Source organism: Burkholderia sp. BE17 (genome assembly GCF_009362305.1).
Lineage (GTDB): Bacteria > Pseudomonadota > Gammaproteobacteria > Burkholderiales > Burkholderiaceae > Burkholderia > Burkholderia pyrrocinia_C.
Map to the genome: position 1 here is coordinate 57,672 of NZ_WHNU01000025.1, position 56,930 is coordinate 114,601.

A 56,930-nucleotide genomic window follows, 5' to 3' on the forward strand; every position below is an offset into this window, starting at 1 on the left:
TCCGGTAGTGCATCTTGAACGCGTGACGCTTCAGCGACGTCTGGAACTGCTCGTAGCGATCGTTCGCGAAACGCACCGGGCGGCCGTCCGCGTACAGCGCGCAGACGAGCCCGTAGAACGGCACGTTGAAGTGATCCTTCGAACCGTAGCCGACCGTGTAGCACGGATGCACGAACAGCTTCTTCACCGGGAAGCGGCATTTCGCGACCATCGCGGCCGCGCTCTCGGCCACTTCGAGCGGCGACTGTGTCGGCACGACGAGGTGCAGCGACTGCGTCGCGGCGTCGTACCAGCAGTTCGCGTTGTCGGGTTCGAGCGCGGCCGTATCGACCGACTGCGTGTTGTACTCGCGATCGAACACGAGCCAGTCGGCCGTCGGGTGGTCGAGCTCGGCGGCGATCTGCGCCGCGAGGAACATGCCCTGCTCGTCGAGCTTGCCGTGCTCCTTGCCGTCCGGCCATACCGGCAGGTGCTTGCGCATCATGCTCGGGAAGATCGGCGCGTCCTTCAGGCTCGAATAGACATCGTCGTCGTAGGCCGTCTTGCCGCCCACGCGCACATAGCGGAAGGTGCCCCACGGATCGCGCTCGAGCGGGCCCGTGACCGCGCCGTAACGGATCACGTCGTCGCGGAACTTGAGCGCGTTCTTCGCGAAGCGGAAGCGCGCGAAGTCGTGATAGATCAGGATCGCGACCGCATGGCCGAGATACGCGGGCGTCTTGCCGGCCGGCAACAGCATGTCGTCGCCGTAGAACGCCGGGAACGCGACGCCGTCGCGCGCGAGATCGTCGGCCGTGACCACGCGGTCCGGTTTCAGGTCGTCGCCGAGCAGCGACAGGTCGAAGCCTTCGTAGGTGCGGTCGGCCTGCGTGACGCGCAGGATCAGCGCATGCGACTGCTGCTGCGGCCAGTGCGGCATGTCGGCCGCGCGGACGTCGCGGGCGAACACTTTCGAGCCCGTGACCTTCGCGATGCCGTCGATGCGGAATTGGGGGATGCCGGTGACGCTATCCCATTTGACGGGGGTGAGGAGCTTTTCTTCGAAGAGCGCCGCGAATGCGCGGCTGCCCAGCGGCGCGACATACACCGCGACGCCCGCCAGCACGCTGGCTTTCAGAAAACCCCGCCGTGACAGGCCGTGGTTTTTCATTGGGGGAACCTCCTGATGCGGCTCGGACGGCGATCGGGTGTCGCGGCGTTCGGAGCGGCGCGCATTCTGGCATTGTTTTCGATATATCGCCTATAGTATTTCCCGCATGAAATACTTATTGAATTTCTTATAACGGGATTCGGCCGGGCTGCGGCGCGTGGTCGCGGGGTGCGATCGGTCCGCCGTTTGCGTGCGTTGGCGTGCATTTATGCCGCTCATCGGCTTCGCTCCGCATCGACAGCGCCCGGCAGCCGAGCGCGCACGCATCGCGTGCCGGTCTCCGGTCGGCCGCCGCACATCGTTCCCGCACATCGTTCCGTTCGCAACGATGCGGCCTCCGCCCCGTCGAATGCACAAGGCGTTCGCAGGTGTGGTCGACGACCGGCGGCCGACTCGGTATCCGGTGCTAGCGACGTGCCGCTGCCATGCGTCCGGGCACCCCGCGCTGCCCGTGTTTCATGGTAATGTCGCGCGTATCCGGCTTGCCGGCGCTTCCGCCACGTGCCGTGCGTGCGCCGCCAGCCATCGCGACTCGTGTCGAGGTCAAAAACCATGGCAGTCAGGGCATCCATCCTGAACTCCGTTCTCGCCACACCCTCCTCCGGCAACCACCATGTCACGGCGGCGTTGCGCCCGTCGATGCTGGTCACGCTGTTCGAAGATATTCGCCCGATGGCGATGTCCGGACTCGCGAGCGGCTTCGTCGCGGCCGTCGCGCTGATCCGGCTGCAGCAGCTCTGGTGTCTCGTGTGGCTCATCACCGACATCAGCCTGCTCGCCGCCCGGCTCGCCATCGCGCATGCGTACACGGTGCGCCGCGACGCCGGCGACGACCGCGCCGAATACTGGGCGAGGCGCTATGCGCCCGTGTCGCTCACGGCATGCTTCGTGCTCGGCCTCGGCGTGATGGGTTGCGTGGACGCCGTCGACGTCGAGCTCGGCACGCTGTCGGTGATGGTCGCGGGCGGCGTGTTCGGCGGAATCGCGTCGCGCAATTCGGCGCTGCCGCGGCTCGCGATGACGCAGGTCACGCTCGGCGTGCTGCCGATCGGCATCGGCGCGCTGCTGGCCCACCGGCCTGGCGCGTGGCTGCTGCTGCCGCCGCTCGCGATCTATCTCGCGGCCATGCGCACCGTCGTCCAGCGCCACTACCGCGTGCTCGTCGCGCTGATCGCCGCGCGCCAGCGCAACGCCGAACTCGTCGCACGCTTCGACGCCGCCCTCACCTACATGCCGCATGGCCTGTGCATGATCGACAGCGAGACTCGCGTGATCGTCGCGAACCGCCGTACCGCGCAGCTGTTCGGCTCGCCGCGCGAGATCATGCTCGATACGCCGCTGGCCCACGTCGTCGCGGCGCTCGGCGCGAACGCCATGTGCGATCCCGGCGGCGCCGGTCTCGCCGCGCAGTGCGACGTCTGGCTGACCCGCGACGAGCCGGAGCCGTTCGACATCGTGCTCGCCGACGGCCGCCAGCTCGAACTGACGCGCCACCGCGTGCCGGACGGCAACGCAGTGGTCATCGTCGAGGACGTCACCACGCGGCGCCAGACCGAGCAGCACATCAGGCATCTCGCGCGGCACGACGCGCTGACGGGTTTGCCGAACCGCCACGAACTGCATGCCCAGCTCAAGCGGATGCTCGCGCAGCGGCCGCGCATGCCCGGCCCGTCGCTCGCCGTCATGTATCTCGACCTCGACGGCTTCAAGGCGATCAACGACCGCTTCGGCCATCAGGCCGGCGACGACGTGCTCACTCAGGTCGCCGAGCGGCTCGGCAAGACGCTGCCGCCCGGCGAGCTTGCGGCGCGCATCGGCGGCGACGAATTCGTCGTCGCGATCGACGACACGACGATGCAAGCGTGCTCGCTCCTCGCCGCGCGCATCATCCGGCAGATCTCGGCACCGTACACGTTGTCGATGGGCAAGATCGTCAACCTCGGGATCAGCATCGGCATCGCGCTCGACGACGGTCACGGCTCTCCCGACGAACTGATCCGCCAGGCAGACAGCGCGCTGTACGACGCGAAATCGGCCGGCAAGGGCATCTACCGCTTCTATTCGAACGGCAGCCGGCGCGTGGCGCCGGCCACCGCGAGCTGACCTCCTGACGGCACGCCCGGCCCGTTCATCGTCGTTTCCACTACCGGCCGCATCCTCCCGGCGATTCAATTCCGAAACGCGTCGCGTGTTCGCACGTCGCGGCGCGCGCTCGCGTGTCACGTGACGTGTTCCGTAACATCGCCCTTCGCCACCCGTTACGTTGACCGCAGAAGCCTGCACGATCGATGCAGCGGGCACCATTTCGCGGTTGGCATTCTTATTGCTTCTTGATGGGGAAAGAACATCTCAGGGAGCCCAACATGAATACCGTCGAAGTCCTCGCCCGAACCGAAACGATCGACGAACAAACCGTGATCGACGGCGCGTCCCTGATCCGGCGGCTCGTTTTCGAGCGCCGCACGCCCGCCCGCGAAGCCGCGTGCGTCGACAATCCGCCGCTGACGCTGTATGGCGCGTTTCGCCAGGGCGTCACCGATTACGGCGCGCGGCGCGCGAATCCGTATCGCGCCGGCAGCCGTTTCTGGGCGCTGTGGGAAGAAGGACGTATCGAAGCTGAAACATCGGGCCGGTAAGCCGGCCGCGCGCGCCGGCCCTGTCGCGGCAAGGGTTTGGCGCGAAACCTGACGATCGCATGCCGCCGCCATGCGTTCACCGGTGCAACATCGCGCGCGGTCTCGCGTATCGGAACTTCGACTCGCCATGCGCATCCGCGCGCATCCCGGTTGACGGCGGTCGGCGTTGCGCGTTCCCCGCGCGCCGCGCGGCGGTCGTTTCCCGATAAGATGGCAGATTCCGTTCATCGAACGATGCCGCCATGACCGCACCTTCCTCACAGCGAAACCCCATCCACTGCGAAATCGATCTCGACGCGCCAGGCAAGCACGCGGGCTACCTGCGTCTGCCGCATTCCGTGCACCGCTCGGCGTACGGCTGGCTGCCGATCCCGATCGCGTCGATCCGCAACGGCGACGGCCCGGTCGCGCTCGTGATGGCCGGCAACCACGGCGACGAGTACGAAGGCCAGATCATCGTGTCGCAGCTGATGCGCGAGATCGAACCCGAGATGGTCAGCGGGCAGCTGATCCTGCTGCCGATGGCGAACTTCCCCGCGGCAGATGCGGGCCTGCGCGTGTCGCCGCTCGACGAAGGCAACCTGAACCGCAGTTTCCCCGGCGATCCGACCGGCACGCCGACGCAGATGATCGCCCACTACATCGAGCATGCGCTGCTGTCGCGTGCGCAGTACCTGGTCGACCTGCACTCGGGCGGCAGCTCGCTGCTGTACCAGGGCGGCAACATGCTCGCGATCGATCCGCTCGACGCGGACGAAGCCGCGAAGCTCAACGGGCTGCTGGTCGCGTTCGGCTTGCCGAATGCGCTGCTGCACGCGCCGAACCCGGTGCATTCGGCGTCGGCCGCGCGCCGGCAAGGCGCGATCTCGATCGTGACCGAACTCGGCGGCGCGGGCATGGCCGATCCTTCGCTGATCCGGCTCGGCCGCCACGGGCTGCTGCACTACCTCGGTTATATCGGCCTGCTGCGCGGCGCGCTCGTGCCCGACGCGCCGCCGACCGTCACGCGCTTCTTGCGCGTCGACGGCGACCGCCACTTCGTCTATGCGTACGAACGCGGGCTGTATGAGCCGCTCGTCGAACTCGGCGACCAGGTGAAGGCCGGACAACCGGCCGCGTGGGTGCATTTCCCCGATACGCCGTTGCGCGAACCGATGCTGCACCGGTTCAACGGCGACGGCGAAGTGGTGTGCAAGCGCGTGCCCGCGCAGGTGCGACGCGGCGATTGCCTGTTTCAACTGGCGGAGTTGTCGGCTGCGCCGAGCGTCGGCCAATGAGTCGGATCGTATCGTTCAGGAAACCACGAATATGAAATGTCCTACCTCCGGTAGCGCGCACCTGATCCGTGACACGCGCGACATTCCGTACACCTGCCAAGGTCACTCCACCGTCATACCGCGCATAACGGGCGACTTCTGCCCGGCATGCGAGGAATCCGTGCTGGACATCGAAAATGCAAGCCGCCTCGGCGAAGCGATGACACGGTTCTCAACACAGATACAAGGTCAGGCGACGTAGCCGCGCGTCGTCCGTCGCCCCGCACTCATCAAACGGGCGCTTCTGCACGGAGCGCCTCTTTCGCGCTCGCCCCACCCCACTCCCGCTGCAAGCCTTCTGACGCCTGCCGCGAAATCCTTATCGAAATTGCTTCGTTCGCCTTTGCCGGCCGCGCCGCTAACGTGTTCGAAACGGCGGCGGCCCGTCGCATGCGTCGCAGGATGCGCACCGGCCGCCGTCATCACGACAACCGCGCCGCGATAACGGAACAGACCGGACGGGCCATATGCCCACACCCCGAAAGGAACGTCCGCATCGCGCGCCCTTCGCGATGCCCATGGCCACGACCGACCGCATCATCGACACGTCGCCGCTCGACGTCCGCGCGCAGCCGCTGATCGACGCGCTGATCGACGAGTATTCGACCCGTTACAACGCGTACCGCCCCGACAGCCGCGCGGCCGCACGCGACGAACTCGCGCGCTACCCGGCCGAACTGTTCGCGCCGCCCGAAGGCGCCTTCGTGCTGCTGCTGCGCGACGGCGAAACGATCGGCGGCGGCGCGTTCAAGCGCTACGACGCGCAGACCGCCGAGCTCAAACGCATCTGGACCCGCACGGACCTGCGCCGTCAGGGCCTCGCGCGGCTCATCGTCGAAGCGCTCGAACTGCGCGCCGCGCAGCAGGGCTATCGCCGCCTGTACCTGACCACCGGTTTTCGCCAGCCCGAAGCGTGGGCGCTGTACGACCGCACCGGCTATACGCGGCTGTTCGATTCGTCGATCGACCCCGAAGCGTATTTCCACCTGCGGTTCGGCAAGGATCTCGCCGATCCGTCGCGCACGTCGACGCTCGCCGACCTGTGGGCGCTGTTGCCCGAGCCGGCGCTGCCGCGCTGAGCCCACCGCTCCACCCGACTCCGCTCCGTACACACAACAACAGGACGTTTTCATGCAACGAGCCGTACCGCTTTCTTCCCGTGCCATCCGCACGCTGGCCGCCACGCTGATCGGCCTGACCGCATTCGCCGCGGCCGCCGCGACGTTCGACCTGAGCCCCGAGCAGCGCGGTCGCCCGCGCGGCGCGGCCGATGCGGCCGTCGAACGCGCGGTGCCCGCGACGTTCAAGTTCGCCGAGCCCGGCACGCTGACGATCGGCATCGCGCCGAGCCTGCCGCCGATCAGCTCGTATGCGACCGACGCGCGCACGGTGGTCGGCTTCGACGCCGATGTCGGCCAGCTCGTGTCCGACAGCCTCGGCCGCAAGCTGAAGATCGTCGCGCTCGCGTGGGCCGACTGGCCGCTCGCGCTCGAATCCGGGAAAGTCGACGCGGTGATCTCGAACGTGACCGTCACCGAGGAGCGCAAGCAGAAATTCGATTTCTCGTCGTACCGCCACGATCTGGTCGGCTTCTACGTGCGCAACGACAGCAAGATCCAGGCGATCCGCGAGCCGAAGGATGTCGCGGGGCTGCGCGTCGTGACCGACGCCGGCACCAACCAGGAAAAGATCCTGCTCGCGTGGGACCGCGAGAACGTCGCGCACGGGCTGAAACCCGTGCAGATCCAGTACTACGACGACCAGGCGATGCGCATCGTCGCCGTGCAGTCGGGCCGCGCCGATGCCGTGTTCAGCGTGAACTCGGTGCTCGCGTACCAGAGCGCTCAGCAGGGCAAGACGCGGCTCGTCGGCGCGATCAGCGGCGGCTGGCCGCGCACGGCCGACATCGCGATCGCGACACGCCGCGGCAGCGGGCTCGCCGAGCCGCTGACCGTCGCGCTGAACGGGCTGATCAAGAACGGCCGCTACCAGCAGGTGCTCGACCGCTGGAACCTCGCGTCCGAAGCGATCGACCAGTCGCGCACGAATCCGCCGGGGCTGCCGAAGAGCTGAGCGCCGCGCGCGCCTCCGTCCATCCACGTCTCACGCAGGAACGCCGCTCACCATGTCTTATTCGCTTTCGTTGCTGGACAAGAGTCCGATCGCCGACGGCGCGAACGCCGCCGACGCACTGCGCTTCACCACGACGCTCGCGCAACGCGCGGAACAGCTCGGCTACGAGCGCTTCTGGGTCGCCGAGCATCACGGCACGCCGGGCTTCGCGAGCTCGGCGCCGGAGATCGTCGTCGCGCACCTGCTCGCGCACACGTCGCGCATCCGCGTCGGCTCGGGCGGCGTGATGCTGCAGCACTACAGCCCGTTCAAGGTCGCCGAAGCGTTCAAGCTGCTGGCCGCGCTCGCGCCGGGCCGCGTCGATCTCGGCATCGGCAAGGCGCCCGGCGGATTGCCGCTGACCACGCGCGCGCTGCAGTGGTTCCACGACAAGGCGCGCAAGCCCGACTTCGCGGGCCAGCTCGCGGAGCTCGACGCGTTTCTCGGTTGGGGTGTCGCCGAAGATCATCCGCTCGCCGGCGCGGTCGCGATGCCGGTGCCGCCGCAGCCGCCCGAACGCATCCTGCTCGGCGGCTCGCCGGACAGCGGCACGCTAGCCGCGCGCCACGGCTGGCGCTTCTGCTACGCGGGGCATTTCAACGGCGACGACGCGAATCTCGAGCGGTCGCTCGACGCATACCGCAGCGCGGGCGGCACGCGGCCGCTCGTCGCGCTGTACGCGGTGGCCGCGCCGACGCGCGACGAGGCCGAGCAGCTGATCGGGCCGCTGAAGATCTTCAAGCTGCAGTTCGCGGGCGGCCAGAGCTTCAACCTCGCGAGCGCGCAGGCGGCCGCCGAATTCGCGCGGCAAAGCGGTGCGTCCGACTACCGGATCGACGAACTGCGCCCGACGGTGCTGGCCGATACGCCCGAGCGCGTGCACCGCGCGCTCGATACGCTGAGCCGGCGGCTCGACGTCGATGCATTCGTGATCGATTCGCCGGTGACCGATTACGCGGCGCGGCTCACGTCGGTCGAATGGCTCGGCGGCGCGCTGTCGGCCACGCCGTTGCATGCGGCCCTCGCGGCCGACCGCTCCCTCTCCCCTGACCAGAACGCGTGACGCTCCCATGACGACCCGACGATCGATCCCCTTCGGCCTGATGCTGCAAGGCTCAGGCAGCCACATGAATGCATGGCGGCACCCGAGCAACCCGCCGGACGCGAGCATCAACCTCGATTTCGCGATCGGCATCGCGCGCAAGGCGGAAGCCGCCGGCATCGCGTTCGCGTTCGTCGCGGACGGCCTCTACATCAACGAGAAGTCGATCCCGCACTTCCTGAACCGCTTCGAGCCGCTGACGGTGCTATCGGCGCTCGCGGTCGCGACGAAGAAGATCGGGCTCGCGGGCACGATCTCGACGTCGTACAGCGAGCCGTTCACGGTCGCGCGCCAGCTCGCGTCGCTCGACGCGATCAGCGGCGGGCGCGCGGGCTGGAACGTCGTGACGACGCCGCTCGAAGGCACCGCGAAGAATTTCGGCAAGGCGCATCCGGATCACGAACTGCGCTACGAGATCGCCGACGAATACCTCGACGTCGTGCAGGGCCTGTGGGATAGCTGGGACGACGACGCGTTCGTGCGTGACCGCGCGACCGGCCGCTTCTTCGATCGCGACAAACTGCATACGCTCGATCATCACGGCCGCTTCTTCCAGGTCGCGGGCCCGCTGAACATCCAGCGCTCGCCGCAAGGGCAGCCGGTAATCTTCCAGGCCGGCTCGTCCGACACCGGCATCGGGCTCGCCGGTAAATACGCGGACGCGGTGTTCACGCATTCGCCGTCGCTCGACGAAACGGCCGCGTTCACGCGGCGCGTGAAGCAAAGCGCGGTCGAGCACGGGCGGCAAGCCGGCGACGTGAAGATCTTCCCCGGCGTCGGGCCGATCGTCGGCCGCACGGCCGCCGAGGCCGAAGACAAATACCAGGCGATCCGCGACCTGCTGACGATCGACGAGGCGCTCGCGTATCTCGGCCGCTATTTCGATCACCACGATTTCACGCAATACGCGCTCGACGCGCCGTTCCCGGAACTCGGCGACCTCGGCCGCAACAGCTTCCGCTCGACCACCGACCGGATCAAGGCCGACGCGAAGAACAAAGGCCTGTCGCTGCGCGAGACGGCGCTCGCGGTCGCGACGCCGCGCCCGAACTTCATCGGCACGGCCGAGCATGTCGCCGACGAGCTGATCCGCTGGCACGACGCGGGCGCCGGCGACGGCTTCATCCTCGGCTTTCCGGTGCAGGCGCAAGGCGTCGACGATTTCGTCGAACTCGTGATTCCGGTGCTCGAGGCGCGCGGCCGCTACAGCCGCGACCTGCCCGGCGCGACGCTGCGCGACCACCTTGGCCTGCCGCGCAAGGCGAGCCGCCACGCGGCGCCCGGCGCCGCGCAGGAAACGGCGGCCGAAGCACACGCCTGACACACCGCGGCCCGGCCACGGGCCGACGCGCCGCGCCGCCCGTGCGCGGCGCTTCCGACCGATTCGAGGACATCCAACGACATGAGCGACACGACCCACCTCGGCGGCGCGCTGCCGCCGCTCTCTTCCGCCGGCGCGCGCGAGCCCGGCACGCGGTTCCGGATCGTGCCCGCGCGCCACCGGGCGCGCACGGCCGGCACCGTGCTCGCCGTCGTGCTGATCGCGATCGCGCTGCATTCGATCCTCGGCAACCCGCAATGGGGCTGGCCGGTGTTCGCCGAATGGTTCCTGTCGCCGCCGGTGCTGTCGGGGCTCGCGCGCACGCTGGTGCTGACACTGCTCGGCGCGGTGTTCGGCTTCGTGCTCGGCGCGTTCGTCGCGCTGGCCCGGCTGTCGCGTTCGCGGCTGCTTTCCGCGAGCGCGTGGACCTTCGTGTGGCTGTTCCGCTCGATTCCGCTGATCGTGCTGCTGCTGATCCTGAACAACCTCGGCTACCTGTACGAGCATGTGCGGCTCGGCGTGCCGTCCACCGGCATCGTGTGGTTCGAGGCGCCGACGACCGACCTGATCAGCCCGTTCCTCGCGGCCGTGCTCGGCCTCACGCTGAACCACGCGGCGTTTTCCGCGGAGGTGATCCGCGGCGGTATTCTCGCGGTCGATCAGGGCCAGCTCGAAGCGGCCGCCGCGCTCGGGCTGCCTCGCGGCCGACAGACCGCGCGGATCGTGCTGCCGCAGGCGATGCGCGCAATCCTGCCGACCGCGTTCAACGACCTGATCACGCTCGCGAAAGGCACGTCGATGGTGTACGTGCTCGCGATGCCCGAGCTGTTCTACACGGTGCAGGTGATCTATCGCCGCAATCTCGAAGTGATTCCGCTGCTGATGGTCGCGACCGTCTGGTACCTGATCATCCTGACCGTGCTGTCGGCGATCCAGGTGCAGGTCGAGCGGCACTATGCGCGCGGCGCGCTGCGCAATCCGCCGCCGTCGGTGCTCACGTTCGCGCTCGCGCGCATCGGCGTGCTGTGGCGGCGTGCCGCGTCGCGCCATTCGGCGTCGATCGCGCGGGCCGCAGGCGATACTGATACCGATACCGTTGCCGCCACCGTGCCGCGCGCGGGCGGCGAAGTGGCCGTGCATGGCGTATCGAAGCAGTTCGGCATGCAGCGCGTGCTCGACAACGTGTCGTTCGTCGCGCCGCGCGGCAGCGTGACCGCGATCGTCGGGCCGTCGGGATCGGGCAAGTCGACGCTGCTGCGCACGATCAACCATCTCGAACGCGTCGACGACGGCTTCATCGACATCGACGGCGAACTGATCGGCTATCGGCGCGACGACGACGTGCTCCACGAGCTGAAGGAGCGCGACGTGCTGAAGCGGCGCACGGCCGTCGGGATGGTGTTCCAGAATTTCAACCTGTTCCCGCACCTGACGGTGCTCGAGAACCTGATCGAGGCGCCGCTTTCCGTCGCCGGCGTCACGCGCGATGCCGCCGAGCGCACCGCACGCATGCTGCTCGCGCGCGTCGGTCTCGCGGATAAAGCCGATGCGTACCCGCGCCAGTTGTCCGGCGGCCAGCAGCAGCGCGTCGCGATCGCGCGGGCGCTCGCGTTGCGTCCGAAGGTGCTGCTGTTCGACGAGCCGACGTCCGCGCTCGATCCGGAACTCGTCAACGAGGTGCTCGACGTGATCAAGGAACTCGCGCGCTCGGGCACGACGCTTGTGATCGTCACGCACGAGATCGGCTTCGCGCGCGAAGTCGCGGACAACGTGCTGTTCATGGAGCGCGGGCGCATCGTCGAAGCCGGGCCGCCGGCCGCCGTGCTCGACGCGCCGTCGCATCCGCGCACGCGCGCGTTCCTGTCGCGGGTGCTGTGATGCGCATCCCTTCCGATACCCGGGGCGCCACACGATGATCGATCGACGTCAATTCATGACCGCCGCGCTGGTCGCGGCATCCGGCAGCCTGCCTTCGCGCATCGCGCACGCGGCGGCTGCAACCGCCGACCTCGACCCGCGCCAGGCCGGCCGGATTCGCGCGTCGCGCGACGACGCGGCCATCCGCGAGGCGAGCGGCTACCGCTGGGTGCGCGACGGCGCATTCACGGTCGCGATTTCACCGCACGCGCCGCCCGTATCGACCTACGCGACCGACGCACGCACCGTGGTCGGCGCCGATCCCGACTATGCGCAGCTCGTCGCCGATGCGCTCGGCCGCACGCTCGTGCTGATGCCGATCGCATGGGCCGACTGGCCGCTCGGGCTGACGTCCGGCAAGTACGACGCGGTGATCTCGAACGTCGGCGTGACCGAGAAGCGCAAGGAGAAATACGATTTCACGACCTACCGGCTCGGGCTGCACGGCTTCTATGTGCGCACCGGCAGCCCGATCGCGAAGATCGCCGAGCCGAAGGACATCGCGGGCCTGCGGATCATCACCGGTGCCGGCACGAGCCAGGAGCGCATCCTGCTCGAATGGAGCAAACGCAACGTCGCGCAGGGGCTGAAGCCCGCCGAGCTGCTCTATTTCGACGACGATGCGACCGCGCGCGTCGCGCTGCTGTCGGGCCGTGCGGATGCGGAGCTGAACCCGAACGCGTCGCTCTCGTACGAGGCTGCGCGCAGCGGCAAGATCCGTCGTGTCGGCGTGGTCAATGCGGGCTGGCCGAACAATGCCGACGTCGCGATCGCGACGCGTCGCGGCAGCGGCCTCGCGTCCGCGCTGACGCTCGCGACCAATGCGCTGATCGGCAACGGCCGATACGGGCAGGCGCTCGCGCGATGGGGTTTGCAGAGCGAGGCGATCGCTCGCGCGGAGACCAATCCGCCGGGGTTGCCGTCGTTCTGAAGGCGTCGATGCGTCGATGCCTGAAATGACATCGCCCCGGCATTCCACGATGGAAATACCGGGGCGAGTCGAAGCAGTACCGTTCGGCGCCGAGTCGCGCCTATGCCGTCACCGCCGCTTGATACCGGTCGAGCTCCGCGACCTGCGCATGAATCGCCGGAATCAGATCGCGCCCGTAGGCCTGCGCATCGTCGAGCGGATCGAACCCGCGAATCAGGAACGTCGACACGCCGAGCCGGTAATACGCACCGAGCGCCCGCGCGACCTGTTCGGGCGTGCCGACCAGCGCCGTCGAATTCCAGCGCGCGCCGGTCAGGTTCGCGACACCCATCCACAAGCGCTCGTCGAGCACGTCGCCCTGCGCGGCGGCGGCCATCAGCCGCTGTGAACCGGCATTCTGCGGCGCGTGGCCGGCGATCGGCTGGCCGTTCGCGAGCCGCGCCGCGCGCACGCGCTCGCGGATCGCCTCGGCCTTCTCCCATGCAGCGGCCTCGGTATCGGCGACGATCGGCCGGAACGACACGCTGATGCGCGGCGCGCGCCCGAACGGCGCGGCGGCGGCACGCACGCGCGCGATCTGCTCGCGCACCGATGCGAGCGGCTCGCCCCACGTCATGTAGACATCCGCGTGCGCGCCCGCGACCGCGAGCGCGGCCGGCGACGATCCACCGAAATAGATCGGTACATGCGGCCGCTGCGAGCCCTTCACGAGCGGCGACGCGCCGCGCAGCCGGTAGAACTCGCCGTCGTGGTCGACCGGCGCATCGGCCAGCCAGATCCCTTTCAGCACGTCGAGATACTCGCCGGTGCGGCGGTAGCGTGCATCGTGCGGCACGAAATCGCCGTCGCGCTGCAAGTCCGTATCGTCGCCGCCCGACACGACGTTCAGCGCGAGCCGGCCGCCGCTGAACACGTCGAGCGTCGCGATCTGCCGCGCGGCCGCCGACGGCACGATCACGCCGGGCCGGTGCGCGCGCAGGATGCGGATGCGTTCGGTCGCGGCGGCCGCGAACGACGCGACGATGAAGCCGTCCGCCGCGTTGCTGAAATGGCCGACCAGGATCTGGTCGAAGCCCGCCGCCTCGTGCGCCTGCGCGAAGCGGCGCACGTAGTCGGGCTGGACGGCCGCGCCGCCCGGTACGTCGACCTCCGCGCCGGGCGTCGCGGTGATCATGCCGATGATGTCGACTGGCATGTCAGGATGTCCTTCTGGTTCTCGATCGGGAATCGGTGATGCGATAGCGCGATTACTGCGCGGCGGCCGTCTTTTGCGCAGGCGCCGCGAACGCGCCCGCATACGAGCGGTCGAGCAGCTTCGACGTGTCGTACGCGGCCGGAATCACGCCGGCCTTGTACAGGAAATCGGCCGTGTTCTGCGCATCCTTCGCGGCCGTGTCGTCGACCGGGCCCACGCGCTGCTTCGCATTGTCGAGCCAGCGGTACGCGACATCGGGCTCGAGCTTCGCGCGCTTCGACCACAGGTCCGCATACTCGCGCGGATGGCTGTCGACCCACTGGCGCGCGGCCACGACCCGCTTCAGGAAATCCGTGATCTCCGCGCGCTTGCCCGACGCGGCCTGCTCGTTCGCGGCGACGAAGCTCAGCGCGGGCATCAGCCCCTGTGCGGTGGTGATGGGCCGCGCGCCCTGTCGCAGCGCCAGCCTGCTGACGAACGGCTCCCACAGCGACACCGCATCGACCGAGCCGTTCGCGAGCGCGTTGGTCGCGTCGATCGGCATCAGGTACGCATATTTGACCGAATCCGCGCGCAGGCCCGCGTGTTCGAGCGCGCGCAGCACGAGCTGCTGGCTCCATGCGCCGCGCCACACGGCGACGGTCTTGCCCTGCAGGTCGGCCACGGTGCGCACCGGCGAATGCTTCGGCACGAGGATCGCGACGCCGTCGAGGCTCTGCCGCGACACCGCGACGACCTTCACCGGCGCGCCGCGCGCGGCCAGCGTGAGCAGCGCGGAATCGCCGAGAAAGCCGATGTCGATCGCGTTGCCGTTCAGGCTCTCGGCGACGGGCGCGGCGGCCTGGAAGTGTTTCCACTCGATCGTATAAGGCAGGTCCTTCAGCGCGCCGGACGCCTCCATCGAGGCCTGGATATTGAAGTAGTTCTGTTCACCGACGCGCAGCGTGACGGTGTCTTTCGCGATGCCCGGCTGCGCGGCAAGCGCCAGCAAGAGCGCCGTGACGATTCGGCTCAGCAACGTGATCTCCCGGATGGTTGGCGGGCTGCCGCGAAACGGCGGCGCCTCGTTGTCCGCCGTGAGAAACGGCCGGCGCAACGGATGGAACCAGTGAAGATACGGCGATCCACTTCATGACACAAACGCAATATTCTTCTATGCAAAGATGCAAATATTTTATGAAGCGAACAGCACCACGCGACGCCGGACGCCGCCCTCCCGCACCCGCCGTTCGAATGATTCCTCGACAGATATTTCGCGCGCGAAATAAATCCAGGATTATATTTCGCATACGAAATAACCACCTGGAACGAGGATGCCCATGACCTCCCAACCCATCGAGTTTTCCGCCATCGACGGCTATCCGCTGCGCGGCACGCTGTGGACGCCCGATGCCGAACCGCGCGCGCTGGTGCTGATCCATCCGGCGACGGCCGTGCCGGAGCGGCTGTATGCGGGATTCGCGCGCTTCCTGACCGAACGCGGCTTCGCTGCGTTGACCTACAACTACCGCGGCATCGACGCGTCGCGGCCCGCGCGCCTGAGCAGGCTGCAGGCCCGCATGCGCGACTGGATGGAGCTCGACGTGGGCGCCGCGACCGCATGGGCACGGCAGGCATACGAAGGGTTGCCGCTGCTGGCGGTCGGGCATAGCGTCGGCGGGCATGCGATCGGGCTGTCCGCGAGCACGACGCACCTGCGCGCGGCCGTGCTCGTCGCCGCGCACGCGGGCAGCACGCGACTGATCGCGCAGGCTGCCGAACGCCTGAAGGTGCGGCTGATCCTGCGCGTGCTGGGCCCGCTGATGTCCGCGCTGCTCGGCTACGTGCCCGGCAAGCGGCTCGGGCTCGGCGAGGACCTGCCGGCCGGCGTGTTCCGCGAATGGAGCCGCTGGACGACGCTGCCGCACTATTTCTTCGACGATCCGACGCTCGGCGCGGCCGATCGTTTCTCGAAACAGCGGCTGCCGATCCTCGCGCTCGGCTTCGACGACGATCCGTGGGCGAACCCGGCCGCGATCGACCTGTTGGTAAGCTATCTGACGCGCGCCGCGGTCGAACGCCGCCAGATCGATCCGCGCGCGGCGGACAGCGGCCCGGTCGGGCACATGGGCTTCTTCCGCAGCCGGCCCGGCGCCGTGCTGTGGCCCGACCTGGCCGACTGGCTCGCGCAGGCACTCGACACGCCGCGCGCCGCGGGCCGTCCATCCCTTTCCATTGCAGCCGGGAACCCAGCTTGAGCGAAGACCGACGACTGTTTTTCCTGTTGAACATCGGCCAGCGGCGCGTGCAGCGCTGGGTCGACCGCAAGGCCGAGACCGATACGCGCGCGAGCGCCGCGCAGGCCGGCGTGCTGTTCTGTCTCGCGAAGCAGGACGGCGCGCTGATCGGTGAAATCGGCGCCGCGCTGCAGCTCGCGCCGTCCGCGATGACGGGGCTCGCCGACCGGATGGCGAAAGCCGGCCTGCTCACGCGCCACGCCGATTCGGACGACGGCCGCGCGACGCGCCTGTACCTGACCGACGAAGGCCACGCGGCGCTCAAGCGCGCGCGCGTGCTGCTGCGCGAACTGAACGGCAAGCTGTGCGACGGGTTTTCCGACGCGGAACTCGATATCGTCGCGCGCTGGCTGCACGCATTGCAGGACCGGTTTCCGACGGAACGCTGAGCAGCGGGCGTCAGGCGGAAACGATAGCGATTCATCTTTCCGTTTCGATTTGCCGTGCTCGCCGCGGCAAATTTTGCCCGCGCGTCTGCGCGCGTTCGGCAACGCTTTCCGGCTACGCTCTGTTACAAAAAATTGCCTGCCGCGCAGCATCCGGATCATCTACATTGCAATCCACTTCTACGCATTCTTCGCCTGCCCGAACCGGCCTCCCCGCCGGGCGGCATCAACGACACATCCGTCACAAGCAATAAAAATCAATAGGAGTCTTGACCGAAGTGCTGGCGGTATCCAGCGCACGCGGATTGCGATGGCTGAAGCGGCATCCTGAACGACACGTCCCGGCGGCACGCATCGTGCGTGCCGCTGCTGCGCCCCGATCCGGGCGGCCGGTGCCGCCGCGCATCGGCTCGCGCCGCCTCGTTCCACCGCACCATCGCGGCTGCACGTCAACGAGGAGCAGTTCATGCGACGCACTATCGTGTCCCACCCGCTTTTCACCTGCCTGCCCGCCGCGATGGCACTGGCCTGTGCCGCCGCGCACGCCGATCCCGTGCTCGTGTCCGGCCCGAGCCCATACGCCGCCTGCACCATCGGCGGGCCCGGCACCGTCTACGTGAATGCGGAGGTCGAACCGTGGCTCGCGGTCAATCCGGCCAACCCGCAAAACATCATCGGCGTGTGGCAGCAGGACCGCTGGTCGAACGGCGGCGCGCACGGCCATGTCGCGGGCTACACGTTCGACGGCGGCGCCACCTGGGCGCGGACGACGCAGCCGTTCAGCGCGTGCGCGCCGGGCGGGCTGTCGTACGAACGCGCGTCGGATCCGTGGGTGTCGATCGGGCCGGACGGCACCGCGTACTCGGTCGCGATCACGTTCAACCAGTCGAACAACGGCAACGCGGTCGCTGGCTCGGTATCGACCGACGGCGGGCAGACGTGGAGCAGTCCCGCACTACTGGTCGCGAACAACGAACCGACGACGCAGTTCTTCAACGACAAGGAATCGGTGACGGCGAACCCGGTGAAGGCCGGCACCGCGTACGCGGTATGGGACCGCCTCGAACTGCCGAACGGCAACCCGTACGCGAACCTGCACACGCAGGCGTTCCGCGGGCCGACGCTGTTCTCGAAAACGACCGACGGCGGCAAGACCTGGAGCAAGGCGAAGGTCATCGTCCACGTGCCGTCGCGCCAGCAGACGATCGGCAACCAGATCGTCGTCGATCCGAAGAGCGGCACGCTCTACGATTTCTTCAACCTGATCCAGCCGCCGTTCAGCAAGGCCGCGGGCAAGGTCGCGTTCATCAAGTCGACCGACGACGGCGCGACGTGGACGAAGCCGCAGGTGATCGCGGGGCTGCAGACGGTCGGCGTGACCGACCCGAACACCGGCGAACCGGTGCGCACCGGCGACATCATTCCCGAGCCCGCGATCGATCCCGCGTCGGGCCAGCTTTACGTCGTGTGGCAGGACAGCCGCTTCAACGGCGGCAAGTACGACGAGATCGCGCTATCGACGTCGAAGGACGGCGGCGCATCGTGGAGCGCGCCGCTGCAGGTCAACACGCCGACCGGCAGGCCTGCCTTCAATCCGTCGGTGCGCGTCGACAACGCGGGCGCCGTGATGGTCACCCACTACGACTTCCGCGACCTGCAGGCCGGGAACACGACGACGCTGCCGACGGGCTTCTGGCGCAAGATCTCGATCGACGGCGGCACCACGTTCGTCGCCGAGCGGCGCGTCGCCGGCCCGTTCGACATGAAGCTCGCGCCGAACGCGGAAGGCTTCTTCATCGGCGACTACCAGGGCCTCGACGTCGGCCCGTCGTCGTCGTTCCATCCGTTCTTCATCCAGACCAGCGCGGGCAACCTGACGAACCGCACGGACGTGTTCTTCGCCCAATGATGTGAACCGGGCAGCACGGCCGCCGTCGCGACGTCATCCGCCGCGCGGCGGCCGCCTCTGCGTCACTGCATGTCGGTCAGCACGATGCGGCCGTCGACCTTGCCTTCGCGCAGCTTCGCGAACACGTCGTTGATGTTGCCGAGCCGGTCGCGATGGATATGCGCGCGCACCAGGCCGTCGGCCGCGAAATCGAGCGATTCCTGCAGGTCGCGGCGCGTGCCGACGATCGAGCCGCGCACGGTGATGCCGTTCAGCACCGTCGAGAAGATCGGCAACGGGAAATCACCGGGCGGCAGCCCGTTGAGCGCGACCGTGCCGCCGCGCCGTACCATCCCGAGCGCCTGCGCGAACGCGCTGCGCGACACCGCCGTGACCAGCACGCCGTGCGCACCGCCGATCTCTTTCTGGATCACCTTCGCCGGATCGTCGACCGATGCGTCGATCGTCAGTTCCGCGCCGAGCTGCCGCGCGAGCGCGAGCTTGTCGGGCGAAATGTCGATCGCGGCGACGTGCAGGCCCATCGCGCGTGCGTATTGCACGGCCACGTGCCCGAGCCCGCCGACGCCGGAGATCGCGAGCCACTGGCCGGGGCGCGTATCGGTGACGCGAATGCCCTTGTAGACGGTCACGCCCGCGCACAGGATCGGCGCGATCTCGTCGAACGCGACCTGCGCGGGCAGATGGCCGACGTAGTCGGGATCTGCGAGCACGTATTCCGCGTAGCTGCCGTTCACCGAATAACCGGTGTTCTGCTGGTCGTGACACAGCGTTTCCCAGCCCGTGTAGCAGTACTCGCAATGGCCGCAGGCCTTGTAGAGCCACGGCACGCCGACGCGGTCGCCCTCGCGCACGTGCGTGACGCCCGCGCCGACCGCCGCGACGATGCCCACGCCTTCATGGCCCGGGATGAACGGCAGCGACGGCTTCACGGGCCAGTCGCCGTCGGCCGCGTGCAGATCGGTATGGCAGACCCCCGTCGCCTTGATGTTGACGAGGATCTGGCCGGGGCCCGGCGTCGGCACGGGCACTTCCTCGATACGCAACGGTTCGCCGAATGCGTGCACCACGGCCGCTTTCATGGTTTGCGTCATGCGTCGCTCCTGTCTGGTCGATGAGCGACCCAGTATCCGGTTTCGGAATCGGAGGACGTTGATGCGTATCAACGCGATGCGCGCTATCCGCCAATCGCGGCTGCATCACCGCGTCGCACGGCGGCGCGACGCGGTCGGGCGCCCGGCGCTTCGCTCCACGCCGCACCGGTCGTAGTCGCGGGCGATCATCGGCCAGGACACCTTCCGCTCGAGCCGGTATTTCGACGACACGACGGAAGCCGTACGTACAGCCGACATCCGGCTTGGAATTTGAAATGATATAACATATCATTTCGCGAGCTCGTCCGCCGACGCCGTTCCACCGTGGGTGGCCGAGCCTCGCCGAGCCATGTTCCAACGGGTCACTCCGCGCCACAGACGCAACAATATATCGTATCCAGCCGTGACCCGCATCGCTCGTTATCCGATCCAATTCCAACCGATTCACCGACCATGCGCGACCTCCCTCGTCTACCGCTACGCCCGCTTTCGCCCCTTTCGCCCCTTTCGCTGATGCTGCTCGCCGCCGCCGCGCAAGCGCAGTCCGATGCACCCGCCGCGTCGGGCACACCGTCAACGACCGCGCTCGCACCGATCTTCGTGACCGCGAACCCCCTCGGCGATACCGAACTGATCGCGCCGACCGTCCAGCTTTCCGGCGACGCACTGACGCGCCGCCAGGCCGATTCGCTCGGCGAAACGCTGAACGGGCTGCCCGGCGTGTCGACCACCACCTACGGGCCGATGGTCAGCCGCCCGATCATCCGCGGCATGGACGGCGACCGGATCCGGCTGCTGCAGAACGGCATCGCGTCCTACGACGCATCGTCGCTGTCGTACGACCATGCGGTGCCGCAGGATCCGCTGTCGATCGAACGCGTCGAGATCGTGCGCGGCCCGGCCGCGCTGCTGTACGGCGGCAACGCGGTGGGCGGCGTCGTCAACACGATCGACAACCGGATTCCGCGCGAAGCGATCGAAGGCGTGACGGGTGCGCTCGACGCGCGCTACGGCGGCGCGAATTCCGTGCGCGCGGGCGCCGCGCAGGTCGAAGGCGGCAACGGCCGCTTCGCGTTCCACGTCGACGCGTTCGACCGCGAAACGAGCAAGCTGCGGATTCCCGGCTACGCACGCAGCAGCGCGCAGCGCGCGATCGACGGCCCCGACACGCCGCAGCCGGAAGGCAGCGTGCCGAACAGCGACGGCCGCGTGCACGGCGGCGCGGTGGGCGCGTCGTACACGTGGGCAGACGGCTTCGCGGGCCTGTCGTACAGCGGCTACGAATCGAACTACGGCTCCGTCGCGGAGAGCGACGTGCGGCTGCGGATGCGCCAGGAACGCCTCGCGCTCGCGTCCGAGGTGCGCAACCTGAGCGGGCCGTTCACGAAGCTGAAATTCGACTTCGCGTACACCGACTATCGCCACAAGGAAGTCGACAACGGCGAGACGGCGACCACCTTCCGCAACCGCGGCTACGAGGCGCGCATCGAGGCGCGGCATCGCAAGATCGGCCCGTTCGAAGGCGCGATCGGCGTGCAGTTCGGCCGGAATACGTTCTCCGCGCTCGGCGACGAGATGCTCGTGCCGTCCACCCGCACCAACAGCGTCGCGCTGTTCGGCCTCGAGGAATGGCAGGTCGTCCCCGCGCTGAAGCTGAGCGTCGGCGGCCGCTTCGAGCATGTGAAGGTCGACCCCGATCCGGCCGGCGTCGAGAAATTCGCGGGTGCGCAGCCCCGCGATTTCAACGCAGGCAGCCTGTCGGCCGGCGCGCTGTTCTCGCTGACGCCCGTGTGGTCGGTCGCGGCGAACGTCGCGTACACCGAACGCGCGCCGACCTTCTACGAGCTGTATTCGAACGGCCCGCACGACGCGACCGGCCAGTTCCTGATCGGCAACCCGAACGCGTCGAAGGAAAAGGCCGTGTCGACCGACCTGTCGCTGCGCTATGCGAGCGGCCCGAACCGCGGCAGCGTCGGCGTGTTCTACAACCGCTTCTCGAACTACCTGACCGAGTACAACACGGGCCGCGTCGTGAACGACGACGGCGAGCCCGTCGCGCCCGGCGCAGACGGCTCGCTGAACGAGGCGATCTATCGCGGCGTGCGCGCCGAGTTCTACGGCATCGAGCTGGACGGCAAATGGCGCGCGTTCTCGCGCCGCGGCCATACGGTCGACCTGGAACTGACGGCCGACTACACGCACGCGCGCAACGTCGACACGGGCCAGCCGCTGCCGCGCATCGCGCCGCTGCGCGCGACGCTCGCGGCCGACTACGGCTACGGCCCGTTCGGCGCGCGCGCGCAGGTCACGCACGCATGGTCGCAGCATCGCGTGCCCGACAACGACTTCTCGACGGACGGCTACACGTCGCTCGGCGTGATGCTGACCTACAAGTTCCGCGTCGGCGCCACGCACTGGCTCGCATACCTGCGCGGCGACAACCTGTCGAACCAGGAAATCCGCTATTCGACTTCGGTCGTGCGCGGCTTTGCGCCCGAAGGCGGCCGCAGCGTGCTGGCCGGGTTGCGCACCACGTTCTGACCCTCACGCGGCCCGCGGCGCCCGCCGCGGGCCTGTCCGGCGCGATGACATCCGGCGCCGATTCCTCTTTTTCCGCCCTTGCCGCCAACCACGCGGCGCGCGCCGATAACGCGTATCGGCGCACTCCCCGAATTCACCCGCAAGAAAATTCCATTATTCGCCGACAAATCGAAATAAAATCATCAGACGATTGTTTTAAAAAGCGATTCTGGATTTAAACAATAAAACCTGATTCGAATTCCACGTATAAACGCGTGACGCGCGGCTTTTTGATCGTGATCAATAACACCCGTCCCACAAGGCTCCCAGCACTAAAAAAACCAATATCGGGGGTTTTTAAGGGTAAAGAATCATCCGGCATTACCCGTTAATGCCTGAACGAGCCCGTATCTGGTCGAACAATAAATTCCATTTACCAACCACTCGCGCGGGGGCACGACGTGAAAATCGCCAGAATGAGCATCAAGACAAAACTCCTTGGCGGCTTCGGCCTGCTCGCCGCGGTCGTCGTGATCGTGTCGGGCATGGCCCTCAAGGCGCTGTCCGATACGAACGCCGAGTTTTCCCGCTACATGAACGGCATCAACGCGCGGGCGAACCTGTCCGCGCAAGTCCGCACCGCGGTCGATCGGCGCGCGATCGCCGCGCGCAATCTCGTGCTCGTGACCCAACCATCCGACATCGAGCTCGAACTGGCCGAAGTGAACCAGGCGCACAAGGACGTGCAGGAACGTCTCGCGAAGCTCAACGAGATGATGGCGAACGCGACCGACACGGCCGATCGCGCGCGCGAACTGGTGGCCGACATCGTGCGCGTCGAAACGAGCTACGGCCCCGTCGCGCTGCGCATCGCCGCGCTCGCGCAGGCCGGCAGGAAAGACGAGGCGATCGCCGACATCGACGAGCATTGCCGCCCGCTGCTCGCGCAGCTGATGCGCGCGACCGACGCGTACGCGACCTATACGCGTGAACGCGAACGCGCGATCGCGCGGCAATTCGCGGATCGCTACACGACGGAGCGCAACCTGCTGGCCGGCATCAGCCTGATCGCCGTCGCGATCGCGGCCTGCGCCGGCCTGTGGCTGACGCGCAAGATCACGGTGCCGATCGGCTCGGCCGTGAACGTCGCGCGCACGGTGGCGAGCGGCGATCTCGGCAGCCGCATCCCGGTGAGCGGCAACGACGAAACGCGCGACCTGCTCGAAGCGCTGAGGACGATGAACGAGCGGCTGATCGGCATCGTCGGCCGCGTGCGCGATTCGTCGAACAGCATCGCGCATGCGGTGAGCGAGATCGCGTCGGGCCACCTCGACCTGAGCCAGCGCACCGAGGAACAGGCCGCGTCGCTGCAGGAAACCGCCGCGACGATGGAGGAATTCACGTCGACGGTGCGGCTGAACGCGGAAAACGCGCAGCAGGCGAGCACGCTCGCCTCGAATGCGTCGGAGGTCGCGCATCGCGGCAGCTCGGTGGTCGGCCGCGTGGTCGACACGATGACGGAGATCGGCCACAGCTCGTCGAAGATCGCCGACATCACGGGCATCATCGAAAGCATCGCATTCCAGACCAACATCCTCGCGCTGAACGCGGCCGTCGAAGCAGCGCGCGCGGGCGAAACGGGCCGCGGCTTCGCGGTCGTCGCGGGCGAGGTGCGCAGTCTCGCGCAGCGTTCGGCGACGGCAGCGAAGGAAATCAAGGCGCTGATCTCCGCGTCGGTGCAGACCATCAAGGACGGTTCGGCGCTTGCGGGCGAAGCCGGCAGGACCATGTCCGACGTCACGCTGGCCGTCGCGCGCGTGACGGACATCATGGGCGAGATCGCGGCCGCGTCGGCCGAGCAGAGCCGCGGCATCGACCAGGTGAACCTGACGATCACGCAGATGGACGAGACGACGCAGCAGAATGCGGCGCTCGTCGAACAGGCCGCGGCCGCATCGAAGTCGCTCGAGGCACAGGGCCGCGAGTTGTCCGAAACGGTCGCCGCGTTCCGGATGCCGCCCGGCGCACACGCGACGTCGCCGAGCATGTATGCGCACGGCGCCGACGCGCGTCACCGGCAGCCGGCCGCCGCGTAACGGATGCGGCAAGGAGACCACGATGCATACGCTGCCCCGGTTGTCCGCCTGCGCCGCGCTTGCGCGCACCGCGCGATGCGCGGCCGCGCGCGGCACGCGGTGCGGCTGCGCATCGTCGCCATCCGGCGAGCCCGGTGCGCGCGTACGACGTCGCGCGTCGCCGCTGCGCGTCGTACGTTCGCGGCACGCGCGCATGTAGGTCGCGCATCGCGCGTAGCTGCATCGAAGGCCGTCGCCGACGATCACCGACGAACGGCGCGGCATCGTGCGCAAGTGCGGACGTACTCATGCTCGCACGCTCGCACACCGACTCGAATCACCGCCCGATGTTCCCCCCTTCCTCCGCCGTGCAAGTTTCGATCCCGGCATTGCATCACGCGTTGCCACACCGATGTCATGGATATCGCGCTCCATTCGCGTCCGCGCCGCTCGCCGATGCAGCCTTTTAAAACTGGCGAATGACGAGTATCCTAAAAAAAGCACTCCCCGGTCGGACGGCGAATCGCGCGCCCTGATTCCCGTTCGATCGCATTGCGGCCCCATCGCATCGCGCGCAGCGCGCCGATGGCGGCGTCCGCTTCGCGCCCCGGCCGCACGAACCTTCCCCCAACAATCTTCAGGAGAGCTGGTGAGCCGACTCGTCGTCGTATCCAATCGCATCGCAGATCCCCGTAAAGCCGCGGCCGGCGGCCTTGCCGTCGCCGTGAAGGACAGCCTGCAGGAAACCGGCGGCGTCTGGTTCGGCTGGAGCGGCAGGCTACGCGGTGCCGACGATCAACCCTCGCATGGCGAAGAGGTGCAGATCCAGAACGTCGGCGGGATCCAGCTCGCGACGATCGATCTCGATCCGCAGGATTACGACGCGTACTACCTCGGTTATTCGAACAACGTGCTGTGGCCGGTGTTCCACTACCGGCTCGATCTCGCGCAGTTCGACCGGCGCTTCGCCGACGGCTACCGGCGCGTGAACCAGTTGTTCGCGCGCAAGCTGCGCACGCTGCTGCGGCCCGACGACATCATCTGGGTGCACGACTACCAGCTGATTCCGCTCGCCGCCGAGCTGCGCGCGATGGGCTGCACGAATCCGATCGGCTTCTTCCTGCACATCCCGATGCCGCCGCCGCCGATCATGGCCGCGATCCCCGAACACGAATGGCTGATGCGCTCGCTGTTCGCGTACGACCTCGTCGGCTTCCAGACCGAATCGGATCTGCTCCACTTCGAGCATTACGTCGAAGCGGAAGCCGGCGCCGCGCGGGTGCCCGACGGCCGCCTGCGCGCGTTCGGCCGCACGCTGTCGGCCGGCGCGTTCCCGATCGGCATCAACGTCGACGAGTTCGAGTCGCTCGCCCGCGATCGCGACGGCATCGACATGTTCGACCGGATGCGCGATGAATATTCGCGCCGCCAGTTGCTGGTCGGCGTCGACCGGCTCGACTACACGAAGGGGCTGCCGCAGCGCGTGCATGCGTTCCGCCAGCTGCTCGAACAGTATCCGGAGAATCGCAACCGCGCGACGCTGATCCAGATCGCCGCACCGAGCCGCGAGGATCTCGGCGCATACGACGACCTGCGGCGCGAGATGGACAGCCTGTGCGGCGCGATCAACGGCGACTACGGCGAACTCGAATGGATGCCGATGCGCTACATCCATCGCACCGTCGCGCGCAAGCGCTTGCCGGGCCTCTATCGCGCGAGCCGCGTCGCGCTCGTCACGCCGCTGCGCGACGGGATGAACCTCGTCGCGAAGGAATTCCTCGCCGCGCAGGACGCGGCCGACCCGGGCGTGCTCGTGCTGTCGCGCTTCGCGGGCGCGGCCGAGCAGTTGAAGCCGGCGCTGCTCGTCAATCCGTACGACACGCAAGGCACCGCGCAGGCGATCCAGCGCGCGCTGACGATGCCGCTCGAAGAACGCCGCCAGCGTCACTCCGCGTTGATGGCGATCGTGCGCAAGACCGACGTGCACTGGTGGCGCACGCGTTTTCTCGAAGCGCTCGCCGAAGCGGCCGAAGTCGCGGCCGCGACCGAATCCTGACGCGCACTCACATATCCGTCGCCGCGTATTCGAGCGCCGCGCCGTTCACATCGCACACATCGACCGAGATCGGGATGCCCGCGCGTATGCTCTCGGTCACCACGCAATACGCATCGAACTGATCGAGCACGCGCGTCGTCGCCGCGAGATCGGCCCACGTCTTGCCGATCGACAGCCGCACGGCCATCGCGCCCACGCGCACCCTGCCCGCTTCGTTCTGCGCCATGTCGACGTCGATCCGCGCGGTGACCGGCTCCGGATCGACATGCTGCCGGTTCAGCGCGAACAGCAGGCTCGCCGCGAGACAGCTCGCGACCGACGCGGCAAGCAGCCGGATCGGGTTCGGCCCGCGCCCGTCGCCGAGCGGCGGCGGTTCATCGATGAGCACCGGCGACAGCGTCGTGCCGGCAAACCTGACTTCGAAGCCGAATCGCGCCTGCTGCGCGACTTCGACCGATACGTGCGCCTCGCTCATGGCGACTCCGTAGCTGGAAAGGGGGAAAGGAATTCCGGCGCATCGCCGCATCGACACGCGCCGGCCGCAGGTTTGCGGCGCATTCAGCGATCGGGTTCGCGCGGCGGCCCGTACGCGACGAAATCGCGCTCGACCACCGACGCCTGCTCCGGCGCGAGCGCGTCGCCGCGCGGGCCGGCTTCATCACCGGGTGCCGTCGTTGCGGACGACGGTTCGATGCGCCCGTCGATCAGCGCCTTCAGCGCGTCGCGTTCGAGCACTTCGCATTGCAGCAGCCGGCGCGCGATGCGTTCGAGCGCATCGCGGCCTTCGCCGAGCGTCGCCGCGACCCGCGCATGCGCGTCGGCCAGCAGCGCGTGCACCTCGTCGTCGATCATCCGAGCCGTGTGCTCGCTGCAGCGTCCGGCGCCCGCATGCCATGCGCCGGGCATGCCCTGGCGCGCATCGCCGTCGTCGAACGTCGCGAGCCCGATCTTCTCGCTCATCCCGTACTGCATGACCATGTGGCGCGCCATCGCGGTCGCGCGTTCGAGATCGTTCTGCGCGCCTGTCGACACGTCGCCGAACACGAGCTCTTCGGCCACCCGCCCGCCGAGCAGCGCGTCGATCCGGTCGAGCAGCTCGCTCCTTCGCAGTACGTAGCGATCCTCGGTCGGCACCTGCTGCGTATAGCCGAGCGCCGCGACGCCGCGCGGAATGATCGACACTTTCTTCACCGGATCGCAGTGCGCGCGGCTTTCCGCGACGAGCGCGTGGCCGGCCTCGTGATACGCGATGGTCAGCTTCTCCTGTGCGTTCATCACGCGGCTCTTGCGCTCGAGGCCTGTCAACGCGCGGTCGATCGCCTCGTCGAAGTCGGCCATGCCGATCGCCGGCTTGCCGAGTTCGGCCGCATGCAGCGCGGCCTCGTTGACGACGTTCGCCAGATCCGCGCCGACGAAGCCCGGCGTGCGCGACGCGAGTTCGCCGAGGTCGACGTCGGCCGCGAGCTTCACGCGCTTCACGTGCACGCCGAGAATCTGCCGGCGGCCGTTCACGTCGGGCCGGTCGATTGCGATGTGGCGATCGAAACGGCCGGGCCGCAGCAGCGCGGGATCGAGAATCTCCGGCCGGTTCGTCGCGGCCATGATGATCACGCCGGAGCCGGCCTGGAAGCCGTCCATCTCGACGAGCAGCTGGTTGAGCGTCTGCTCGCGTTCGTCGTTGCCCGACATCGGGCCGACGCCGCGCACCTTGCCGAGCGCATCGAGCTCGTCGACGAACACGATGCACGGTGCCTTCTGCTGTGCCTGCTCGAACAGGTCGCGCACGCGCGCGGCGCCGACGCCGACGAACATCTCGACGAACGCCGAGCCGCTGATCGAGAAAAACGGCACGGCCGCCTCGCCGGCCACCGCGCGCGCGAGCAGCGTCTTGCCGGTGCCCGGCGCGCCGACGACGAGCACGCCCTTCGGAATCTTGCCGCCGAGCCGCTGGTAGCGGTCGGGGTTGCGCAGGAACGAGACGAGCTGCTGCAGCTCGGCCTTCGCCTCGTCGATGCCCGCGATGTCGTCGAACGTGATGCCGGTTTCCTGCTGCACGTACACGCGCGCGCGGCTCTTGCCCATCCCGGTGAAATCCTGCAGCCCGCCGCGCCTGCGCAGCATCATGTTCCACACGAACACGAACAGCACGAGCGGCAGCAGCCACGAAGCAAGCGACGCGATCCAGCTCGTGTCGGGCGTGCCGTGATAGCGGATGCCGGCGGCGGTCAGCGTGTCGGTCAGGTGCTCGTCGGTCACGCGGTTGGTCGTGAAGCGCCACGGCGCACCGGCCTGCTGCACGGCCGCGGCTTCGGACGCCGGCAGCATCGTGCCGGCCTGCGGCATCTTCAATGTGCCCGTGATCGACACGGGGCCGACCTCGAGATCGTCGACGAGCCGCGCGGCGACGAGCTGGTGGAAATCGCTGTACGCGATCGGCGCCGAAGCCGGGTGCAGCATCAGCAACTGCGCGGCGAACAGCACGAAGAAGCCCGCCGCGATCAGCAATCCCGGGTAGTCGAATTTCCTGTCCATGACATCCGCCCGGCCGCACGCGCGGTGCGGCGCGCACTCACGCGGACAACCGCGCGCGACCGGCGCGCGGCATCGGCGGCCATGCGGAAACGGCATCCATTCGCGTCATCGTCGCCTCGCTGTGTCGCCTCGTCTCGTCGCCTCGATGGCGCCGCGGCGGCGCCGTCGGCCGGCGCCGTCGGGCGATCGTCGCCCGGGCGGCACGCCGCGACGCGCCGCCCCTGAATCCAGTCTAGCTCGCGCGCGGGCGTCGCGCATCGCCCGCCGCGCGAGTCGAATCGTCCGACAAACACCTTTCATCGGCGGCACCCGCCGCGTTATAGTCGCGTTCATGACATTTGTGTGACAGTTGCGTCGCACCTGCTTTTGCGCGACGCCGGCCGTTGCTTTCCGTTTCGCATCGCGGCAGCCCGAGCGACGCGGCCGCGTATCGAACGACACCGCCAACCTGCCCATTCGAGGAGCCCACGACGTGACCGACACCCCCGATCGCCCCGACGACCTTCCCGCCGATCCCGACCGCCGCCGCGTACTCGGCGGCCTCGCCGCGCTCGGTGCCGGTGTCGCGCTCGGCGGCTGTGAAACCACGCCGGGCAGCGCGCCGCGCTCCGCCGCCGATCTGCGCATCGACGAAGCGTTGCGCCAGCGCGTGCGCCATATCGTCGTGATCTATGCGGAAAATCGCAGCTTCGCGAACCTGTACGGCGATTTCCCGGGCGTGCGCCATCCGCTGAGCGAGGTGCGGCCCGAGCACGCGCAGCAGCTCGACCGCGACGGCAAGACGCCGCTGCCCGTGCTGCCGAAGATCTGGGGCGGGCTCGTGCCGCAGGCGCAGGAAGTGGACGGCAAGCGCTACGCGATCGCCGAGCGCGACATCGACAAGCTGCCGAACGCACCGTTCCGGATCGCCGACGCGCAGGGCAAGCCGCTGCCGAACGGCGTGATCACGCGTGACCTGTGGCACCGCTTCTACCAGAACCAGATGCAGATCGCGGCCGGCCGCAACAACCAGTTCGCCGCATGGGCCGATTCGGGCGGCCTCGTGATGGGCCATTACCGCAATTCGGCCGACACGCTGCGGCTGTGGAATCTCGCGCGCCAATACACGCTGTGCGACAACTTCTTCATGGCGGCGTTCGGCGGTTCGTGGCTGAACCACATGTTCCTGATTTCGGCGCAGGCGCCGCTGTATCCGGACGCGCACAAGCATCCGCACGCCGCGAAGCTGCTGTCGAAGGTCGAAGGCGACGATCCGGCCGGCACGCGCCTCGCGCTCGCCGCCGATTCGCCGGCATCCGCGCTCGACGGCCCGCCGAAGTTCGCGGGCGACGGGCCGCTGACGCCCGACGGCTACGGCGTGAACACGATGGCGCCGCCGTACCAGCCGAGCTACGTGCCGCCGCCCGACCCGGGCAACGCCGCGTATGCGGATCCGGGCGACCATCGCGTGCTGCCGCCGCAGGGCTACGCGACGATCGGCGATCGCCTGTCGGAGAAGAACATCGACTGGGCGTGGTACAGCGGCGCGTGGCAGTACGCGCTCGAGCATCGCGACACGGGCACCGTGCCCGATTTCCAGTACCACCACCAGCCGTTCAACTACTTCCGCAACTACGCGCCGGGCACCGAAGCGCGCCAGCGGCACCTGCGTGATGCAGGGCTCGGCGACGCGCCGTCGACGAACCGCTTCATCGCCGACATCGATGCGGGGCGCCTGCCGGCCGTCACGTTCTACAAGCCGCAGGGCAACCTGAACATGCACGCGGGTTACGCGGACATCGAATCGGGCGACCGCCACATCGCGACCGTGATCGACCATATCCGGCGCGGGCCGCAATGGGACAACACCGTGATCGTGATGACCCACGACGAGAACGGCGGCTGGTGGGATCACGTCGCGCCGCCGGTCGGCGACCGCTGGGGGCCGGGCTCGCGGATTCCTGCGCTGGTGATCTCGCCGTTCGCGAAGAAGGGCTTCGTCGATCACACGCTGTACGACACGAACTCGATCCTGCGCTTCATCAGCCGCGTGCACGGGCTCGCGCCGCTCGACGGCGTGGCCGCGCGCAACAACGCGTTCGCCGCGCGCGGCGAGACGCCGCCAGGCGATCTCACGAACGCGCTCGATCTCGGCTGACGGCCGGTTGGTCGCCTAGCCGCTTCACCGGTTCACCGCTTGAAACGACGACGACCCGCGCAATGCGTTCGATTGCCCGGGGCGTCGTTCATTTCAGGCGACGCTACGCGGCGGTGCGCAATGCGTCGCGCACCGCGTGCACGGCGTATGTCCGTCGTGGACAGGCCCGCCGCGTCGCATTTCGCGAGATGCGGATGGAGAAACGGCATCGATGCAAAAACGTCCCGCCGCCGGCAATGGAGGCCGGCGGCGGGACGTCAGGTCTGATGCGTCAATGCATCGATGCGGATCGTCAGGCGCCGAGGCGCTGCTCGATCTTCTTCATCGTATCGGTCATTTCAGCCGGCAAGCGCAGCTTCAGCATGTCGAACAGCGCCGCGTGCAGCTTCAGCTCCTCGCGCCATTCGTCGGCGTTCATCGACGTCACCTCGGCGAACTGCTCGCGCGTGAAATCGAGCCCGTCCCAATGCAGGTCTTCATACGCGGGCGACACGCCGAACGCATGTTCGCCGCCGCCGCCGGTGCCTTCGAGACGGTCGAGCATCCACTTCAGTACGCGCATGTTCTCGCCGAAGCCCGGCCACACGAACTTGCCGTTCGCGTCCTTGCGGAACCAGTTCACGCAGTAGATCTTTGGCAACGTCGCGCCCGCGCCTTCGAGCTGCTTGCCGAGCTTCAGCCAGTGCGCGAAATAGTCGCTCACGTTGTAGCCGCAGAACGGCAGCATCGCGAACGGGTCGCGGCGCACGATGCCCTGCTGGCCGACTGCCGCGGCGGTGGTTTCCGAGCCCATCGTCGCGGCCATGTACACGCCTTCGACCCAGTCGCGCGCCTCGGTCACGAGCGGTACCGTCGTCGAGCGGCGGCCGCCGAAGATGAACGCATCGATCGGCACGCCGGCCGGGTTCTCCCAGTCAGCATCGATCGACGGGCACTGCGCGGCCGGCGCCGTGAAGCGCGAATTCGGGTGCGCGGCCTTGCGGCCGGTTTCCTTGCCGATCTCGGGCGTCCACGGGTTGCCCTGCCAGTCGGTCAGCTTCGCGGGCGGCGTGTCGGTCAGCCCCTCCCACCACACGTCGCCGTCTTCCGTCAGCGCGACGTTCGTGAAGATCACGTTTTCCTTCAGCGTCGAGATCGCGTTCGGGTTGGTCTTCACGCCGGTGCCCGGTGCAACGCCGAAGAAGCCGGCTTCCGGATTGATCGCATACAGGCGGCCGTCGCGGCCCGGTTTCAGCCATGCGATGTCGTCGCCGATCGTCGTGACCTTCCAGCCGTCGAAACCCTGCGGCGGAATCAGCATCGCGAAGTTGGTCTTGCCGCACGCGGACGGGAACGCGGCCGCGACGTGATACTTCTTGCCGGCCGGCGACGTCACGCCGAGGATCAGCATGTGCTCGGCGAGCCAGCCCTGGTCGCGGCCCATCGTCGACGCGATGCGCAGTGCGAAGCACTTCTTGCCGAGCAGCGCATTGCCGCCGTAGCCCGAACCGAAGCTCCAGATCTCGCGCGTTTCAGGAAAGTGCACGATGTACTTGACCGGGTTGCACGGCCACGGCACGTCTTTCTCGCCCGCTTCGAGCGGATGGCCGACGCTGTGCACGCATGGCACGAACTCGCCGTCTTCGCCGAGCACGTCGTACACGTCGCGGCCCATGCGCGTCATGATCCGCATGTTCACCGCAACGTATGGGCTGTCGGACAGTTCGACGCCGACGTGCGCGATCGGCGAGCCGAGCGGGCCCATCGAGAACGGCACCACGTACAGCGTGCGGCCGCGCATCGACCCGCGGAACAGGCCGTTGAGCGTCTCGCGCATTTCGGCGGGCGGGACCCAGTTGTTGGTCGGCCCGACGTCGTCGCGCGATGCCGCGCAGATGAACGTGCGATCTTCGACACGTGCAACGTCGGACGGATCGGATTGCGCGAGAAACGAGTTCGGGCGCTTCGCCGGGTTCAGGCGCGTGAGCGTGCCCTGGTCGACCATCGCCTGGCACAGCGCGTCGTATTCTTCCTGCGAACCGTCACACCAGACGATTTGCTCGGGCTCCGTGAGCGCCGCGATGCGCGACACCCAATCGATCAGCTTGCGATGTTTGACGAAGGCCGGGGGAGCGATCAGCGGGCCGTGTGTGGCTTCGGCCAGATTGTTTTGCGACATGGGGCTGTCTCCAGATTATTGGGCGGGGATGGGGGTTGCGGGGTGAACCCGCCAGATGGGGAATGCGATCGGAATGCAGGACGCAGCAACGCGCAACGCGGGGCACGCGAACTGAGCGCGTGTCGATGCCGCGATGCGGGCGAGAGGATGTGATGTCTCGTTAGAAGATGCGAACGCGAGTTTCGCCATGCATGCAACCTGCCTTACAACTTCCATGCCGGCCAGCATACCATCGCCGTTATCGCGCGGGCGTTGCGTTGCAACAAGAAACATCTATAACAGCGTGCAGGCACATGCGTTGCCGGCCAGTCATTTTGACTGCGTCGGTGCGATCGCTGTCGGGGACGAAACGCGGGGAACGTCCGTCGGACAAGGGTTTGGCAAAAGCGGCAAATTCAGCCCACCGGTTGCGCGCATGAAAATTGCGCATGCGCGACCGGCGAATTCGCGTTTTCGCTACTCAGGCAAACCCTGAATTAGGTTGCGGACACAAACATCCGGCCCGAACGTGTGATTTACGCCACCGCTCAAAACGGCGCGCACGGCAATCCGGGGTAATACGTGCCCGCCGCCATCCCGCCATCGAAGGCCAGTTCGGCGCCGTTGCAGTACGACGCTTCGTCGCTCGCGAGGAACAGCGTCGCGCGCGCGATCTCGTCGGGCAGGCCGACGCGCTGCAGCGGCACGTTCGGCATCGACGGGGCCGTTGCAGCGCGGGTCGACAGCGCGAACGCGATGTTCGGAAAACCGTTCGACGATGCGGTACGCGCGATCGTCCCGCACATGGCCGCGTATCTCGTCACCGAATCGCAACCGATTCCGAACACGCGCTTCCCGACGCGGATCTTGTGTTCTTTCGCGGGCCGGACGTGCGCTGTCTATCGCGCGTCGTCGGTCCGATTTCCTGGTTCTTCGCTGATTTCTGGGGATATCGCCGAACGACCCACTTCGGTCTGCAAAATATCTACAAACCGGCCATTCGTTTGTCGTGGCGTGCAATAGGCTACTGCCCCGTCGCGAGAACGAACCAAAGCGAGAAAGGCCAAACTCCTACGCCAATCGCAGATCCCACAACGCATCGAGTACATGTTGCGTGGAACGCTCGACGTGCCCCGCACGATGCGCAACGCCGAGCCGACGCCACAGCGCCGGGCGCAGCGGACGCATGACAATGCGCCTGTCGGGTAATGGCGTAGTGGCCTCATGGGGCAGCAGCGCGGCGCCGTAACCTGCCGCTACCAGGCTCTTGATCGCGTCGTTGTAGTTGAGCTGAATGCGCGGCGCAGGATGATGCCCCGCGGTCGCGAACCACTCCGCGGTCAGACGCGACAGACGCGTGGTCGCATCATTGAGAATGAGAGGTTGGCCGGCGAGCCATTCAGGCGTGACGCGGGCCGGACACCGCCAATGCGCCGGCACAAAGGCCATCACGGGGTCGCGGCGCCAGGGCTTTATCACGAGCCCAGCCACCGGAGGCTGAGGCAGTGCGACCAGCCCAATATCCAGCGTCCCATCCGCCAATCGGGTTAGCGTTTCATGCGAGGTGAGTACCGCGATCTGAATGTCGATAGCGGGATGATGCTGACGCAGCACTTCAAGCGCTTGCGGCAAAAGATGCGCAATCGCGCCGGTCGATGCTCCGAGCCGAACGCGTCCGACAAGCCCTTGAACCTGGCGGTGAACATCGTCCAACGCCTGTTCCGCGTCGGCCAACAGTCGACGCGCGCGCTCGACCAGCAACTCGCCTGTTGCCGACGGCCGAACATGTCCGCGCTTGCGCGACAGGAGCGGCGCCCCGATGCGCTCTTCCAGTTCAGCGATGTGGAGGCTGACCGTTGGTGGCGCCAGATGCAACGCACGCGCCGCGTCGGCGAATGAGCCACGGTCGGCAATAGCGACCAGGGTGCGCAAGCGGTCCAGGCTGATCTCTCGCATGTCGGCGCCTCAATTCAGAAAAACTGAATGTCAAAATTATGAAATTCAACTTTCTCTATTCTAGCGGCGCGCGGAAGATCACAGACTCGTTCCACATGTCACCAGTCACCGGAGTACCGCGCGCATGAGCTCTCCCCTTGTTTTCATCGACGGCGACCAAGGCACCACCGGGTTGCAAATTCACGAACGGCTTCGCGGCCGGGCCGATCTGAAACTGGTCACGCTTCCCGCGGCGGAACGCAAGGATTCCAGGCGTCGCGCAGAAGCCATCAACGCCTGCGACATCGCGATCCTCTGTTTGCCTGACGCCGCCGCGCGCGAGGCCGTGGACGCCATCGTCAATCCTGCCGTCAGAGTAATCGACGCAAGTTCCGCCCATCGCACACAGCCGGACTGGACATACGGCTTTCCGGAAATGACGCCGGGACAGGCTGAGCGCATTGCGAACGCACGTCGGGTCACCAACCCCGGTTGCTATCCGACCGGTGCAATTGGCTTGCTGCGTCCCCTGTTGCAGGCCGGGCTCATACCAGGCAACTACCCCATCAGCATTCATGCGGTGTCCGGCTACTCCGGACGCGGGCGCGCCGGTGTGGAGGAACATGAGGGGCGCGGTGCCGTCAACGCGCCTTCATACCAGGCATATGGTCTGGAACTCGCGCACAAGCACACCCCGGAGATCCAGCTGCACGCCGGGCTCACGCAGCGCCCCATCTTCGTCCCTGCGTATGGTGCGTTCCGCCAGGGCATCGTGCTGACGGTGCCCTTGGATGTGCGGCTGCTGGCAGCCGGCGTGGATGGTGCCACGTTACACGCATGCCTCGCGCGCCACTATGCCGAAGCAGCCCACGTACATGTCTTGCCGCTGCACGAATCGTGCGTCTTGAAGCACCTTGATCCGCAAGTGCTGAACGGTACGAACGACATGCGCTTAAGCGTGTTTCCTAACATGGAACACGGGCACGTTCTCCTATCCGCGGTTTTCGATAATCTCGGCAAAGGCGCAGCCGGCGCTGCGGTTCAGAACCTGAACCTGATGCTCGCGCAGTAATGGTGGCCGATGGCTTACCCTGATGTTCGGCTGCACCTATATGCCAACGATTGTTGGCAATCTGGTCGTGGCAGTCGAGTGTCTCCAACTGGCTGAACCGAGACAACGCCGCCCCCTGCTCGCGACGCACATGACGCCGTGACGCCCGCACCGTCGCGGCATTCGGTGGGCCGCGCCGTACGAATCTCGATGCGCAATGCAGCCTATTCGCGGATGAGTTTGGACGCAGCCAACCGGCCACCCTATCGCATGGGAGCGAGCGAAATTGCGTGCACCCTCCCTCACCGAGCACCCGGCAAGGTACTCCGCGTCAGCGGGGGGTGATGTTGACGACCACGATTTCGTATCCGGGGTCGGCGTTCTCGTTCGCCGCTTTTTTCGCTTCCTCATACGACAGAAAGGACATGGCTTCTTCAATCTCCGGTGCCATGCCGATGTCGCCATCCTCACCGGTGCAGAGGAACTGCTCACCGGTCTTCACGACATAGATGGTCGTCATGTCCCCCTCCATGGTTTGCATGGGGAACTTCCAGTCTAGCTTCCGCGATTCCGTATGCAACCCCGGCAGTCGAATTCTACGGATCCTGGATTCAGTGCACCGTTACCCGCCGCCCCGATGCATGCCGATGCCGCGCCGCTGCCTGCGGGCGGGCCGCAAACCGCCAGCCTGTTCCAGGGCTGGCGTTGCTCATCCCCACATCCCCACAAATCAGGGTTGACGTTTGCCGCGGCCACCAGCGGGTTTGCCAGCCGGCTTGCGTGAACCCGCAGCTGGCTTGCCGGCAGGTTTGCCGCGTGGCTTTTGCGCGCCGAACGGGTTACCGCTGGACAAACCTGAACCTTTACCCGCGGCTACAGCGCGCTGCGCCACCGGCTTGCGTTTGTTTTCGCCACCTTGCGGGCGCGGTTTTTTGCTGGGCGCCTGCATGGCGCCCGACGCAGCTTGCGGCACTTTGGGCTTCTTCGGCTTTTTGGGTTTCTTGATAATCTGGCCCGTTGCGCTGGTTTCCGGCACGCGGTGCTCGGCTTCAAAACCCGGCTCTTCTTCACGGGGCAGCGTTTGCCGGATCAGCGCCTCGATCGCGGCCAGTTGCGGCGCTTCATCGGCGCACACCAGGGACACCGCCACGCCGCTGGCGCCCGCGCGGCCGGTACGGCCAATCCGGTGCACATAGTCTTGCGCGACGATCGGCAGATCAACGTTGATCACCAGCGGCAGGTCGTCGATATCCAGCCCGCGCGCAGCCACATCGGTGGCTACCAGCATATTGACTTCGCCCGTCTTGAAGCGCTCCAGCGCACGCAGGCGCGCGGGTTGCGGTTTGTCGCCATGGATGGTGTCGATCGCATAGCCCGCGTCATCCAGCATGGCCGCCAGGTAATCCACGCCTTTGCGGGTCTTGACGAACACCAGCGCGTGCTCCCAGTTGTTCTCGGCCACCAGGTGCATGAAGAGCTCAGGCTTGTTCCTTTTATCCACCGGCACCACCCACTGCTTGATCTTGCTGGCCGTGACATTGGGCGGGCTGACGCTGATATTCACCGGGCCGCGCAGAATGCCCTCTGCCATCGCGCGGATATCGTCGGTAAACGTGGCCGAGAACAGCAGAGTCTGGCGCTGGGCCGGCAACGCAGCGAAGACGGCGTCGAGTTCGCGCGCAAAGCCCAGATCCAGCATGCGGTCGGCTTCATCCAGCACCAGCGTTTGTACTTGATCGAACTGCACCGCGTTCTGGCGATTGAGATCCAGCAAACGGCCCGGCGTGGCAACGAGCACATCCACGCCCTTGCGCAACTTCATCATCTGCGGGTTGATACTCACGCCGCCGTAGGCGGCCAGGAATCGCAAGTCGAGGCCTTTGCCGTAATCGACGAAGCTTTGCAGCACTTGTTCAGCCAGTTCACGCGTGGGCACCAGCACCAGAACACGTGCGCGGTTGCTGGACACCGCCGGGCCGTGCTGCACCAGCCGTTGCAACAGCGGAAGCGCAAAACCCGCCGTCTTGCCGGTGCCGGTCTGTGCCGCGGCCATGACGTCCTTGCCACCGAGCACGGCAGGAATCGCCTTGGCCTGCACCGGCGTAGGTGTCTGGTAATTGAGGTCCCGCACATTACGCAGCAAGGGATCGATCAGGCCAAGCGAGGCAAAAGACATGGACGTATTCCGGGCTAAAACCGCAATTCTAGCGGTTACCGCGCTGCTTGCACCGCGTACGTCAATGGCCCAAAAGATCGACGTTGATCGCCACTGAAAAACGTAGCGGTGCGTGCGACGGGTTGAATCCGCAGCCGAACACCGACAGTCCTCCCCTTGCTCCTCGCCATTCCGCGAAGCGCGATATTTTCCCTCCCCCCTTTCCGACCGCAACGGTCGCCGCTCCCCGGCAACCCACGCTTTCGCCACACCCATGACAAAACGTCTATAATTGGACAATCCATCGACCGGCCCGCCGCCACGCGTCATCGCGTGTGCGCCGCGATTCCCCGGCCCAGCCTACCCGGAGCGACATGAACGACTACCCCGTTTTCGACACGCTTTGCGAACTGCTGAACACATCCGGCGCACGGTTCCGCGTGCTGGAGCACCCAGCGGAAGGTAAATCCGACGTAATCGCCGCAATCCGCGGCACGCGCCCCGAACAAGGTGCGAAGGCGATGCTGTGCACGTTCAAGGACGGCGGCGACACAACCGCGCTCGCCGTGATTCCCGGCCACCTGAAGATCGATTTCCGCAAGGTCGCCGATGCGGTCGGCCGCCGCAAGGCGACGCTCGCGTCGCCCGATGTCGCGGCCGCCGTTACCCGCTGCGTGATGGGCGCCGTGCCGCCGTTCGTGTTCGACGGCAACGTGACGCTCGTCGTCGATCCCGCGCTGGTCGAACGCAACGCGGAGATCGCGTTCAACGCGGGCCGCCTCGATCGCTCGGTCGTGCTCGATGCATCCGACTACGTGCGGATCGCGCGCCCGTTGCTGGCAGACATCACGCGGCCGGAAACGACCGACGGCCAGGAGCACGCCGGTTGACCGTTTCCCGAAGCCGTCGCATCGATCCGAAACCTGAACGCGAACCCACCATGACCACCACCCGGAACAAAGCGCTGTCGGAGCAGGCGTCGCTGATCGAGCAGGTGCAACGCATCGCCGAAGGGCTCGGCGAGATGTTCGCGCCGTTCACCGAGGTCGTGGTCCACGACCTGCGCACGCCGAAGCACGCGATCCTCGCGATCCACAACAACCTGTCCGGACGCGCGATCGGCGACCCGGCTACCGAGCTCGGCCTCGCCCGCATCGCGGACGACGATTTCCCGCAGGTGCTCGCGAACTACCCGAACCGCTTCGCCGACGGCCGCACCGCGAAAAGCACGTCGATCGGCATCAAGGATTCGACCGGGCGCTACGTGGCCGCGCTGTGCCTGAACGCCGACGTCACGCTGTTCCGCGGCTTCCAGGGCATGCTGAACCAGTTCTGCAGTACGAACGGCGAGACCGTCGCCGAAACGCTCGACCCGGCCGGCGCGGACGCGATCCGGCAACGCATCGACGCGTTCGCGACGCGCCTCGCGACGACGCCGCGCGAACTGAAGACCGACCAGCGCCGCGAGCTGATGCAGGCGCTGAAGGCCGACGGTTTTCTCGAGGTGCGCCGCGCGATGGAAATCGTGTCGCAGCATCTCGGCGTATCGCGCGCGACCGTGTACAACGATGCGAAATGACGCAAGCGCGCTGCTTTCACGTTGACTAAACTTTCCGACCCTCGATCGACCATGAACTCTCCGACTCTCCCCACGTACGACGACGTTGCCGCCGCCGCGGCCCGGCTCGAAGGCCATGCGCACCGCACGCCGGTGATGACGTCGCGGACGGTCGACGAAGCGCTCGGTGCGCAGGTGTTCTTCAAGTGCGAGAACCTGCAGCGCATGGGCGCATTCAAGTTTCGCGGCGCGTTCAACGCGCTGTCGCGCTTCGATGCCGAGCAGCGCCGCAACGGCGTCGTCGCGTTCTCGTCCGGCAACCATGCGCAGGCGATCGCGCTGTCGGCGCGCATCCTCGGCATCCCGGCGACGATCGTGATGCCGCAGGATGCGCCGGCCGCGAAGATGGCCGCGACGCGCGGCTACGGCGGCAACGTGGTGACCTACGACCGCTACACCGAGGACCGCGAGCAGATCGGGCGCGAGCTCGCGGAGAAGCACGGGCTCACGCTGATCCCGCCCTACGACCATCCGGACGTGATCGCCGGCCAGGGCACGGCGGCGAAGGAACTGTTCGACGAAGTCGGGCCGCTCGACGCGGTATTCGCGCCGCTCGGCGGCGGCGGGCTGCTGTCCGGCACCGCGCTCGCCACGCGCGCACTGTCGCCGCGCGCGGCGTTGTACGGCGTCGAGCCGGAAGCCGGCAATGACGGCCAGCAATCGTTCCGGTCCGGCGCGATCGTGCATATCGATACGCCGCGCACGATCGCCGACGGCGCGCAGACGCAGCACCTCGGCAACCTGACGTTCCCGATCATCCGCCGCGACGTCGACGACATCCTGACCGCGACGGATGCCGAACTCGTCGACTGCATGCGCTTCTTCGCAACGCGTATGAAGATTGTCGTCGAGCCGACCGGCTGCCTGTCGTTCGCCGCCGTGCGGCGGATGAAGGACCAGTTGCAGGGCAAGCGCGTCGGCGTGGTGATCAGCGGCGGCAACGTCGATCTGGAGAACTTCTGCGCACTGGTGTCGGCATCGGCATGAACGTCGCGGTGCGCATGAACATCCTGTCATGTGCGCGCCGCCGCTCCTTCACATCGCGTTAAGTTTCGCGCCCTAGACTGATTACGTTGTCCCGAAGTCAGTCGTGAAGGAGTCACCATGAACACGCACGCGATCGTCGCCGCCGCGCTGGCGGCCGCTTCCCTTTCGGCGTTCGCTCAACCGGGCGTTACGTCAGCCGGTTTTCCCGCCGCATCGCCGCACGACGCCGTCGCGCAGGCGACCCACCGTTCGCCCGGCGCGTTGCCGCCCACCGGCTTCGTGCTCGCGAAGATCGATCAGAACAATACGCCGCCCGACCGCGGCGGCGACCCGAGCGGCCGCACGCACACCGGCACCCGCATGTAACGGCGCGCGCCGGCCGGCGCTGCCGCGCGCGGTCGTCATTATCGGAACGACGGCAGCGACGGATCGCTCACCTAAATGACACCGCGCACGCCCGCGACCAACTGGATCGCGCCGAATGCCGCGACGACGACGGCCGACACGCGCGACAGCCCGTGCATGAACGCGAACGACATCTTCGTGCGCAGCGCGGCGGTCGCGCCGCTCAGGCACAGCCACCAGGTCGCGGAACCGATGAACACGCCGGCCACCATCAGCGCCACGGCCGGCCACATCGCGCCTTCCCGCGCGCCCGCCAACGGACCGAGCGCCGCGAAAATTCCGACGAACGACAGGATCGTCATCGGGTTCGACAGCGTGAGGCCGAACGTCGTCAGGAAATCGCGCAGAACGGTCGTGCGCGGCAGGTCGCGTTGCAGCGCCGCCGCGGCCGGCGCCTGGCGCGCGATCGTCCACGCGAGCCACACGAGAAACGCGCCGCCGCCGATCTTCAGGCCGACGGTCAGCATCGGGAATGCGGTGACGATGCCCGCGATGCCCAGCGCGCCGAGCAAGCCGTAGATCGCGTCGGCGCACGCGGCGCCGACACCCGTCGCGAATCCAGCCTGAAAGCCGCGGCTCAGGCTGCGCTGAATGCACAGCATGCCGATCGGGCCGACCGGCACCGCGATCGACAACCCCATCACGACGGACTTGATGAACAGCATCGCCTGCTCCTTGCGACATGCAACGGGTTGAACACGCATCGTAGGGAAAGTCCGGTCACCGCTGAATGCGGTTTTTAAGGAAAAATGGCCCTTCCACCTTAAAAATTCCCGCCGCGATGGACGATCTGGACTGGAAGGTACTCGCGCTGTTGCAGGCCAACGGCCGCATCAGCTATACGGAGCTGGCTCGCCAGGTTCACCTGTCGGTGCCGGCGGTGACGGAACGCGTGAAGCGCCTTGAAACGGCCGGCATCGTCGAGGGCTACACCACGCGGATCAATCCGGCCGCGGCCGGCTATCCGGTGAGCGCGCTGATCGGCATCACGGTGCCGCAGCCGGCGAAAGCGAAATTCCTCAAGTTGCTGGAGACGATTCCCGAAGTCGTCGAATGCCATCACGTGACGGGCGCCGACTCGTATGTCATGCGGTTCGTCGCCACCAGCATGACCCACCTCGAGCAGCTGATCGAACGCATCAACCTGTACGGCGAAACGCGCACGTCGATCGTGATGTCGACGCCGCTGCCGGCGCGCGGGCTGGCGCGGCCGCCGTCGAAGTTCGATGACGGCCGCAAGTAGCTGGCCGGGTCTTCATGGCTGGCCGGCAGATCCCAGCCCGAACCTTGGGCGGCCGGTGACGGTCGGCCGACCAAGAGACGGGTAGCGATGGTCGGCAACCCAGCCCGATGGCGTCTGGATAGGGCTCGACTTGACGTCATCGAGACGTGCGAGCGCTGCGAATCGTTGCAGCGCTGCGTTTGAATAAGAGGGAAAAGGATCCATCCCTCGGTTCCAAGCGCAGGTACACCTAATGCTCAATCTTCAAAATCGTTTACTCAAAACACTTATTAACCTGATCTCGCAAGTTGTGGGTAATTGCAAGGTTGACGCCCCATATTCACGGTCATAAGCTGGCCCTCGTTCCAATCTTGAAAAATGAGCGAAAACAGTGAGAAAGCTCAATCAGGCAGTTTTTGCCGCGCTCTTCATTTGGTTTGCGACGAGTTTCGCGCACGCGCAGCAGCCGGCCGCGAGCGGCCCGGACATCGCGCCTACCACACCGGTCATGTACGTGCGGGCTTTCCAGGTCGTTCAAGAAAGCAACGGCTCGGGGCGCTTGCTGTCCCGTTCGCGCGCGATCACGCACGGGAGGTCGGCTAGCCAGAATGCAGGTGCGTTGGCGAAGGCCATCGTCCAGCAGCTAAGCAACGCGGGCGTCACCGCGCGTTATCTCGCACCCGGCGAGCCATTGCCGATGCACGCATCGGGCTGGCTGATCGGCGGCGTTTTCTATTCACGCGTCCCGAGCGGCCGCATTCAGTCGCTGCTGCAAGGCGGCTCGGACGACGGCAGCCCGAACACGGAAGTCTCCGTGACGATCGCCGACGCGGCTGGGGACTCCAACGTGCCGTTTGCGATCATCGGAGTGAAGGATGCGATCAAGGCGCAGGGCACGGTGGCGAGCTGGAATCCGTACATCGTTGCGGCAAAGTTCGTCGTCAAGAAAGTCGAGGGGACGATCGCGGTCGGTTCATTGGCGAAGGAAATCGCCAATCAGATCATCGAGCACCTGGAGGTGCTGCAGCAGCATGCGGCGGCACGGCCGCATTAAGGCGAGGCCAAGAGACGGTTTCATAACGATCGCCGTGAGGTGTTCCAGCAGATCATGCAGCAGCCGGGTTTAAGAAGCGCTGCGTGGATGTCGGCACGTCGCTCGAAACGAATGCGCGGATGCCGGAAATGATGCAAACCAAGCGTGCGTGCGTTCAACGACCCAACGGACCTTTCCAGGACCGCTGCCGTCAGGTTTCCCGTGTCGGGCGAAGCTGAAGCCGTCTCCAAGGTCATTCGGCCGGTTGCCTCGGTGACGGTCGGCGCCGATCGGCTATTTGCCGACCGCGCCGCCGAGCAGGCCGCCCACCAGCGACGTCACCGGCGCGAGCGGATTGCCCGTACCGCCCAACGGCGTGGTGCCGCCCGTGCGGGTCGCGGAACCGTCGTGCACGGTCGCCGGCATGCCGCCGACCACGCTCGTCACCAGGCCGGCGATCGGCACCGCGCCATTCGCGCCGCTCGGGTTCACGAGCCCGCCCGCATTGGTTACCGTATTGCCGACGGCACGGACGAGATCACCGACACCGCTGACGACCGGCTGCGGCGACGCAGCCGTCACCTTCCATCCGGCGGTCGTGATTGCGCTGCCGACTTGCCCGAGCAGGCCGGCGACCGGCTGACCGAGGCCGGTTGCCGTGCCGACCTGCTGCGTGAGCTGGCCGGCCGTCGTCACGAGCGGCGTGATCGCCGCGCTGAGCGCCTGCGTCGCCTGCTGGACCGGGCCCGACGACAAGGCCGAGCCGAGCATGGTGCCGCCCGACTTCAGACCGCCGGACACCGTGTCGAGCAGGCCGCCGACCGGCGTCGTGATCGGCGCCAGCGGCGACAGCGGGCCTGAACCGAGCGCCTTCACGGTTTCACCGAGACCGGCAACCGGGTTGCTGGTCGAGCCGACGATGGTGCCGAGGCCGGCGACCGTCGTGCCGACCGGGTTCGCCGTGAAGCCGATCTGGCCGATGCCGTTGCTCACGGCGTTCGACGTATCGCGAACGATCGTGCCGACGCCGGTGACGGTGTCGGCCGGCCCGGCGGTCACACCCTTGCTGACGCCACCGGGCAGGCTCACGCCGCCCATCGTGACGCCCGTGTCCGTGGCGACCGCGCCGACGGAGCTGACGATGCCGTTCGTGCCGGGCGTGCCGCTGGTTCTGCTCGTGCCACCGATTCCGCTGGTTCCGCTGGTTCCGCTGGTTCCGCTGGTTCCGCTGGTTCCGCTTGTGCCGCTCGTGCCGCTCGTGCCGCTTGATCCGCTTGATCCGCTCGTTCCGCTCGTTCCGCTCGTTCCGCTCGTTCCGCTTGTTCCGCTCGTTCCGCTCGTTCCGCTTGTTCCGCTTGTGCCACTGGTCCCACTCGTGCCACTGGTCCCGCTTGTGCCACTGGTCCCGCTCGTACTCGCTCCGATGTTGTTACCGGCCAGCGGCGGCGCCGTAACGTCACCGCCGCCGCAGGCTGCCAGCGCACACGCCGCGGCAATGGCAGCGAGCGCAACGTTCGCCTTGATGAAATGATTTTGCATGGAAGCCCCTGTCAGCTATTCAGCGCGATCATTCCAGCAAGCATCTACCGTGCCATCCTCAACGGCTGCGTTAACAATTCCGCAACCGAGCCGCGGCGGCCTTGCCGGCGGCACTTTCCGGCATGACGCGTTGTATACGGGCCCAGCGGTGCCGTTCAATCCGCCCTCGAATCCCCGCGACGCCGACGTAACACCGGCCCTGCGTTACGTAGCATGACCAATTAAAAACCCGCCGCGACCGCGCATCGCCTGCTCCGGCCCCGACACCTCGCGCGTGCCGCCGCGTCGTCGTCACGGCCGCTTCACGAGCCTCACGATTGTGAGCGCGCCGTTGACCTTTTCAACCCGAACCCTGACCTTGTCGCCCACATGAAGCGGCTCGCTCATCGCCGCGCCGGCGATCTTGAACACCATCGTCATCGGCGGCATCCCGATGTTGTCGAGTGCGCCGTGCTTCAATGTCACGAGCCCGCGTCCGGCATCGATCTCCTTGACCTCGGCATCGGTCAGCTCCGCATCCGGCGCGGACATCTTCGTGTTCCGCATGCTCATGCCGGACATGTCGCCGCCCGCGAATGCCGGCGTCGCAACGATGACCACCGTGCACAACACCACGCCAATGTGAAAGCAACGCTTCATCGAAAGCCTCCCGTTGCCCCGAAGGCGTTTCCGTTGCGTGTTGAAGTCGCGCATCGCGAATGACGAGCGGCCCCGGACACCCCCGCTCGAACGCATTCAAACCCGTTCAAACGAACAAGGTCGCACCAGCCCAGGCGATCAGCACGACACCCAGCACGCGCCCGACCAGATCGCCGCCGGGCAGGATTTTTTCCGCAAACACGAACAGCGACAGCGCGGCAATCCAGACGACATTCATCACGCCGCCGACGAACAGCAGCGCCATCAGCAACCAGCAGCAGCCCACGCAATACACGCCGTGCCGCGCGCCGAGCAGGAAGCTGCCGGCGACGCCCGGACGCCAGTGCGCGACCAGAAAACCGGCCGGCGCGCGGCATTGCCGAAGGCACGCGCGTTTCAGCGGCGAGAATTGATAGAGCCCGGCCAGCGCGAGAACGACCGCGGAAAGCACGGCGCTCTTCGACCACAGCATCATCGCGGAGATCAGCCCGGCCGGCTGCAGCAGCGCCTGAAGCAACGCCGCGCCGATCGAGAACGCGAGCCATGCGGCCAGATAACCGGCCAGCAGCGACATCGACATGAACGCGGCACCCGAGCCGTCCGCGCCGCGATGCCGCAGCACGCGCCGATACAGCATCACGAGTGGCGCAGCACTGGGCGTCATCATCGCGATCATCATCACCCACCACATCGCGATCACGGTCGGCAGCGACGGATCCATGCTGCCCATGCCGTCCGCCAGTCGATGCGGAAAGAGCGCGACCGTCGTCATCTCCAGTGCCGACATGCCGGTTCCCGCGCCCGTCCACAAATAGAACCAGCACACGCCGACGAGCACAGCCATGCCGAGCAGCGTAACGACGCGCTCGCGCCCGAGCCAGGTGTCGAACGGAGTCATGCCGCGACGCGATGCCGGATCAGCCCGTGGTTGTTCAGGTGCAGCCGCGCGAACTGCGCGTAGGTTCCGTCGAGATTCAACGCGATGTTGCCTTGCGAGCGCCCCGTGCCCGAACCGATCTCGGCAAGCTCGTATTCGAAACCGTTCGGCAGGTCGATCCGCACGCGATGCTCGGCGCCCGTCACCGGGTTGAGAATCGGATCGCCCGCCACGTCGAACACCCCGTCGACATGAATCCGGCCGCGCCGCGCATCGACATCGACGTCGAAATCGATCTTCGTGAAGATCGGCTCGAACGCCTGCTCGAGCGTCGACGCGAATACCGAGAACATCGTCGCGAACGGATCGGTATCCTGACCGGTCATGATCTTCAGCACCGCTTCGCGCTGTGCCGGACTCGCGCGCTCGTCGACGATCGGCTGGCACTTGCCCTTGCCTTCGTGAATCGCCCCCGGCCACTGAAACACGACCGCGATCCTGACGCCGTCGAGCACCACGTCGCCGTAGTGGCCGCTGTCGATCGAAATCGCACCCATCGCTTCGCAATTGCCGTGGGTCGGCAACCCACTGAACTGGCAAGGACAACCGTATGAGCAATTGCAACTGATCAATTCGGTACCCTGAATTTCCCACGGAGTCATGGCTCCACCTCGCGCACTGTGACAAATGAACGCTTCGAATCTAGTGCACGCCATCGGGGAAATCAAAGCCGGAACGGAGGCCCGGTTCGACGCGCGAAACCGTTGCGCTCCGGCCTCCGGTATGACATTTCGAACCGCTCGCGGAAGGCGGTTCCGGCCACCGCCGTCACACCCGGATCTCACTCGAACAGCGACGCGACGATCACACGCCGCACCGCACTCGCGCCGCACGGAAACACGCGCCGAGGATCGCCATGATCTCGTCCGCCGACAGCAGCCCGCGAGTTCATTTTCGGTTCGAATGGATCGGGAACGGCTTCGCCATCGAGCGGCGAATACGCGTTGTCACGGATTGACGGAGTCGAATCGATCGAGCGTCATGTCGCGGCCGTTTCGTCGCATACGGCCGTCGCGCCGCTAACCCTGCTTTCTGGCCGCCTCTGCGACGGCCACCCAGCCCATCACGGCGCCGGCGACCCAGCAACACGTGACCAGCAGGTCGAGATCCATCCAGCCTTCGAAATTCGCGCTGTTTTCGAAGCTGCAGCGCTGATGGCCCCTGACCCACATGCAGCCGCTGATGAATTGCTGAATGTGCATGTAGACGTTGAAAACCGCAAAGGCGGAAGTAATGACGGCCACCCGCAGGCGTATGCTCGTTTTCATTGGCGCTGAAGGCGTGGGATGAACTGCTGCCGATCTTAAGCCAACGGCGACGTGTGACGCAATCGATCCGGTATCGGCCCGATCGACCGGCGGACGCGAGCGATCGGCGACATCGCAAGAACAACGGAGAACGGCCGCGACGAAGCAGGACACCATCGCACCGCTCGTCGATGCCGAACATGAGCGACGGGCGGCCTGCGCGTGCGACGAAACGCCGTCCGCCGCCGCCCCGCTGATCCGTCGATTCGCCTGAGCGGCCTCAAACAATCCTCCACCGACTGCTGATAAATCCGCGTGCCGTTCGCCTTCGCGTCGATCCGCCTCGACCGCGATGCGCTGACGCTCGACTATGCGGGCGTCTACTCGTCGTTCCTGCTGTTCGCGAAGCGCGCGGAAGCGAAGTACGGGATTCACGCGCACGACATCCTCGTCGAACTGGGCCGGCAGCGGCTCGGCGGCGGGCAGGAGAACGTGATCGAGGACGCGGCGCTGACGATGGTGCGGGCGCGGCAGGCGACGGCCTAATCGAACGCGGCCTGCAGCCATCCGGAAGCGGTGTGAACGGGGCGCAAGCCCTCCTTTAACCGGAGGGGCGTGCGGCGCGCGGCCGGCCGCGTGATACGCCACGGTCTCTCTCGGTCAGGCACCGACTTCACACCGCCCCAACCGCGCGCCGCCATACCCGTCAACGATGCTTCCCGCCGTGCCGGCGCCGCCGATGCTCCGCACGCGCCTGCTGCAGCTTCGGCATCAACTCCTCGATGTATTGCCGCGCCTGCCCGCGCGTCACGATCTCGCTGAAGCGCAGATGAGCATTGTCGTGGCCGACCAGCGCCGCATGCGCTTTCTTCAGGATGTGCAGATAGGCGATCAGGCTCGTGCCGTCGCGCACGGGCAGCGCATCGCGCGGGTCCGGGGCCGGGGTCGTGCTCATGATCCAATCCTTTGCGGGCAGTCGGTGCGGCAGGTAGTCGTCACGAGCGCCAGCAGGTCGTTGGCGAGGCGGTCGCGGTCGGTCAGCGGCGCGAGGCCGAACAGGCGCTCGAGCGTCGCGGCGACCGACGCATGATCGTACGGCGTGTGGTCGACCTTCCCGGCCGCGACCCACGGCGAAATCACGATCGCCGGCACGCGCAGGCCGTACACGTCGAACCCGAAGCCGCTCGCGTTCAGCGTCGCGGCCGCACCGTCGTTCGGCGGCGGCGCGGTGCCCGGCCTGACCGAATCGTAGAAGCCGCCGTGCTCGTCGTAGACGATCACGAACAGGCTGCGGTTCCACACCGGCGAATTGCGGATCGCGTTGTACACGCGCGCGGCGAGCTGGTCGCCGCCGGCCAGCCCGTCCATCGGGTGTTGCGAGCTGCCGTTCTGGTAGGTGCCGTGCACGATGTCGCCGTAGCCCGGTTCGATGAACGTGTAGCGTGCCGTGTAGCCGGCCGCGAGATCGGCTTCGAAGTGCGCGAGGTCGTCGATATCGACGAAGCTCACGCCCTTCAGCGACGCGACCTGCGGCACGTGGCCGAGCGGATCGCCCGACTGGTCCTGGTAGATGCGCCAGTTGTCGTCGCCGAGCGTGTCGAAGATCGAACCCTTCGGATAACGGAAGCCGTCGAACGCCTCCCACCCGCCCATTTCTATCTTGGTCGGCGAATGATCGAGCCCGGCCGACGACGCGCCGTGCAGGAAGAAGCGGTTCGGCCAGGTCGGCCCCGGCATCGACGCATGCCACGCGTCGCACAGCACGAACGCATTCGCGAGCGCGTACAGCGAAGGCGCGTGCGTCCGCACGTCGGCACCCTGCATGATCTTGGCCGCATCGGCCGGCTGCGGCGGCGTGCCTTCGGAATGCGACGTCGCGTAGTTCGACACGAATCCCGAATTATTGACGCCCGGATAAGCCTGCCCTTTCACGAACGGCACGCCCGCGCCGCAGAGCTGTTCGAGCACGTCGGTGAATTCGTGGCACGGATCGGTCGGCATCCGGTCGGGCGCACCGCCGCCGAACGGATAGACCGCGCCGCCATACGCATTGCTGTCGCCCGGCGACGCGGCGACGATGTCGGCGATGCCCGACAGTGCGAACAGGTGATCGAACGAGCGGTTCTCGAGCATCAGCACGAACACATGCTGGATGCGACCCTGAACCGGCGGGGATGCGGGGGCTGCGTCTGCACTCATGGCGCCTCCTGGCGTCGCGCGACGAATGTCCGGCTGGCACGGTCGTTGGCCCGCTGAAAGCAACTGAAGGGATTGAAAGCCACGCGCGGGCCGCGAATTGCCGACGAGTGTACGACCGTGCCGCATCCGCGTAAAGCGACGCACAATGCGTGCGCGGCGTGCGTGTTCGACCGGAGGCCGACGTGGCTGGCGGGCGCAATGCGCAGCGAATCAACGAGTACGAGGGGAAAACGACGATCCGAACCGGGCGGTTCGATCGGAGAGGCGACCTAGGCCGTCGCGGCGTGACAACGCCGCAGGCGACCGACGAACGGCACGACCCGTGCCGTCCATCCGGGGTTCGTCCAGCCGCGTGGCCGGACGGAAGTCGATCGGTGCGGTGCTGCGCGCCCGATCCTGTCGCTTAGCGGCGCGGGCCGCTGTTGCGCTGCGGACGCGGGGAGTTCGCGTCCTTGTGACGGAAGTTGATGCGGCCCTTGGTGAGGTCGTACATCGACAGTTCCAGCGTCACGCGGTCACCCGCGAGAATGCGGATGTGGTTCTTGCGCATGCGGCCCGACGCGTACGCGCCCACCACGACGCCGTTTTCCAGCGTGACACGGTATTTGCTGTCCGGCAGCACTTCGTCGACGATTCCGTCCAGTTCCAGCAGTTCTTCTTTTGCCAAACCAATTCCTCCAGACAAGGTGATTGACCGCGGCCGCGGCGATCTGCCCGGCGCCGTTTCCCGTAACGGGACGACGGCCGGCAGGCTGCCGGGTATCGGTTCGTTCAGACGGGCCACGGGCCTGTCTTGCGATCGGAGCCCGGCGCGTTGCGGCGTTCGGGCGGTCGGTGGCGGCGGCGCGATGAGCGCCGCGCAAGTAGTCGGGACCGCGCCGGCTGCTACGGCATGGCGGCGGTCTGCTCGGGTTGATGCGTTAAAGCGGTGATGCGCTGGCGAAGCGGCGCTCGCTTCGCGCGGGCGTTGTGTCGCACGCGGGTCACGCATGCGATGAGGGAGGCGTCACGACCGATGCATCGAGAATGTCGCGATGCATCGGTCGTGCGCATCGGAACGCGCAGGCCGCCGGAACAGCGGCGCCCCGCGCGATACTCCATCCGGCACCCGCCGCCGATCGGCGGCCGATGCCGATGCGGCTTACTGCGGCGTGATGTTCGACGCTTGCAGACCCTTCGGGCCGCGCTTCACTTCGAAGCTGACCTTCTGGCCTTCGGCCAGGGTCTTGAAGCCCGTGCCGCGAATTTCGGAGAAATGGGCGAACAGATCGTCGCCGCCGTTGTCGGGGGAGATGAAACCAAAGCCCTTGGTTTCGTTGAACCACTTGACGGTACCGGTATCCACAAATACTTCCTTAATACGAATAATTGAACATGCGCCCGTGACAGGCACAGAAAGAATCAAAGAGGGAGAGACCAACGACTGCCGCACACGGAGTGCGGCCAATGATGAGCAATCGAACTTCTTGAAGACTTCGGTCACGGACACTACGCGGTAGCGGCCATTCCGTCAAGCTCTTTCGGTGCGACGCGCGCGCACGGGCGACGCGCGCGCCTTATGTGGCGGGTGTTGCCGGCCGACGGAGCGAATTCCGATGCGCCCCCGATTTTCGGCCGGCCCGCCGGTTTTTACCGCGGCTCGAACACGTGCTGCAACGCCGGTGGCGCGTCGCTTTTTTCGCGCGCCTGACCTGCACGCCGATAAAACACTTGCTCAACTGCGCGGCCGCCATTTCGATCCGGGTTTGCGTCATGAGACGGCCCGCACCGAAAGAGACATCACCGAGCCGCTAACTTTCCGTCTCCGGAATCGTATTGACGATCATCGAAAACAATTTGTCGAGATCGTCTTCGAGCTCGCTCCCGTCGAACGGATCGCGATTGGCTCCGAAGGCGGCGTCCGTCTCGGCCCAGTCTTCCGCCGTCAGCAGGCGTCCGGCGGCGGGCAAAATCAACGTCTCTTCCATACACCGGTGATCGGCATAGTATTCGGCATATTCGTCCACCTTGGCTTGCAAAGCACGAAGTGCCGGAGCCCCCTTCAGCTCATAGCGCGTCAATGCGTGCTCCAGATTCATCAACTTCAATTCTCCCAACGCGTGTTGAGATTCCAGTTCGTCAATGACACTGTCAAACTCGTTTGTCTTGTCCCGCAGCGGCGCAAACAAGTAACGCTCCTCCTTGGGATGATGCACCTTCTCAGGGTACTCACGAATGTAATAAAGCATGGCCCGAAACACCATGAGACCCGGAGCGGGCTTGCCAGTCGTCAGAAGATGGACAAACCGCCGCATGCCGTCGATCACGGTAGACAATTGCTCATGCTCACGGAAAATGATGGCGATGGCCCTACGCGGCCCGTGCGATGACATGTCAAGCTCCGCGGCAGTACGTGAAATGCACCGGCGAATCGACCCGCTGCGCCACTCCGGCAGCAAGTACAAGAGCCAGTGTCGACACTTTCAATGTCGTTCATCAGCAGCCCGACATCAAAGCAAGCCGACGCCACAGCCTTGATGGAAATCAACGATCTATGCGGACATCGTGGCCCGCGGAGTCAGCGCTCTTCGACCAGATCCCTAGTCGGTGTATTCATATCATTCTTCGACGCGTTCGAGCGATTTGCGCAACCGTGAGCATGGTTTCGCACCGAGCGTTCGTATCGTGTTCGTGATACTCGTCCTCGATCGCACATATCGACGTGCCGCTCCGTGAAGCGAGCACAATCACGATGTGCTGATTTATCGGCTTTCTATAACGACGCCCGAACCGGGTGTCAGAGTACAATCCAACGACCAAGAGCAAAGCCGATCTAGCGATCAACCGGGCCACCAGAAAATCACCGGAGATGCAACGCACCTCTAGTAATCCGGGCTAGCCAGCGGCAGTTAATAAGACCAATCGACTAGCGGGGAAATTGTGAATCGCATCGCACTTCTTTTGTTGGCTGCGGCCATGGTAGCGGGTTGTAATTCGAAACAATCCGACAACAGCACTCAATCGTCAGCGACGAGCCCCAGTGCGTCCAGCGATACCACCACGCCACAACAACCGCCGCAGCCGGTAGTTGCTGCGCCTCCGCCCCCTTCACACAATTACGCGATGAGCCAGAATGGCACGTACGGTTACGAGCCAGCGCTCAGTGAAGACGACGTGAGAGCAGGAAAAGCAACGAAGGCGCTTGTCATGATGCGCTACGTCGGCTTGAGGGACGGCAGCTATATTCTGCTGTTGGTCGACGAGGATAATCCAAACATTTCGAATCGCATTACCTGCGAGGCTCCGTGCAATTTCGCCAAGTCGCAAACCATGGCCGGCGACTCGATTCTAAAAACCGAAACAGTGCGGGTCGTACCTAACTCCCTGATCGGCGCAATGATCGAAGACGCGATGTCCGGACAACTGACTCCCTACGGTCAACGTACGGCAGCGTTGAATCAATCGCAGCCGTCAGTGAACATCACGCCCTCGACACAATCGAACCTGCCTGTCGCTCAACCGATTGCCAATCAACCCGCAAGCGATGCGATGGCTGCCCCGCTGCAACAAACGAGCTTCGACTGTGCAAAAGCCAAGTCCATTCCTGAATTCCTGATCTGTCACGATGCGGATCTTGCAGCCGCCGACCGGGATCTCGCAGCGACATACCAACAAGCGAAAGATGCCGTCATCGACAAAACTGCGTTTGTTGAACGAACACGCAAACAGTGGAATTTCCGGGAGAAAAATTGTCGCGACAAGGAATGCCTGACATCGTGGTACGCATACCAGAAACGCATACTGACAAAGATCGCACAAACTGGCGATGTCACCGTCCAAGACAACTGATACGCGTCAAGCGACTCCGAAGTCCGCTCGCCCGAGCGGGCTTTTTCACACCCGCTACAACCCATATCCTCCGAAACGTTCAACTGCTGCCCGGTAATGTAATCTGCCCGGTCCGACGCCAGAAACACGGCCGCCCGCCCGAGGTCGTGCGTCTTCCCCCAAGCGCTTGAGCGCAAGCATCTTCTGCGTCTCGTCGAGCGCGCTGCTCGTGATTTCGCAGAAACGGCCGACATGACGGCGCGCGTGCAGGAATGCGGGCGCATCGCGCGCGACAGGTGCGCTACGCCGGACGGGATCGAGCATCGCGCATTGTCGGCGGCATTGCCGATGACAATCGATGTCTCCAGGCAGCTTCCCGATGGCCACAGGAATCGGTACCATCGAGCGCTTGACGGCCGACAGGCGCCGCGCGACCGCACAACGGCGCCGCCCGCGCCCGGCCTTCGCACCATCATTTCGCCATGTCCCGGGAACCCACACACTCCGCGCTGCTCTGGATCGTCGCCGCTGCGTTCTTCATGCAGTCGCTCGACACGACGATCGTCAACACCGCACTGCCTTCGATCGCGCAAAGCCTGCACGCGTCGCCGCTCGCGATGCAGCCCGTCGTGGTCGCCTACACGCTGATGATGGCGATGCTCACGCCGGCGTCCGGCTGGCTCGCCGACCGGTTCGGCACGCGCCGCGTGTTCTCGGTCGCCATTCTCGTGTTCGTGCTCGCGTCGATCGGCTGCGCGGCATCGCATACGCTCGGCCAGCTCGTCGTCGCGCGCGCCGTGCAGGGCATCGGCGGCTCGATGCTGCTGCCGATCGGGCGGCTCGCCGTGCTGCGCCGCGTGCCGGGCGAACAGTACGTCGCGGCGATCGCGTTCGTGTCGATCGCCGGCCAGCTCGGCCCGATCGTCGGGCCGACGCTCGGCGGCTGGCTCACGCAGGCGATTTCATGGCACTGGGTGTTCATCGTCAACGTGCCGGTCGGCGTGATCGGCTTCATCGCGGTGCAGCGCTACCTGCCGCACGACCAGGCGAAACAGCCGCCGCCGTTCGACTTCGTCGGCTGTGCGCTGCTGTCGGTCGCGATGATCGCGCTGTCGCTCGCGATCGACCCGCCGATGCCCGCGCATCGCACGGCCTGGGCGGCCGGGCTCGCCATGCTCGGTCTGGCGAGCGCGCTCGCCTACCTGCCGCATGCGCGGCGGCGCGCGCAGCCGCTGTTCCGGCTCGGGCTGTTTCGCGAGCCGAACTTCGGTTCGGGGCTGCTCGGCAACCTGCTGTGCCGGATCGGCACGAGCGCGGTGCCGTTCATGCTGCCGCTGCTGATGCAGGTGCAGCTCGGCTATACGCCGCTGCAGTCGGGGCTGATGATGCTGCCGGCCGCGATCGCGGGCGTCATCGCGAAACGCTGGATCGCGCCGCTCGTGAAGCGCTTCGGCTACGCGACGTTTCTGGTCGTGAATACGGGGATCGTCGGCTGTGCGATCGCGGGGTTCGCGCTGGTGTCCGCGCGGCCCGCGCCGGTGCTGGAGATCGTGCTGCTGATCGTGTTCGGCGCCGCGAACTCGATGCAGTTCGCGGCGATGAACGGCGTGACGCTGAAGGGGCTGTCGCATGACGACGCCGGCAGCGGCAACAGCCTGTTCACGATGATGCAGATGCTGGCGATGGGGCTCGGCGTGTCGATCGGCGGCGGGCTCGTCAACTTGTTCGCCGGCTGGTGGGGCTCGATGGGGCGCGGGTTCATGCTGTCGTTCGCGTGCATGGGCGCCGTCACGCTGCTGTCGTCCGTCGTGTTCCGGCGGATCGATACGGCCGCGCCGCCGGCCCGTGCGGCGGCGCGATCGTCAGCGTGAGCGCGGCCGTCAGTTCGCCTGGCGGCGCTCGACGACGCGCTTGAGCACCCAGCGGATCGACGAACCGTCGGCCGGCGGCCGCGCGACGCGGTATTCGTCGACTTCGAGCGTGTACAGGTAACCGGGCTGATACGCGAAGCCCTCGATGCCCGCGTACCACAGGCTCCACGGCTCGCTCGGGCTGCTGCGCACCTGCAGGCATTCCATCGGTGCGACGCCCGTGCAGCGCGCGGATTGCGGCGCGACATAGACGGTCTTCGTCACCGGCCGGCCGTCGGCCGGGCGGCCCGCGTTCGGGCGGCCCGCGTTCGGGGCCGTGACGGCCGCGTCGGTCTGGCATCCGGCGAGGAGCGTGCTGCCGGCAATCACGGCAGCGCCGAGCAGCGTTCTGGAATGGCGAAGCATCTGATGTTTCTCTGGAGGCGTTGGAGGGGCGGTTAGACGATCGGCGCGGCGGGAAAGTTCGCAAATGCCTTACAGCCGGCGTTCTCCCCCTCATTCGTGCGATGTCGCGCGCACGCCGACACGTTACCGTGCTCCGGTTCAGCCGCGCGCATCGTAGCCGGCGGTCCGCATGTGCACGCCGGGCGCCTACTTCGCGCGTTTCGCGTCGTTCGGCAACACGAACTCGACACGGCGATTCAGTGCACGGCCGTCCGGATTGTCCGCGCCATTCCTGAGCGTATTGGGCGCGACCGGTCGGCTGCCCCCCAGCCCCTTGGCCGACAAACGCGCCTTCTTCATCCCGTGCGACGTGAGCCAGTCGGCCACGGCATTCGCGCGACGGAAAGACAGCGTCTTGTTATACGCGGCAGATCCTTTCGAATCGGTATACCCCTCGATCACGATCGCCCCGGACGGAACGGACGCGGCGAGCCGCAGGATGTCGTCGAGTGTCGGCTCGGCAGACGGCCGGATGCTGGCCTTGTCGAAGTCGAACAGGACGTCGCCCAGCATCGACACCCGTACCGTCGCCTTGTCCTCGCGCACGGACAGGCCGTCGTGCCGTGCCGCGAGCCCCGATGCCCTGGCCGACAGATCCGATACGGTGCTGTTCAGATCGGACGAGAATCCCTTCACGTCCAGGACGGTTGCGTTGAGATCCCGAATGTCGCGATGCGCCGGCGGCGCTTGCGCGAAGGCACCGCCGACTGCGGTCGCCGACAGGATCAGCGCCACGATTGATATGATCGCTCCGGCCATGGTCAGCGATCGGTAATCTTGATGCCGTCGAGCGCTTCCACACCCGGAATCGACAACGACACCTTGGTGACGTTCTTCGGCGGAGCAGGAAATCTCCCGTACCACGTGCCCGCGCTCGGCGAATCCTTCGATGTGCTAAGAACCACGCGAGGGCTGGCCAGCGGCTGGTTGTTGCTGTCCGTCAGCAGCAAGTGCTTCTTGTTGCCTGCGAGCACGTAGATGCCGTTCTCGTAGTCGCTCTTGCTGATCGAGCTATAGAGCACTTCCACCTTGTTTGCGACGA

The 56,930-nt window shown here is 66.5% G+C and carries 50 protein-coding genes and 3 pseudogenes (2 of these 53 cut by a window edge); 27 read left to right on the forward strand and 26 right to left on the reverse strand.

Features of this window, described 5'->3' with window-relative positions; translation table 11 throughout:
• Positions 1 to 1,150, reverse strand: partial view of a xanthine dehydrogenase family protein molybdopterin-binding subunit gene (locus GD429_RS21760; RefSeq protein WP_152859775.1) — the start only. It extends 1,766 nt beyond the left edge of the window; 1,150 of the gene's 2,916 nt are visible here — the first part of the coding sequence; the start codon lies at positions 1,148 to 1,150; its stop codon lies beyond the left edge, outside the window.
• 552 nt (positions 1,151 to 1,702) lie between these two features.
• Between GD429_RS21760 and GD429_RS21770 the strand changes: the two genes are divergently transcribed.
• The 10 genes from GD429_RS21770 (at position 1,703) to GD429_RS21815 (ending at position 12,485) form a co-directional block, all read left to right on the forward strand.
• Positions 1,703 to 3,253, forward strand: a complete 1,551-nt coding sequence (locus GD429_RS21770; RefSeq protein WP_152859777.1) for a sensor domain-containing diguanylate cyclase — start codon at positions 1,703 to 1,705, stop codon at positions 3,251 to 3,253.
• Between the two features lie 260 nt (positions 3,254 to 3,513).
• Positions 3,514 to 3,786 carry a hypothetical protein gene (locus GD429_RS21775; protein WP_152859912.1) on the forward strand — a complete coding sequence of 91 codons (273 nt, stop codon included), beginning with the start codon at positions 3,514 to 3,516 and terminating at the stop codon, positions 3,784 to 3,786.
• Positions 3,787 to 4,028: 242 nt separating this feature from the next.
• Positions 4,029 to 5,063 carry a succinylglutamate desuccinylase/aspartoacylase family protein gene (locus GD429_RS21780; protein WP_152859779.1) on the forward strand — a complete coding sequence of 345 codons (1,035 nt, stop codon included), beginning with the start codon at positions 4,029 to 4,031 and terminating at the stop codon, positions 5,061 to 5,063.
• Positions 5,064 to 5,094: 31 nt separating this feature from the next.
• A complete protein-coding gene (locus GD429_RS21785) occupies positions 5,095 to 5,304 on the forward strand; it encodes a type II toxin-antitoxin system MqsA family antitoxin (protein WP_152859781.1) in 210 nt (69 codons plus the stop codon).
• A gap of 316 nt (positions 5,305 to 5,620) precedes the next feature.
• Complete coding sequence (locus GD429_RS21790) at positions 5,621 to 6,181, forward strand: GNAT family N-acetyltransferase (RefSeq protein WP_152859782.1); 561 nt, start codon at positions 5,621 to 5,623, stop codon at positions 6,179 to 6,181.
• A 52-nt stretch (positions 6,182 to 6,233) separates the two neighbouring features.
• A complete protein-coding gene (locus GD429_RS21795) occupies positions 6,234 to 7,175 on the forward strand; it encodes an ABC transporter substrate-binding protein (protein WP_152859784.1) in 942 nt (313 codons plus the stop codon).
• 52 nt (positions 7,176 to 7,227) lie between these two features.
• Positions 7,228 to 8,277, forward strand: coding sequence for an LLM class flavin-dependent oxidoreductase (locus tag GD429_RS21800; RefSeq protein ID WP_152859786.1), 1,050 nt, complete (start codon positions 7,228 to 7,230; stop codon positions 8,275 to 8,277).
• A gap of 7 nt (positions 8,278 to 8,284) precedes the next feature.
• Positions 8,285 to 9,637 carry an LLM class flavin-dependent oxidoreductase gene (locus tag GD429_RS21805; protein WP_152859788.1) on the forward strand — a complete coding sequence of 451 codons (1,353 nt, stop codon included), beginning with the start codon at positions 8,285 to 8,287 and terminating at the stop codon, positions 9,635 to 9,637.
• Between the two features lie 81 nt (positions 9,638 to 9,718).
• Entirely contained in the window at positions 9,719 to 11,515 is a 1,797-nt protein-coding gene (locus GD429_RS41860) for an amino acid ABC transporter permease/ATP-binding protein (RefSeq protein WP_152859798.1), read from the forward strand.
• Positions 11,516 to 11,549: 34 nt separating this feature from the next.
• Positions 11,550 to 12,485: an ABC transporter substrate-binding protein gene (locus GD429_RS21815; RefSeq protein WP_152859799.1), complete on the forward strand. Its 936-nt coding sequence runs from the start codon at positions 11,550 to 11,552 to the stop codon at positions 12,483 to 12,485.
• 100 nt (positions 12,486 to 12,585) lie between these two features.
• Here GD429_RS21815 and GD429_RS21820 read toward each other — a convergent pair whose 3' ends face one another.
• Positions 12,586 to 13,680, reverse strand: a complete 1,095-nt coding sequence (locus tag GD429_RS21820) for an LLM class flavin-dependent oxidoreductase (protein WP_152859801.1) — start codon at positions 13,678 to 13,680, stop codon at positions 12,586 to 12,588.
• Positions 13,681 to 13,732: 52 nt separating this feature from the next.
• Positions 13,733 to 14,698: an ABC transporter substrate-binding protein gene (locus tag GD429_RS21825; RefSeq protein ID WP_152859803.1), complete on the reverse strand. Its 966-nt coding sequence runs from the start codon at positions 14,696 to 14,698 to the stop codon at positions 13,733 to 13,735.
• 301 nt (positions 14,699 to 14,999) lie between these two features.
• Between GD429_RS21825 and GD429_RS21830 the strand changes: the two genes are divergently transcribed.
• The 3 genes from GD429_RS21830 (at position 15,000) to GD429_RS21845 (ending at position 18,251) form a co-directional block, all read left to right on the forward strand.
• Positions 15,000 to 15,917 (forward strand): serine aminopeptidase domain-containing protein, encoded by a 918-nt coding sequence (locus GD429_RS21830; protein WP_152859805.1) that lies wholly within the window; start codon positions 15,000 to 15,002, stop codon positions 15,915 to 15,917.
• Positions 15,914 to 16,345, forward strand: a complete 432-nt coding sequence (locus GD429_RS21835; RefSeq protein ID WP_152859807.1) for a MarR family winged helix-turn-helix transcriptional regulator — start codon at positions 15,914 to 15,916, stop codon at positions 16,343 to 16,345. The genes GD429_RS21830 and GD429_RS21835 overlap by 4 nt, the downstream gene beginning before the upstream one ends.
• A gap of 463 nt (positions 16,346 to 16,808) precedes the next feature.
• Entirely contained in the window at positions 16,809 to 18,251 is a 1,443-nt protein-coding gene (locus tag GD429_RS21845; RefSeq protein WP_152859811.1) for a sialidase family protein, read from the forward strand.
• A 62-nt stretch (positions 18,252 to 18,313) separates the two neighbouring features.
• Here GD429_RS21845 and adhP read toward each other — a convergent pair whose 3' ends face one another.
• Positions 18,314 to 19,342 (reverse strand): alcohol dehydrogenase AdhP, encoded by a 1,029-nt coding sequence (gene adhP / locus GD429_RS21850; RefSeq protein ID WP_152859813.1) that lies wholly within the window; start codon positions 19,340 to 19,342, stop codon positions 18,314 to 18,316.
• 453 nt (positions 19,343 to 19,795) lie between these two features.
• Here adhP and GD429_RS21855 point away from each other — a divergent pair, with 453 nt between their 5' ends.
• The 3 genes from GD429_RS21855 (at position 19,796) to otsA (ending at position 25,993) form a co-directional block, all read left to right on the forward strand.
• Positions 19,796 to 21,883: a TonB-dependent receptor gene (locus tag GD429_RS21855; protein WP_227791710.1), complete on the forward strand. Its 2,088-nt coding sequence runs from the start codon at positions 19,796 to 19,798 to the stop codon at positions 21,881 to 21,883.
• A gap of 455 nt (positions 21,884 to 22,338) precedes the next feature.
• Complete coding sequence (locus GD429_RS21860) at positions 22,339 to 23,958, forward strand: methyl-accepting chemotaxis protein (protein ID WP_152859815.1); 1,620 nt, start codon at positions 22,339 to 22,341, stop codon at positions 23,956 to 23,958.
• Positions 23,959 to 24,586: 628 nt separating this feature from the next.
• On the forward strand, positions 24,587 to 25,993 hold the full coding sequence (gene otsA, locus GD429_RS21865) for an alpha,alpha-trehalose-phosphate synthase (UDP-forming) (protein WP_321574774.1): 1,407 nt from the start codon (positions 24,587 to 24,589) through the stop codon (positions 25,991 to 25,993).
• 7 nt (positions 25,994 to 26,000) lie between these two features.
• Here the strand turns inward: otsA and GD429_RS21870 are convergent, their stop codons facing one another.
• The gene (locus GD429_RS21870; protein WP_152859817.1) at positions 26,001 to 26,468 is read right to left on the reverse strand and encodes an OsmC family protein; all 468 of its coding nucleotides are present in this window, start codon (positions 26,466 to 26,468) and stop codon (positions 26,001 to 26,003) included.
• Positions 26,469 to 26,551: 83 nt separating this feature from the next.
• On the reverse strand, positions 26,552 to 28,525 hold the full coding sequence (gene ftsH, locus GD429_RS21875; protein ID WP_152859819.1) for an ATP-dependent zinc metalloprotease FtsH: 1,974 nt from the start codon (positions 28,523 to 28,525) through the stop codon (positions 26,552 to 26,554).
• 472 nt (positions 28,526 to 28,997) lie between these two features.
• Here ftsH and GD429_RS21885 point away from each other — a divergent pair, with 472 nt between their 5' ends.
• On the forward strand, positions 28,998 to 30,662 hold the full coding sequence (locus GD429_RS21885; RefSeq protein ID WP_175946315.1) for an acid phosphatase: 1,665 nt from the start codon (positions 28,998 to 29,000) through the stop codon (positions 30,660 to 30,662).
• A 292-nt stretch (positions 30,663 to 30,954) separates the two neighbouring features.
• Here GD429_RS21885 and GD429_RS21890 read toward each other — a convergent pair whose 3' ends face one another.
• The 3 genes and pseudogenes from GD429_RS21890 to GD429_RS21905 all read right to left on the reverse strand — a co-directional run bounded on the left by GD429_RS21890 (position 30,955) and on the right by GD429_RS21905 (position 34,755).
• Entirely contained in the window at positions 30,955 to 32,820 is a 1,866-nt protein-coding gene (locus GD429_RS21890; RefSeq protein WP_152859821.1) for a phosphoenolpyruvate carboxykinase (GTP), read from the reverse strand.
• A gap of 527 nt (positions 32,821 to 33,347) precedes the next feature.
• A pseudogene (locus GD429_RS21900) lies at positions 33,348 to 33,509 on the reverse strand (SDR family oxidoreductase); the annotation flags it as partial.
• Between the two features lie 361 nt (positions 33,510 to 33,870).
• A complete protein-coding gene (locus GD429_RS21905) occupies positions 33,871 to 34,755 on the reverse strand; it encodes a LysR family transcriptional regulator (RefSeq protein ID WP_152859823.1) in 885 nt (294 codons plus the stop codon).
• A gap of 124 nt (positions 34,756 to 34,879) precedes the next feature.
• Between GD429_RS21905 and argC the strand changes: the two genes are divergently transcribed.
• The gene (gene argC, locus GD429_RS21910; RefSeq protein ID WP_152859825.1) at positions 34,880 to 35,806 is read left to right on the forward strand and encodes an N-acetyl-gamma-glutamyl-phosphate reductase; all 927 of its coding nucleotides are present in this window, start codon (positions 34,880 to 34,882) and stop codon (positions 35,804 to 35,806) included.
• Positions 35,807 to 36,116: 310 nt separating this feature from the next.
• Here the strand turns inward: argC and GD429_RS21915 are convergent, their stop codons facing one another.
• Together GD429_RS21915 and GD429_RS21920 are read right to left on the reverse strand one after the other, a co-directional pair.
• Positions 36,117 to 36,305, reverse strand: coding sequence for a hypothetical protein (locus GD429_RS21915; protein WP_152859827.1), 189 nt, complete (start codon positions 36,303 to 36,305; stop codon positions 36,117 to 36,119).
• 210 nt (positions 36,306 to 36,515) lie between these two features.
• Positions 36,516 to 37,961 carry a DEAD/DEAH box helicase gene (locus GD429_RS21920; protein WP_152859829.1) on the reverse strand — a complete coding sequence of 482 codons (1,446 nt, stop codon included), beginning with the start codon at positions 37,959 to 37,961 and terminating at the stop codon, positions 36,516 to 36,518.
• Between the two features lie 353 nt (positions 37,962 to 38,314).
• On the opposite strand from GD429_RS21920, the gene GD429_RS21925 reads away from it, so the two are divergent.
• The 4 genes from GD429_RS21925 to GD429_RS21940 all read left to right on the forward strand — a co-directional run bounded on the left by GD429_RS21925 (position 38,315) and on the right by GD429_RS21940 (position 40,911).
• Positions 38,315 to 38,830, forward strand: a complete 516-nt coding sequence (locus tag GD429_RS21925) for a YbaK/prolyl-tRNA synthetase associated domain-containing protein (RefSeq protein WP_152859831.1) — start codon at positions 38,315 to 38,317, stop codon at positions 38,828 to 38,830.
• A gap of 50 nt (positions 38,831 to 38,880) precedes the next feature.
• Positions 38,881 to 39,519 (forward strand): transcriptional regulator, encoded by a 639-nt coding sequence (locus GD429_RS21930; protein WP_152859833.1) that lies wholly within the window; start codon positions 38,881 to 38,883, stop codon positions 39,517 to 39,519.
• A 51-nt stretch (positions 39,520 to 39,570) separates the two neighbouring features.
• Positions 39,571 to 40,545 carry a threo-3-hydroxy-L-aspartate ammonia-lyase gene (locus GD429_RS21935; RefSeq protein ID WP_152859835.1) on the forward strand — a complete coding sequence of 325 codons (975 nt, stop codon included), beginning with the start codon at positions 39,571 to 39,573 and terminating at the stop codon, positions 40,543 to 40,545.
• 117 nt (positions 40,546 to 40,662) lie between these two features.
• Positions 40,663 to 40,911, forward strand: coding sequence for a hypothetical protein (locus GD429_RS21940; RefSeq protein ID WP_152859837.1), 249 nt, complete (start codon positions 40,663 to 40,665; stop codon positions 40,909 to 40,911).
• Between the two features lie 71 nt (positions 40,912 to 40,982).
• On the opposite strand, the gene GD429_RS21945 is transcribed toward GD429_RS21940, so the two are convergent.
• On the reverse strand, positions 40,983 to 41,615 hold the full coding sequence (locus GD429_RS21945) for a LysE family translocator (RefSeq protein ID WP_152859839.1): 633 nt from the start codon (positions 41,613 to 41,615) through the stop codon (positions 40,983 to 40,985).
• A gap of 116 nt (positions 41,616 to 41,731) precedes the next feature.
• Here GD429_RS21945 and GD429_RS21950 point away from each other — a divergent pair, with 116 nt between their 5' ends.
• Positions 41,732 to 42,193 (forward strand): Lrp/AsnC family transcriptional regulator, encoded by a 462-nt coding sequence (locus tag GD429_RS21950; RefSeq protein ID WP_152859920.1) that lies wholly within the window; start codon positions 41,732 to 41,734, stop codon positions 42,191 to 42,193.
• 598 nt (positions 42,194 to 42,791) lie between these two features.
• The gene (locus tag GD429_RS21955) at positions 42,792 to 43,226 is read left to right on the forward strand and encodes a hypothetical protein (RefSeq protein ID WP_152859841.1); all 435 of its coding nucleotides are present in this window, start codon (positions 42,792 to 42,794) and stop codon (positions 43,224 to 43,226) included.
• A gap of 20 nt (positions 43,227 to 43,246) precedes the next feature.
• Here the strand turns inward: GD429_RS21955 and GD429_RS21960 are convergent.
• The 6 genes and pseudogenes from GD429_RS21960 to GD429_RS21985 form a co-directional block, all read right to left on the reverse strand.
• Positions 43,247 to 43,418 (reverse strand): annotated as a pseudogene (locus GD429_RS21960) (transposase); the annotation flags it as partial.
• 81 nt (positions 43,419 to 43,499) lie between these two features.
• Positions 43,500 to 44,744: a collagen-like triple helix repeat-containing protein gene (locus GD429_RS21965; RefSeq protein WP_152859843.1), complete on the reverse strand. Its 1,245-nt coding sequence runs from the start codon at positions 44,742 to 44,744 to the stop codon at positions 43,500 to 43,502.
• Positions 44,745 to 45,035: 291 nt separating this feature from the next.
• Positions 45,036 to 45,383, reverse strand: a complete 348-nt coding sequence (locus tag GD429_RS21970) for a copper-binding protein (RefSeq protein WP_152859922.1) — start codon at positions 45,381 to 45,383, stop codon at positions 45,036 to 45,038.
• Between the two features lie 106 nt (positions 45,384 to 45,489).
• Positions 45,490 to 46,281 (reverse strand): DUF2182 domain-containing protein, encoded by a 792-nt coding sequence (locus tag GD429_RS21975; protein ID WP_152859845.1) that lies wholly within the window; start codon positions 46,279 to 46,281, stop codon positions 45,490 to 45,492.
• Positions 46,278 to 46,922: a DUF1326 domain-containing protein gene (locus GD429_RS21980; RefSeq protein ID WP_152859847.1), complete on the reverse strand. Its 645-nt coding sequence runs from the start codon at positions 46,920 to 46,922 to the stop codon at positions 46,278 to 46,280. The genes GD429_RS21975 and GD429_RS21980 overlap by 4 nt, the downstream gene beginning before the upstream one ends.
• 417 nt (positions 46,923 to 47,339) lie before the next feature.
• The gene (locus GD429_RS21985) at positions 47,340 to 47,588 is read right to left on the reverse strand and encodes a hypothetical protein (RefSeq protein ID WP_152859924.1); all 249 of its coding nucleotides are present in this window, start codon (positions 47,586 to 47,588) and stop codon (positions 47,340 to 47,342) included.
• A 312-nt stretch (positions 47,589 to 47,900) separates the two neighbouring features.
• Here GD429_RS21985 and GD429_RS21995 point away from each other — a divergent pair.
• A pseudogene (locus tag GD429_RS21995) lies at positions 47,901 to 48,113 on the forward strand (4-hydroxy-2-oxovalerate aldolase); the annotation flags it as partial.
• Positions 48,114 to 48,273: 160 nt separating this feature from the next.
• Here the strand turns inward: GD429_RS21995 and GD429_RS22000 are convergent.
• The 5 genes from GD429_RS22000 to GD429_RS22020 form a co-directional block, all read right to left on the reverse strand.
• Positions 48,274 to 48,522 (reverse strand): hypothetical protein, encoded by a 249-nt coding sequence (locus GD429_RS22000; protein ID WP_152859849.1) that lies wholly within the window; start codon positions 48,520 to 48,522, stop codon positions 48,274 to 48,276.
• Positions 48,519 to 49,766 carry an alkaline phosphatase family protein gene (locus GD429_RS22005; protein ID WP_152859851.1) on the reverse strand — a complete coding sequence of 416 codons (1,248 nt, stop codon included), beginning with the start codon at positions 49,764 to 49,766 and terminating at the stop codon, positions 48,519 to 48,521. The genes GD429_RS22000 and GD429_RS22005 overlap by 4 nt, the downstream gene beginning before the upstream one ends.
• Positions 49,767 to 50,169: 403 nt before the next feature.
• Positions 50,170 to 50,433: a translation initiation factor IF-1 gene (gene infA, locus GD429_RS22010; RefSeq protein WP_034180178.1), complete on the reverse strand. Its 264-nt coding sequence runs from the start codon at positions 50,431 to 50,433 to the stop codon at positions 50,170 to 50,172.
• Positions 50,434 to 50,907: 474 nt separating this feature from the next.
• Positions 50,908 to 51,111, reverse strand: a complete 204-nt coding sequence (locus GD429_RS22015) for a cold-shock protein (protein ID WP_006483056.1) — start codon at positions 51,109 to 51,111, stop codon at positions 50,908 to 50,910.
• A gap of 445 nt (positions 51,112 to 51,556) precedes the next feature.
• A complete protein-coding gene (locus GD429_RS22020) occupies positions 51,557 to 52,138 on the reverse strand; it encodes a hemerythrin domain-containing protein (protein ID WP_152859853.1) in 582 nt (193 codons plus the stop codon).
• A gap of 730 nt (positions 52,139 to 52,868) precedes the next feature.
• On the opposite strand from GD429_RS22020, the gene GD429_RS22025 reads away from it, so the two are divergent.
• A complete protein-coding gene (locus GD429_RS22025; protein ID WP_193727163.1) occupies positions 52,869 to 53,594 on the forward strand; it encodes a hypothetical protein in 726 nt (241 codons plus the stop codon).
• A 461-nt stretch (positions 53,595 to 54,055) separates the two neighbouring features.
• Positions 54,056 to 55,444: a DHA2 family efflux MFS transporter permease subunit gene (locus tag GD429_RS22035; RefSeq protein ID WP_152859855.1), complete on the forward strand. Its 1,389-nt coding sequence runs from the start codon at positions 54,056 to 54,058 to the stop codon at positions 55,442 to 55,444.
• 9 nt (positions 55,445 to 55,453) lie between these two features.
• Here GD429_RS22035 and GD429_RS22040 read toward each other — a convergent pair whose 3' ends face one another.
• The 3 genes from GD429_RS22040 to GD429_RS22050 all read right to left on the reverse strand — a co-directional run.
• Positions 55,454 to 55,849, reverse strand: coding sequence for a DUF4377 domain-containing protein (locus tag GD429_RS22040; protein ID WP_152859857.1), 396 nt, complete (start codon positions 55,847 to 55,849; stop codon positions 55,454 to 55,456).
• A 186-nt stretch (positions 55,850 to 56,035) separates the two neighbouring features.
• Positions 56,036 to 56,752 carry an OmpA family protein gene (locus GD429_RS22045; RefSeq protein ID WP_321574778.1) on the reverse strand — a complete coding sequence of 239 codons (717 nt, stop codon included), beginning with the start codon at positions 56,750 to 56,752 and terminating at the stop codon, positions 56,036 to 56,038.
• Positions 56,650 to 56,930: the 3' portion of a hypothetical protein gene (locus tag GD429_RS22050; protein ID WP_321574779.1), read on the reverse strand. 220 nt of this gene lie beyond the right edge of the window; 281 of the gene's 501 nt are visible here — the last part of the coding sequence; its start codon lies beyond the right edge, outside the window — the gene reads right to left on this strand; the stop codon is at positions 56,650 to 56,652. Before GD429_RS22050 ends, GD429_RS22045 begins: the two co-directional genes overlap by 103 nt.

What these genes read in the sequence shown, in the direction of transcription:
- GD429_RS21845 (WP_152859811.1), top strand. Translation starts at nt 16,809, where the DNA reads ATGCGACGCACTATCGTGTCCCACCCGCTTTTCACCTGCCTGCCCGCC.
- GD429_RS22025 (WP_193727163.1), top strand. Translation starts at nt 52,869, where the DNA reads ATGAGCCAGAATGGCACGTACGGTTACGAGCCAGCGCTCAGTGAAGAC.
- GD429_RS21890 (WP_152859821.1), bottom strand. Translation starts at nt 32,820, where the DNA reads ATGTCGCAAAACAATCTGGCCGAAGCCACACACGGCCCGCTGATCGCT.
- GD429_RS21945 (WP_152859839.1), bottom strand. Translation starts at nt 41,615, where the DNA reads ATGCTGTTCATCAAGTCCGTCGTGATGGGGTTGTCGATCGCGGTGCCG.
- GD429_RS21985 (WP_152859924.1), bottom strand. Translation starts at nt 47,588, where the DNA reads ATGAAAACGAGCATACGCCTGCGGGTGGCCGTCATTACTTCCGCCTTT.
- GD429_RS22020 (WP_152859853.1), bottom strand. Translation starts at nt 52,138, where the DNA reads ATGTCATCGCACGGGCCGCGTAGGGCCATCGCCATCATTTTCCGTGAG.
- GD429_RS21805 (WP_152859788.1), top strand. Translation starts at nt 8,285, where the DNA reads ATGACGACCCGACGATCGATCCCCTTCGGCCTGATGCTGCAAGGCTCA.
- GD429_RS21790 (WP_152859782.1), top strand. Translation starts at nt 5,621, where the DNA reads ATGGCCACGACCGACCGCATCATCGACACGTCGCCGCTCGACGTCCGC.
- GD429_RS21940 (WP_152859837.1), top strand. Translation starts at nt 40,663, where the DNA reads ATGAACACGCACGCGATCGTCGCCGCCGCGCTGGCGGCCGCTTCCCTT.
- GD429_RS21820 (WP_152859801.1), bottom strand. Translation starts at nt 13,680, where the DNA reads ATGCCAGTCGACATCATCGGCATGATCACCGCGACGCCCGGCGCGGAG.
- GD429_RS21935 (WP_152859835.1), top strand. Translation starts at nt 39,571, where the DNA reads ATGAACTCTCCGACTCTCCCCACGTACGACGACGTTGCCGCCGCCGCG.
- GD429_RS21795 (WP_152859784.1), top strand. Translation starts at nt 6,234, where the DNA reads ATGCAACGAGCCGTACCGCTTTCTTCCCGTGCCATCCGCACGCTGGCC.
- argC (WP_152859825.1), top strand. Translation starts at nt 34,880, where the DNA reads ATGAGCTCTCCCCTTGTTTTCATCGACGGCGACCAAGGCACCACCGGG.
- GD429_RS21905 (WP_152859823.1), bottom strand. Translation starts at nt 34,755, where the DNA reads ATGCGAGAGATCAGCCTGGACCGCTTGCGCACCCTGGTCGCTATTGCC.
- GD429_RS21800 (WP_152859786.1), top strand. Translation starts at nt 7,228, where the DNA reads ATGTCTTATTCGCTTTCGTTGCTGGACAAGAGTCCGATCGCCGACGGC.
- GD429_RS21830 (WP_152859805.1), top strand. Translation starts at nt 15,000, where the DNA reads ATGACCTCCCAACCCATCGAGTTTTCCGCCATCGACGGCTATCCGCTG.
- GD429_RS21915 (WP_152859827.1), bottom strand. Translation starts at nt 36,305, where the DNA reads ATGACGACCATCTATGTCGTGAAGACCGGTGAGCAGTTCCTCTGCACC.
- GD429_RS21930 (WP_152859833.1), top strand. Translation starts at nt 38,881, where the DNA reads ATGACCACCACCCGGAACAAAGCGCTGTCGGAGCAGGCGTCGCTGATC.
- GD429_RS22000 (WP_152859849.1), bottom strand. Translation starts at nt 48,522, where the DNA reads ATGAGCACGACCCCGGCCCCGGACCCGCGCGATGCGCTGCCCGTGCGC.
- GD429_RS22040 (WP_152859857.1), bottom strand. Translation starts at nt 55,849, where the DNA reads ATGCTTCGCCATTCCAGAACGCTGCTCGGCGCTGCCGTGATTGCCGGC.
- GD429_RS22005 (WP_152859851.1), bottom strand. Translation starts at nt 49,766, where the DNA reads ATGAGTGCAGACGCAGCCCCCGCATCCCCGCCGGTTCAGGGTCGCATC.
- GD429_RS41860 (WP_152859798.1), top strand. Translation starts at nt 9,719, where the DNA reads ATGAGCGACACGACCCACCTCGGCGGCGCGCTGCCGCCGCTCTCTTCC.
- GD429_RS21785 (WP_152859781.1), top strand. Translation starts at nt 5,095, where the DNA reads ATGAAATGTCCTACCTCCGGTAGCGCGCACCTGATCCGTGACACGCGC.
- GD429_RS21965 (WP_152859843.1), bottom strand. Translation starts at nt 44,744, where the DNA reads ATGCAAAATCATTTCATCAAGGCGAACGTTGCGCTCGCTGCCATTGCC.
- adhP (WP_152859813.1), bottom strand. Translation starts at nt 19,342, where the DNA reads ATGACGCAAACCATGAAAGCGGCCGTGGTGCACGCATTCGGCGAACCG.
- GD429_RS21780 (WP_152859779.1), top strand. Translation starts at nt 4,029, where the DNA reads ATGACCGCACCTTCCTCACAGCGAAACCCCATCCACTGCGAAATCGAT.
- GD429_RS21920 (WP_152859829.1), bottom strand. Translation starts at nt 37,961, where the DNA reads ATGTCTTTTGCCTCGCTTGGCCTGATCGATCCCTTGCTGCGTAATGTG.
- GD429_RS21925 (WP_152859831.1), top strand. Translation starts at nt 38,315, where the DNA reads ATGAACGACTACCCCGTTTTCGACACGCTTTGCGAACTGCTGAACACA.
- GD429_RS22035 (WP_152859855.1), top strand. Translation starts at nt 54,056, where the DNA reads ATGTCCCGGGAACCCACACACTCCGCGCTGCTCTGGATCGTCGCCGCT.
- ftsH (WP_152859819.1), bottom strand. Translation starts at nt 28,525, where the DNA reads ATGGACAGGAAATTCGACTACCCGGGATTGCTGATCGCGGCGGGCTTC.
- GD429_RS21980 (WP_152859847.1), bottom strand. Translation starts at nt 46,922, where the DNA reads ATGACTCCGTGGGAAATTCAGGGTACCGAATTGATCAGTTGCAATTGC.
- GD429_RS21775 (WP_152859912.1), top strand. Translation starts at nt 3,514, where the DNA reads ATGAATACCGTCGAAGTCCTCGCCCGAACCGAAACGATCGACGAACAA.
- GD429_RS21815 (WP_152859799.1), top strand. Translation starts at nt 11,550, where the DNA reads ATGATCGATCGACGTCAATTCATGACCGCCGCGCTGGTCGCGGCATCC.
- GD429_RS21970 (WP_152859922.1), bottom strand. Translation starts at nt 45,383, where the DNA reads ATGAAGCGTTGCTTTCACATTGGCGTGGTGTTGTGCACGGTGGTCATC.
- GD429_RS21975 (WP_152859845.1), bottom strand. Translation starts at nt 46,281, where the DNA reads ATGACTCCGTTCGACACCTGGCTCGGGCGCGAGCGCGTCGTTACGCTG.
- GD429_RS21770 (WP_152859777.1), top strand. Translation starts at nt 1,703, where the DNA reads ATGGCAGTCAGGGCATCCATCCTGAACTCCGTTCTCGCCACACCCTCC.
- GD429_RS21855 (WP_227791710.1), top strand. Translation starts at nt 19,796, where the DNA reads ATGCGCGACCTCCCTCGTCTACCGCTACGCCCGCTTTCGCCCCTTTCG.
- GD429_RS21870 (WP_152859817.1), bottom strand. Translation starts at nt 26,468, where the DNA reads ATGAGCGAGGCGCACGTATCGGTCGAAGTCGCGCAGCAGGCGCGATTC.
- GD429_RS21950 (WP_152859920.1), top strand. Translation starts at nt 41,732, where the DNA reads ATGGACGATCTGGACTGGAAGGTACTCGCGCTGTTGCAGGCCAACGGC.
- GD429_RS21860 (WP_152859815.1), top strand. Translation starts at nt 22,339, where the DNA reads ATGAGCATCAAGACAAAACTCCTTGGCGGCTTCGGCCTGCTCGCCGCG.